The sequence below is a fragment of the Paraburkholderia sp. JHI869 genome, from assembly GCF_038900775.1.
Taxonomy (GTDB): domain Bacteria; phylum Pseudomonadota; class Gammaproteobacteria; order Burkholderiales; family Burkholderiaceae; genus Paraburkholderia.
In genome coordinates this window covers 171,106-228,776 of sequence record NZ_JAYMSC010000009.1, presented here as the reverse complement: position 1 = coordinate 228,776, position 57,671 = coordinate 171,106, and the positions used below count along the sequence as shown (strand labels likewise).

Annotated in this window: 50 protein-coding genes (2 of these 50 only partly in view); 24 read left to right on the top strand and 26 right to left on the bottom strand. The window is 62.0% G+C overall.

What is annotated here, in order from left to right:
* The 7 genes from VSR72_RS17930 to VSR72_RS17900 form a co-directional block, all read right to left on the bottom strand.
* Positions 1 to 363, bottom strand: partial view of a dihydrodipicolinate synthase family protein gene (locus tag VSR72_RS17930; protein WP_342953683.1) — the start only. 525 nt of this gene lie to the left of the window's left edge; the window shows 363 of its 888 coding nt (coding positions 1–363); it begins with the start codon at positions 361 to 363; its stop codon lies beyond the left edge, outside the window.
* A 73-nt stretch (positions 364 to 436) separates the two neighbouring features.
* Entirely contained in the window at positions 437 to 1,732 is a 1,296-nt protein-coding gene (gene glyA, locus VSR72_RS17925; protein WP_342953682.1) for a serine hydroxymethyltransferase, read from the bottom strand.
* A gap of 101 nt (positions 1,733 to 1,833) precedes the next feature.
* Positions 1,834 to 2,715 (bottom strand): glycine betaine ABC transporter substrate-binding protein, encoded by an 882-nt coding sequence (locus tag VSR72_RS17920; RefSeq protein ID WP_342953681.1) that lies wholly within the window; start codon positions 2,713 to 2,715, stop codon positions 1,834 to 1,836.
* Between the two features lie 66 nt (positions 2,716 to 2,781).
* Positions 2,782 to 3,663 (bottom strand): proline/glycine betaine ABC transporter permease, encoded by an 882-nt coding sequence (locus tag VSR72_RS17915; protein WP_342953680.1) that lies wholly within the window; start codon positions 3,661 to 3,663, stop codon positions 2,782 to 2,784.
* Complete coding sequence (locus VSR72_RS17910; protein ID WP_342953679.1) at positions 3,660 to 4,949, bottom strand: glycine betaine/L-proline ABC transporter ATP-binding protein; 1,290 nt, start codon at positions 4,947 to 4,949, stop codon at positions 3,660 to 3,662. Before VSR72_RS17910 ends, VSR72_RS17915 begins: the two co-directional genes overlap by 4 nt.
* A gap of 578 nt (positions 4,950 to 5,527) precedes the next feature.
* Positions 5,528 to 6,676 (bottom strand): hybrid-cluster NAD(P)-dependent oxidoreductase, encoded by a 1,149-nt coding sequence (locus VSR72_RS17905; RefSeq protein WP_342953678.1) that lies wholly within the window; start codon positions 6,674 to 6,676, stop codon positions 5,528 to 5,530.
* Positions 6,677 to 6,683: 7 nt separating this feature from the next.
* Positions 6,684 to 7,943, bottom strand: a complete 1,260-nt coding sequence (locus VSR72_RS17900) for an aromatic ring-hydroxylating dioxygenase subunit alpha (protein ID WP_342953677.1) — start codon at positions 7,941 to 7,943, stop codon at positions 6,684 to 6,686.
* A 235-nt stretch (positions 7,944 to 8,178) separates the two neighbouring features.
* Between VSR72_RS17900 and VSR72_RS17895 the strand changes: the two genes are divergently transcribed.
* Positions 8,179 to 9,105: a LysR substrate-binding domain-containing protein gene (locus VSR72_RS17895; protein WP_342953676.1), complete on the top strand. Its 927-nt coding sequence runs from the start codon at positions 8,179 to 8,181 to the stop codon at positions 9,103 to 9,105.
* A gap of 58 nt (positions 9,106 to 9,163) precedes the next feature.
* On the opposite strand, the gene VSR72_RS17890 is transcribed toward VSR72_RS17895, so the two are convergent.
* The 3 genes from VSR72_RS17890 to VSR72_RS17880 form a co-directional block, all read right to left on the bottom strand.
* Positions 9,164 to 10,216, bottom strand: coding sequence for a proline racemase family protein (locus VSR72_RS17890; protein WP_342953675.1), 1,053 nt, complete (start codon positions 10,214 to 10,216; stop codon positions 9,164 to 9,166).
* A 105-nt stretch (positions 10,217 to 10,321) separates the two neighbouring features.
* Positions 10,322 to 11,272 (bottom strand): ABC transporter substrate-binding protein, encoded by a 951-nt coding sequence (locus VSR72_RS17885; RefSeq protein WP_342953674.1) that lies wholly within the window; start codon positions 11,270 to 11,272, stop codon positions 10,322 to 10,324.
* Between the two features lie 585 nt (positions 11,273 to 11,857).
* Entirely contained in the window at positions 11,858 to 13,531 is a 1,674-nt protein-coding gene (locus VSR72_RS17880; RefSeq protein WP_342953673.1) for an electron transfer flavoprotein-ubiquinone oxidoreductase, read from the bottom strand.
* A 249-nt stretch (positions 13,532 to 13,780) separates the two neighbouring features.
* On the opposite strand from VSR72_RS17880, the gene VSR72_RS17875 reads away from it, so the two are divergent.
* Genes VSR72_RS17875 through VSR72_RS17860 form a run of 4 tightly spaced genes read left to right on the top strand, consistent with a single transcriptional unit; the run spans position 13,781 to position 17,271 of the window.
* On the top strand, positions 13,781 to 14,968 hold the full coding sequence (locus VSR72_RS17875) for an FAD-binding oxidoreductase (protein WP_342953672.1): 1,188 nt from the start codon (positions 13,781 to 13,783) through the stop codon (positions 14,966 to 14,968).
* 10 nt (positions 14,969 to 14,978) lie between these two features.
* Positions 14,979 to 15,575, top strand: coding sequence for a HutD family protein (locus tag VSR72_RS17870; protein ID WP_342953671.1), 597 nt, complete (start codon positions 14,979 to 14,981; stop codon positions 15,573 to 15,575).
* 16 nt (positions 15,576 to 15,591) lie between these two features.
* Positions 15,592 to 16,341, top strand: coding sequence for an electron transfer flavoprotein subunit beta/FixA family protein (locus VSR72_RS17865; RefSeq protein WP_342953670.1), 750 nt, complete (start codon positions 15,592 to 15,594; stop codon positions 16,339 to 16,341).
* The gene (locus tag VSR72_RS17860; RefSeq protein ID WP_342953669.1) at positions 16,342 to 17,271 is read left to right on the top strand and encodes an FAD-binding protein; all 930 of its coding nucleotides are present in this window, start codon (positions 16,342 to 16,344) and stop codon (positions 17,269 to 17,271) included.
* A 77-nt stretch (positions 17,272 to 17,348) separates the two neighbouring features.
* Here the strand turns inward: VSR72_RS17860 and hutG are convergent, their stop codons facing one another.
* On the bottom strand, positions 17,349 to 18,146 hold the full coding sequence (gene hutG / locus VSR72_RS17855) for an N-formylglutamate deformylase (RefSeq protein WP_342953668.1): 798 nt from the start codon (positions 18,144 to 18,146) through the stop codon (positions 17,349 to 17,351).
* Between the two features lie 215 nt (positions 18,147 to 18,361).
* On the opposite strand from hutG, the gene VSR72_RS17850 reads away from it, so the two are divergent.
* Positions 18,362 to 19,426 (top strand): ABC transporter substrate-binding protein, encoded by a 1,065-nt coding sequence (locus VSR72_RS17850; RefSeq protein ID WP_342953667.1) that lies wholly within the window; start codon positions 18,362 to 18,364, stop codon positions 19,424 to 19,426.
* Between the two features lie 74 nt (positions 19,427 to 19,500).
* Here VSR72_RS17850 and VSR72_RS17845 read toward each other — a convergent pair whose 3' ends face one another.
* From VSR72_RS17845 to pruA, 6 genes are all read right to left on the bottom strand, one after another.
* The gene (locus VSR72_RS17845; RefSeq protein ID WP_342953666.1) at positions 19,501 to 20,457 is read right to left on the bottom strand and encodes an Ldh family oxidoreductase; all 957 of its coding nucleotides are present in this window, start codon (positions 20,455 to 20,457) and stop codon (positions 19,501 to 19,503) included.
* Positions 20,458 to 20,509: 52 nt separating this feature from the next.
* Positions 20,510 to 24,268, bottom strand: coding sequence for a bifunctional proline dehydrogenase/L-glutamate gamma-semialdehyde dehydrogenase PutA (gene putA, locus VSR72_RS17840; protein ID WP_342953665.1), 3,759 nt, complete (start codon positions 24,266 to 24,268; stop codon positions 20,510 to 20,512).
* Between the two features lie 89 nt (positions 24,269 to 24,357).
* Entirely contained in the window at positions 24,358 to 25,194 is an 837-nt protein-coding gene (locus tag VSR72_RS17835; protein WP_342953664.1) for an ABC transporter permease, read from the bottom strand.
* Between the two features lie 4 nt (positions 25,195 to 25,198).
* The gene (locus tag VSR72_RS17830) at positions 25,199 to 26,458 is read right to left on the bottom strand and encodes an ABC transporter permease (RefSeq protein WP_342953663.1); all 1,260 of its coding nucleotides are present in this window, start codon (positions 26,456 to 26,458) and stop codon (positions 25,199 to 25,201) included.
* 171 nt (positions 26,459 to 26,629) lie between these two features.
* The gene (locus tag VSR72_RS17825; protein WP_342953662.1) at positions 26,630 to 27,706 is read right to left on the bottom strand and encodes an ABC transporter ATP-binding protein; all 1,077 of its coding nucleotides are present in this window, start codon (positions 27,704 to 27,706) and stop codon (positions 26,630 to 26,632) included.
* 32 nt (positions 27,707 to 27,738) lie between these two features.
* Positions 27,739 to 29,349, bottom strand: coding sequence for an L-glutamate gamma-semialdehyde dehydrogenase (gene pruA, locus VSR72_RS17820; RefSeq protein ID WP_342953661.1), 1,611 nt, complete (start codon positions 29,347 to 29,349; stop codon positions 27,739 to 27,741).
* A 516-nt stretch (positions 29,350 to 29,865) separates the two neighbouring features.
* On the opposite strand from pruA, the gene betI reads away from it, so the two are divergent.
* Positions 29,866 to 30,528: a transcriptional regulator BetI gene (betI, locus tag VSR72_RS17815; RefSeq protein WP_342953660.1), complete on the top strand. Its 663-nt coding sequence runs from the start codon at positions 29,866 to 29,868 to the stop codon at positions 30,526 to 30,528.
* A 12-nt stretch (positions 30,529 to 30,540) separates the two neighbouring features.
* Here betI and VSR72_RS17810 read toward each other — a convergent pair whose 3' ends face one another.
* Complete coding sequence (locus VSR72_RS17810) at positions 30,541 to 31,545, bottom strand: LysR family transcriptional regulator (RefSeq protein ID WP_342953659.1); 1,005 nt, start codon at positions 31,543 to 31,545, stop codon at positions 30,541 to 30,543.
* Positions 31,546 to 31,617: 72 nt separating this feature from the next.
* Positions 31,618 to 32,469 carry an N-formylglutamate amidohydrolase gene (locus VSR72_RS17805; protein ID WP_342953658.1) on the bottom strand — a complete coding sequence of 284 codons (852 nt, stop codon included), beginning with the start codon at positions 32,467 to 32,469 and terminating at the stop codon, positions 31,618 to 31,620.
* Positions 32,470 to 32,886: 417 nt separating this feature from the next.
* Here VSR72_RS17805 and VSR72_RS17800 point away from each other — a divergent pair, with 417 nt between their 5' ends.
* Both VSR72_RS17800 and VSR72_RS17795 read left to right on the top strand, forming a co-directional pair.
* Positions 32,887 to 33,816: a DMT family transporter gene (locus VSR72_RS17800; RefSeq protein ID WP_342953657.1), complete on the top strand. Its 930-nt coding sequence runs from the start codon at positions 32,887 to 32,889 to the stop codon at positions 33,814 to 33,816.
* Between the two features lie 39 nt (positions 33,817 to 33,855).
* Entirely contained in the window at positions 33,856 to 34,446 is a 591-nt protein-coding gene (locus VSR72_RS17795) for a dimethylsulfoniopropionate lyase (protein ID WP_342953656.1), read from the top strand.
* A gap of 26 nt (positions 34,447 to 34,472) precedes the next feature.
* Here VSR72_RS17795 and arcD read toward each other — a convergent pair whose 3' ends face one another.
* On the bottom strand, positions 34,473 to 35,936 hold the full coding sequence (arcD, locus tag VSR72_RS17790; RefSeq protein ID WP_342953655.1) for an arginine-ornithine antiporter: 1,464 nt from the start codon (positions 35,934 to 35,936) through the stop codon (positions 34,473 to 34,475).
* A 216-nt stretch (positions 35,937 to 36,152) separates the two neighbouring features.
* On the opposite strand from arcD, the gene VSR72_RS17785 reads away from it, so the two are divergent.
* The 8 genes from VSR72_RS17785 to VSR72_RS17750 all read left to right on the top strand — a co-directional run bounded on the left by VSR72_RS17785 (position 36,153) and on the right by VSR72_RS17750 (position 45,805).
* Complete coding sequence (locus VSR72_RS17785; RefSeq protein ID WP_342953732.1) at positions 36,153 to 36,620, top strand: YaiI/YqxD family protein; 468 nt, start codon at positions 36,153 to 36,155, stop codon at positions 36,618 to 36,620.
* Positions 36,621 to 37,121: 501 nt separating this feature from the next.
* Entirely contained in the window at positions 37,122 to 38,477 is a 1,356-nt protein-coding gene (locus tag VSR72_RS17780) for a SidA/IucD/PvdA family monooxygenase (protein WP_342953654.1), read from the top strand.
* A complete protein-coding gene (locus VSR72_RS17775) occupies positions 38,474 to 39,694 on the top strand; it encodes an MFS transporter (protein WP_342953653.1) in 1,221 nt (406 codons plus the stop codon). Before VSR72_RS17780 ends, VSR72_RS17775 begins: the two co-directional genes overlap by 4 nt.
* Positions 39,684 to 40,283 (top strand): GNAT family N-acetyltransferase, encoded by a 600-nt coding sequence (locus VSR72_RS17770; RefSeq protein ID WP_342953652.1) that lies wholly within the window; start codon positions 39,684 to 39,686, stop codon positions 40,281 to 40,283. The genes VSR72_RS17775 and VSR72_RS17770 overlap by 11 nt, the downstream gene beginning before the upstream one ends.
* Positions 40,284 to 40,331: 48 nt before the next feature.
* Positions 40,332 to 42,197 carry an IucA/IucC family siderophore biosynthesis protein gene (locus VSR72_RS17765; protein WP_342953731.1) on the top strand — a complete coding sequence of 622 codons (1,866 nt, stop codon included), beginning with the start codon at positions 40,332 to 40,334 and terminating at the stop codon, positions 42,195 to 42,197.
* 2 nt (positions 42,198 to 42,199) lie between these two features.
* A complete protein-coding gene (locus tag VSR72_RS17760; RefSeq protein ID WP_342953651.1) occupies positions 42,200 to 42,973 on the top strand; it encodes a siderophore ferric iron reductase in 774 nt (257 codons plus the stop codon).
* A 9-nt stretch (positions 42,974 to 42,982) separates the two neighbouring features.
* Positions 42,983 to 44,146 (top strand): aromatic ring-hydroxylating dioxygenase subunit alpha, encoded by a 1,164-nt coding sequence (locus VSR72_RS17755; protein ID WP_342953650.1) that lies wholly within the window; start codon positions 42,983 to 42,985, stop codon positions 44,144 to 44,146.
* 174 nt (positions 44,147 to 44,320) lie between these two features.
* Positions 44,321 to 45,805 carry an esterase-like activity of phytase family protein gene (locus tag VSR72_RS17750; RefSeq protein WP_342953649.1) on the top strand — a complete coding sequence of 495 codons (1,485 nt, stop codon included), beginning with the start codon at positions 44,321 to 44,323 and terminating at the stop codon, positions 45,803 to 45,805.
* Between the two features lie 71 nt (positions 45,806 to 45,876).
* Here VSR72_RS17750 and VSR72_RS17745 read toward each other — a convergent pair whose 3' ends face one another.
* Positions 45,877 to 46,950: an alkene reductase gene (locus tag VSR72_RS17745; RefSeq protein WP_342953648.1), complete on the bottom strand. Its 1,074-nt coding sequence runs from the start codon at positions 46,948 to 46,950 to the stop codon at positions 45,877 to 45,879.
* Positions 46,951 to 47,054: 104 nt separating this feature from the next.
* Between VSR72_RS17745 and VSR72_RS17740 the strand changes: the two genes are divergently transcribed.
* On the top strand, positions 47,055 to 47,927 hold the full coding sequence (locus tag VSR72_RS17740) for a LysR family transcriptional regulator (protein WP_342953647.1): 873 nt from the start codon (positions 47,055 to 47,057) through the stop codon (positions 47,925 to 47,927).
* 76 nt (positions 47,928 to 48,003) lie between these two features.
* Here VSR72_RS17740 and VSR72_RS17735 read toward each other — a convergent pair whose 3' ends face one another.
* The 3 genes from VSR72_RS17735 to VSR72_RS17725 form a co-directional block, all read right to left on the bottom strand.
* Positions 48,004 to 49,314 (bottom strand): DUF3443 family protein, encoded by a 1,311-nt coding sequence (locus VSR72_RS17735; RefSeq protein WP_342953646.1) that lies wholly within the window; start codon positions 49,312 to 49,314, stop codon positions 48,004 to 48,006.
* Positions 49,315 to 49,355: 41 nt separating this feature from the next.
* Positions 49,356 to 49,859 carry a DUF2844 domain-containing protein gene (locus VSR72_RS17730; protein WP_342953645.1) on the bottom strand — a complete coding sequence of 168 codons (504 nt, stop codon included), beginning with the start codon at positions 49,857 to 49,859 and terminating at the stop codon, positions 49,356 to 49,358.
* A 95-nt stretch (positions 49,860 to 49,954) separates the two neighbouring features.
* Positions 49,955 to 50,236: a hypothetical protein gene (locus VSR72_RS17725; RefSeq protein ID WP_342953644.1), complete on the bottom strand. Its 282-nt coding sequence runs from the start codon at positions 50,234 to 50,236 to the stop codon at positions 49,955 to 49,957.
* A 425-nt stretch (positions 50,237 to 50,661) separates the two neighbouring features.
* Between VSR72_RS17725 and VSR72_RS17720 the strand changes: the two genes are divergently transcribed.
* Complete coding sequence (locus VSR72_RS17720) at positions 50,662 to 51,501, top strand: hypothetical protein (protein ID WP_342953643.1); 840 nt, start codon at positions 50,662 to 50,664, stop codon at positions 51,499 to 51,501.
* 7 nt (positions 51,502 to 51,508) lie between these two features.
* Here VSR72_RS17720 and VSR72_RS17715 read toward each other — a convergent pair whose 3' ends face one another.
* Positions 51,509 to 52,408: an EamA family transporter gene (locus VSR72_RS17715; RefSeq protein ID WP_342953642.1), complete on the bottom strand. Its 900-nt coding sequence runs from the start codon at positions 52,406 to 52,408 to the stop codon at positions 51,509 to 51,511.
* Between the two features lie 170 nt (positions 52,409 to 52,578).
* Between VSR72_RS17715 and VSR72_RS17710 the strand changes: the two genes are divergently transcribed.
* From VSR72_RS17710 to VSR72_RS17690, 5 genes are all read left to right on the top strand, one after another.
* Positions 52,579 to 53,496: an AraC family transcriptional regulator gene (locus VSR72_RS17710; RefSeq protein WP_342953730.1), complete on the top strand. Its 918-nt coding sequence runs from the start codon at positions 52,579 to 52,581 to the stop codon at positions 53,494 to 53,496.
* 124 nt (positions 53,497 to 53,620) lie between these two features.
* Positions 53,621 to 53,878 (top strand): hypothetical protein, encoded by a 258-nt coding sequence (locus VSR72_RS17705; RefSeq protein WP_342953641.1) that lies wholly within the window; start codon positions 53,621 to 53,623, stop codon positions 53,876 to 53,878.
* A gap of 100 nt (positions 53,879 to 53,978) precedes the next feature.
* The gene (locus VSR72_RS17700) at positions 53,979 to 54,455 is read left to right on the top strand and encodes a VOC family protein (RefSeq protein WP_342953640.1); all 477 of its coding nucleotides are present in this window, start codon (positions 53,979 to 53,981) and stop codon (positions 54,453 to 54,455) included.
* Positions 54,456 to 54,679: 224 nt separating this feature from the next.
* Positions 54,680 to 55,795: an OpgC domain-containing protein gene (locus tag VSR72_RS17695; RefSeq protein WP_342953639.1), complete on the top strand. Its 1,116-nt coding sequence runs from the start codon at positions 54,680 to 54,682 to the stop codon at positions 55,793 to 55,795.
* Positions 55,792 to 57,477 (top strand): tannase/feruloyl esterase family alpha/beta hydrolase, encoded by a 1,686-nt coding sequence (locus VSR72_RS17690; protein ID WP_342953638.1) that lies wholly within the window; start codon positions 55,792 to 55,794, stop codon positions 57,475 to 57,477. Before VSR72_RS17695 ends, VSR72_RS17690 begins: the two co-directional genes overlap by 4 nt.
* Before the next feature lie 10 nt (positions 57,478 to 57,487).
* Here VSR72_RS17690 and VSR72_RS17685 read toward each other — a convergent pair whose 3' ends face one another.
* Positions 57,488 to 57,671: the 3' end of a hypothetical protein gene (locus tag VSR72_RS17685; RefSeq protein ID WP_342953637.1), read on the bottom strand. 605 nt of this gene lie beyond the right edge of the window; the window shows 184 of its 789 coding nt (coding positions 606–789); the start codon falls outside the window, past its right edge; the stop codon is at positions 57,488 to 57,490.

Sequence of the window (57,671 nt, the reverse complement as noted above, 5' to 3'; positions counted from 1 at the left end):
CTTCAGCATGTGGCTGAGCAATTCTTCCTGCGTCGGCTGCGCGTAGTACGGCGCGGCAACCAGCAGCGACGACAGACCCGCACGCTTCGCTTCAACGCCAAGGCGAATCACTTCCTTCGTCGTAGTCGCGTTGATGCCTGCGGTCAGATACGTTTTGCCACCCGCCGCCTCGGCAACGGTGTTGAACGTCTTGACGCGTTCCTCGAAGCTCAACGCATAGTATTCACCCGTAGTGCCGCCGATCCCGAGCCCTGAAACGCGGCCCGCGAGATTCGCTGCGTGCTTGCCGAGCAGTGCATGGTCGATTTCACCGTCTTCCTTGAACGGGGTGACCAGCGGAGTATGTACGCCCTCGAAGCTCATTTTGATTCCTCTATTCAGTAATCTTCAAACAAATAATCTGGTGTTCACCGCATTCGCACTACGAGTGCCAGGCTCATGCCAGCGCGTCGGCGTGCGAATAAATCGGAAACTGGTTGCACAGATCTCTCACGCGGCTACGCACCGCGCGTTCGACGTGGTCGTCGCCACCGGGCTCGCGTTCGAGGCCCGCCAGCACTTCGAGAATCATTTCGCCGATCTGCTCGAACTGAGCGGTGCCGAATCCGCGCGTCGTACCCGCAGGCGTGCCAAGCCGGATGCCGGAAGTGACGGTCGGATTTTCCGTGTCGAACGGAATGCCGTTCTTGTTGCAGGTGATGCCCGCGCGCTCGAGGGCTTTTTCGGCCTGCGTGCCCGTGATGCGCTTCGAGCGAAGATCGACCAGCAGCAGATGGTTGTCGGTGCCGCCGGTGACGAGCGAGAGCCCGCCCGATTGCAGCACGTTGCCCAGCGCCTCGGCGTTACGCAGCACGCGGTCGATATAGCCCGCGAACTCCGGACGCAGCGCTTCGCCGAACGCAACCGCCTTGCCCGCAATGACGTGCATGAGCGGACCGCCCTGCAAGCCGGGGAACACGGCGGAATTGATCTTCTTGGCGATGTCGCCGTTGTTGGTCAGGATGAAGCCGCCACGCGGGCCGCGAAGCGTCTTGTGCGTGGTCGACGTCACCACGTCCGCGTACTTGAGCGGGTTTTCATGGCGACCGGCCGCGACGATGCCCGCGATATGCGCCATGTCGACCATGAGCAGCGCCCCAACGCTATCCGCGATCTCACGGAAAGCGGCAAAGTCGAGCGCGCGCGGATACGCCGAGTAGCCCGCAATGATGAGCTTCGGACGATGCTCCTGCGCGAGTCGCCGCACGGCGTCGTAGTCGATACGGTACGTTTGCGGGCTCACGCCGTACTGCACGGCGTTGAACCACTTGCCGGAAAGCGCCGGCCGCGCGCCATGCGTGAGGTGGCCGCCAGCGTCGAGCGACATGCCCATCACCGTGTCGCCCGGCTTGACGAGCGCGAGCATGACCGCGCCGTTTGCCTGCGCGCCGGAATGCGGCTGCACGTTGGCATACTCGGCGTCGAACAGCGCCTTCACGCGGTCGATGGCGAGCGCCTCGATCCGGTCGACGTGCTCGCAGCCGCCGTAATAGCGCTTCGACGGGTAGCCCTCGGCATACTTGTTGGTCAGCACCGTCCCTTGCGCTTCCATCACCGCTGCCGAAACAATGTTCTCGGAAGCGATCAATTCAATTTGCGTTTGTTGCCGGCGCAATTCGAGCGCGATCTCCGATGCAATGACCGGGTCACGGCTCTGGAGCGTTTCAGAAAAGAAGCACGAGTTTTCGCTCACAGGTCACTCCAGGAAGTAATCGTGTCAAGCAGGCCCTGCTGGAACAGGAAAATCGTCGGGGCAGCGGGCCTTTCCTGCCCCCGTGAATACGAACCTTCTGGTTACTGCTGCAGCCAGGCTTTCAGCTTGTCCGGGTGCGCGTCGACGAACTTCTTCGCGGCGGTCGCATAATCGTTCGTGCTGTTGCCTTCGAGCTCGATGGCTTCGACATCAGCCAGCGTCAGCTTGAAATGCTTGAAGAACACATCGGCGCGAGGAAACTTGGTGGCGAACTGTTTGGACGCGAACGCGTGAACCTGCTCTTCGCCGCCCAGCGTGCCCTTGGGGTCCTTCAAATAGCGCATTTGCCATTTCTGCCAGAGCCAGTGCGGGCTCCACACCGTCGCAACGACCCATTGCTTCGTTTGATACGCGCGCGACACGGCGGCAAGCATCCCGGCTTCGCTCGACGACTGCAGGTTGTAGCCGTTCAGGCTGTAAGCCTCAACTGACTTTTGGGAGGCCTGCATCAGGCCCGAGCCCGGGCCAATGCCCTGAATCGTGCCGCCGAGCTTGCTCTTGACGTCCGGCTTGTTCAGGTCCGAAATCGACGAAACCTGCGACTCCGGCACGTAGGCGGGCACGGCCCAGCCGTTTCGGCCGCCCGTGTAGATCACGCCGACATCATCCAGATCGTTCTTGTACTTCGCGTAGTACACGGCGTGCGTCACCGGCAGCCAGCCGCCCACCATGATGTCGAGGTCGCCGCGCGCCACGCCCTGAAACTGAATGCCGATGTCCGCATTGACGAACTTGACCGGCTGATTCAGCTTCGTCTCGAGCACGTATTTGGCGACGTTTGCCGTGGCGAGAACATCCGCCCAGTCGGTGATCGCCAGCTTGATCGGCTCCGCCGCCACGGCAGACCCAACACCGACACTCATGGCGACGACTGTCGATAGCACCACCTTCGCCACGAGTGATTTGAAAATATCGCTGCTCATATTAGTACTCCGTATTGATATCGAAACTACCCATTCCGTCACCGATGACCTGCCTGTGATTTCAGGTCAGCTGTGTGCCGCTTCGGTGGTGCCAGCCTTGCCCACTTTCGTGACGGTTCTCCTCTTCTTCGACTTCACACCAAACGTCTCCGTCAAGCGGTCCAGCACGATGGCGAGCAATACGACGCCAAGCCCGCCTTCGAAGCCGATGCCAATATCAAGCCGCTGGATGCCGCTCAACACATACTCGCCGAGTCCACCTGCACCGATCATCGAGGCGATCACGACCATCGAAAGCGACATCATGATGGTCTGGTTCACGCCGGCCATGATGGACGGCAATGCATTCGGCAACTGGATTTTCCAGAGCAGTTGCGCGTCGGTGCTGCCGAACGAGCGCCCTGCTTCCAGCAATTCCTCGCGAACCTGGCGAATGCCGAGCGTCGTGAGTCGCACCACAGGCGGCATGGCGAATACGACGGTGGCGATCACGGCAGGCACGCGGCCCAGGCCGAAGAGGATCACGGCCGGAATCAGATAAACGAACGCCGGCATGGTCTGCATAAAATCGAGCAGCGAGCGCAGGATCATCTCGACCCGCTTGTTTCGCGCGCCCCAGATGCCGAGCGGCACGCCGACGATGAGACTGAACACCGTCGCGGCGACGACAAGGGCCAACGTGGAGACCGTTTGCGGCCACAGTCCCATGTAATGAATGAGCATCAGCGCGATACCGACGAACACTGCGAACGCGATGCCGCGGCGCCACAAGGCGAACGCCACGAGGAAGACGAGCATCGCAACGAAGGGAATCGCCCCAAGCCCGTCTTCGAGCAGCTTGACGACTGCGCCCAGCGCCGCGGAAAACGCGTTGAATCCGCCCTGGAAGTGATTGAAGAGAAAATTGACGGCGTTCTCTGCGAACTTGCCGATGACTGACGAATTCATGCTGCCCTCCGCTCCATAACCTGTTTGAGTATCGTTCGGCACGACACGACGCCCGCGAGCTTGCCCGCCGCGTCCGTCACGGGCACGTCGTGTTGCTGGCTCAGGGCGATCGCGGAGAGTTCGTGCAGATCGGTGTCCAGCGAGACCGTGCTCAGATCCTTGAGCAACGCTTCGCGCAAGGGCTGGGCACCTGCCTTGTGCAACGAAGCGGGTGTGACGCAGCCCTGGTAGCGGCCGGCTTGATCGCACACATAGCCGCATTCCGCGCCGCTATCGATCAGTTGATTGAGGTAACGTTCAGCAGGCGCGCCCACGTCGCCGGAAATCAGCCCGCGCTCGACGCGGGTCAGCAGGCTTTCGGCCTTGAGGAAGCGCGACACGTCGACGTGACGGAAAAAGTCCCGCACGTAGTCGTCGGCCGGCGACTGGATGAGTTCGGCTGGCGTGCCGACCTGGATCAGGCAGCCATCTTTCATGATGCCGATGCGGCCGCCGATCTTGATGGCCTCTTCGATATCGTGCGAAATGAAGACGATGGTCCGCTGTTCTTCCTTCTGGAGCCGCAGCAGTTCGCTCTGCATTTCGAAGCGGATGAGCGGATCGAGCGCGGAGAAGGCTTCGTCCATCAGCAGCACGGCAGGATTGACCGCCAGGGCGCGCGCAAGACCGACGCGTTGCTGCATGCCGCCCGAGAGTTCACCGGGCAAAAGCTTTTCGTACGAGCCGAGACCCACGCGCGTGAGTGCAGCGCGGGCGATTTCATAGCGCTCGGCCTTCTTCATGCCCGCGACTTCCAGGCCGTACGAAATGTTGTCGATGACCGTGCGGTTCGGCAGCAGCGCGAACGACTGGAACACCATCGCCATCTTCTTGCGGCGCACTTCGCGCAGTTCGGGCGTGGACATCGGCGCAATGTCGCGGCCTTCGAGCACGACCTGGCCGGACGTCGGCTCGATCAGGCGATTGAGCAGGCGCACGAGCGTCGACTTGCCGGAACCCGAGAGTCCCATGATGACGAAGATCTCGCCGGCCTTCACGTTGAGGCTGACGTCGTTGACCGCCACCATGTTGCCGGTGCGCTTGAAGACTTCATCGCGGCCCAGGCCCTGCTTGACCAGTTGCGCGGCAACCTCGGGCTTCGGACCGAAGATCTTCGACAGGTTCTTGACCGTGAGAATGTCGGTTCCTGATATGGCAATGGGCCGGGCCACCGAAGGCGTACCCGCTGTGTTGATTGCGCCGGGCGGCATTGCGTCGCCCGGTGCGAACGTCAGATGAGGGGCCATTTGTCATCCCAACTGGCTGGTTCAGAAAATTGACGCTGGCGAACTCCGGTACAACCGGAAGCTCTAGCGTGGCGATTCAGCTTGCATCCGCGCTTACCCGGCTTCGAATCCAATACTTCGGTGATTCCGGTTCTGGTGCAGCACCTGATGCAGTGATTGCAGCGTAGCAATCCAAATCGCAGCCTCCAGCTACATTTTTTCGACCCTTTTCCATACCTTTGGTAATGCGTGCGGGACGCCAGGTGAGCAATGAAACGTTTAGCGAATAGGCGAGCGACGCGCGTTCGCTATATAGGCTGGGGCTTTGCGGGCAATTGAGTGTCGGAAACGGCCTTGATCGGCCAATGATCGAGACGCGGGGCAAACCGTGCCGAACAAGGGAAAGTCCTGGGGGGGATTGCGTCAGGGAAACCACCAGGAATATGCGAGAAAACTGCGAGTAATACGGTGAAAGTTCAGACGACAAAAAAGAATTGCCCCGGCGCGCCACGCAACGCATTGCGGGCTACGACGGGGCATTGGACCATTTCAATGAAAGCTGAACAGCCGCCAAAGCCGTTCAGACTGCTGTGCGCCTGCTACAAATCGAGCACGAGGTTTGAAGTCGGGCGGCTGCAGCACATCAACCGCATGCCCTTTTCGATCTCGCGCGGACGAATGCCGCCGTTGTGCTTCATGTCCACGGAGCCTTCGATCACCTTCGTCTTGCACGTCCCGCAAATGCCCTGGCTGCACGACGATGGCAAGGGCACACCGGCCTTGCGCGCGGCGACGAGCACCGTTTGCGAGGCGGCCATCGTGAACGAGCGGCCCGAGCGTGCCAGTTGCACCGTAAAGCCGACCTCCGCGCCCGGTTCGGCGCTCGCCTCGACAACCGGCGCTTCGGCGCATTCCACGGTCTCTGCGAAGTTGAAGCTCTCCTGATGATAGCGGGACGGGTCGTGCCCGCCATCTGCGAGCATCTTTCTGGAAGCGTCCATATAACCGCCCGGGCCGCAGATGAACACCTCTCGATCGCGGAAGTCCGGCACATGCTCCATCAGCAGATCCAGACTGAGACGCCCCACGGGCCCCGACCAGGCCGGCTCGCTCCCGAGCGCCTCGCAGACATGAACGACCCGCAGCTTGTCCGAGAGCGCGCATAAGTTCGAAAGCTCGTTACGGAAGATGATGTCTTCGGGCGTGCGTGCGCTATGAATGAATACGATGTCGCGGTTCAGCCCGAGGTCGAGCGCCGCGCGCGTCATGGACATCAACGGCGTGACACCCGATCCCGCCGAAAGATAAAGGCTCTTTGCAGCAGGCCCCGAAGAAGGCGTGAACACACCCGACGGTCCGAATGCCTTCAGCTCGACGCCCTCTCTCATGTTCTCGTGCAGCCAGTTCGACATCATGCCGCCCGGCGTGCGCTTGACCGTGATGGAAAGCGTATAGGGACGCGTGGGTGGCGAAGAGATCGTGTAGCAGCGGCTGACCTCCTTGCCGTCGATATCGGCGGACACCGTAATGAACTGCCCCGGCTCGAAGCTAAAAAGCTGGCCATCGCGCGTGCTGAACGCGAAGGTCCGCACATCGTGCGTCTCGGCAGACACGCGCGTGCACACCAACGTGCGCTGTTCGTGACTTGCCCACTGCGCGTCTGCGCGTTCCCACGTGCTCGCACTGCAAAAGCGATCAAGCATGTCGTGACCCTGCCCGATGAAACATGAATCTGCGGCTACGTTCATGGCGACCTCAAACTCCGTGCGCTTTCAGCTTCGCGTCGTACCAGCGCGAGAACTGGTCCAGCGCGGCCTCCGTGAAGTTCGAAAAAGGCCCCGGAATATAGGCCGGATCCTGCGTTCCCGCATGCGTGTTCCCAACGAGTTCCGCGTCCTGGGTCGTCGTCGCGACCCACACCTCAGTGAGCTTTTTCAGGTCGTAATCCACGCCTTCAACCGCGTCTGCATGGACTAGCCAGACCGTGCGCACGAGCGTCTTGTCGGGTGCGAGGGGCAAGCTATACGCGATCACGGCATGGTCGCTCATCACGTGAGTCCACGAATGATGGCCCCACATGTGCACGTCGCCGAGATCGCGGCGCTCCACGCCACCGAGCAGCTTCGTGCAGGCCACTTTCGTGTCGAGCGTCTGCGATTCGTTTGCACCCGAGATGACGAGCCGCTGAGTGCGGAAGTTGGTCTCCACGCTTTCGTCGAGCGCTTCAACGGTGCCGCAAACATAGCCGTCTTTTTCCCAGTTCTCCAGGCACGCCGAATTGCGTTTCAGGTAATCGTCGTAGGCCTGCAGCGACTCTTCGCTCTGCCCGTCCGGACAAAAGCCGAAGTCTTCCGCAAGAAACGAGTTCGTCAGCTCGGGGTGTGTGCCCGCGCAGTGGTAGCACTCGCGGTTGTTTTCCATCACGAGCTTCCAGTTGCCGTTTTCGACGATCTCCATTTCATAGGCGATCTTCGTTCGCGTCAGGTCGTATGGCGCGAAGCGCGGGGCCATCACCGTCTCGAGCTTTTCGAAGTCTGCGGGCGGTTCGTCGGCGAGGCAAACGAAGATATGCGCGCCCACCGTCTTCACGTGGACCGGAATCAGGCTGTGACAGCTCGCGTCGAAGTCTTGGCCCATATGCGTCGAATGCTTGAGGCTGCCGTCCAGATCGTACGTCCACTGGTGGTACGGACACACGAGCATCCCGACGCTCGCCTTGCCGGCCTTCTTCATGATGCGCGAGCCGCGATGACGGCAAACGTTGCGATAGGCACGCACGTTCTCGTCGTCGTCGCGCACGATGATGATCGATGCACGGCCGATATCCACTGTGTGAACGTCGCCCGGCTCCGGAACGTCGGCCGTCACGCCAACCAGAATCCAGAGCTTGTGAAAAAACACCTCGACGTCCGTTTCGAACACATCCTGACGCCCGAACAATTCACCGGGCATCCCGTGTCCTTTCTTGCGGCTATCGATTAGTTCGCGGTGCGTTTGAATTTGAACTTCAGACATGGCGGGCCTCTTGATGAGAACGTTTCATAGCGCGTGGGACGCTGATATGGCGTGAAGTATTGGACCGTCAAATTGCACCGTCAACGCGCTTTATAAGCTGCTTCACATTCGTTTAAATCATGCGAAAATGCCCGCGGAACACGGGGCACGAAATGGGCCCGGCGGCCCGATTAACAGGGGATAGCAGGCCAGGGTTTCCCCTTGAAAAAGATGCTCACGACAGATGTGAATGCGGATGAAAACCACCAAAGCAACGAAAGGCTATCGTCGGATCGTTCCCTCGCTGACTGCCCTGGTCGAGTTCGAAGCCGTGGCGCGCCTTGGGAGTTTCACCTTTGCCGCGAGCGAACTGGGCGTCACGCAGTCCGCCGTGAGCCGGCAGGTCAGGTTCCTGGAAGAAACGCTCGGCGTGCAACTCTTTCATCGGTTGCACCGCTCAATTGATCTGACGAGTGAAGGCGAAGCGCTATACGTGGTTGTCGCCGAGTCCATGCAGAAAATCGCAGGCGTGTTCGACCGGCTGGTAACCGGAACCGAGCAAAGAGAACTGGTGCTGGCTTCGACCGCTGCGTTTTCGCAATTCCGGCTCTTGCCGCGCCTCGCGAAACTGAAGAAGCTCGATCCCCCTTTGCAACTGCGCTTGTCTACCGACATGTTTACGGCGGACCTTCGGCACGTAGAGGTCGATGTCGCCGTGCGCTATGGGGACGGCAACTGGCAGGACGGGACTTCGACCTTGCTGTTCGATGTCGAAGTCTTTCCCGTATGCTCGCCGGCGTTCCTCGAGGAATACGGCACACCTCGCTCGCTCGATGACCTGGCGAAGATGGCGCTCGTGGAGTCGGACGCGACGTCCGAAGGATGGATGGGCTGGAACGAATGGTTTCGCGCAGTCGGGTACCGGCCCGCGCGCCTGAATAAAGTGTTGCGATGCAGCCTTTACACGGACGCCATTCAGGCCGTGCGCTATGGACAGGGAATCGCGCTGGGCTGGAACCGCCTGGTCGACGACCTGCTGCACTCAGGGGACCTGGTGCGCATCGACCTCGCGACGTTCCGGCCCAGCGACGCCTATTTCGTCGTGGTTCCTCACGGCCGGACCATCACGCCGGTCATCACGCAGCTAATCGAGTGGCTGCGAGGCGACCCGGCGCCGCGCTAGCACGACAGCCCTGCGACCGCGTGGACCGCCACACGCGCAGGGCATCATCGGCAATCTGTCACGCCCAGATATCGCCTACCGTAAAGCCGTTGACGAAGGGATCGTCCGGGTCGAGCACATAGGTGTTGTATCCGTAGATCCACGAACGGCCTGAAATGGTCGGCACGACGGCCTTGATTTCGTCGATTGCAACCTGCTGCACGAGGCGCCCCGTAAACACGGTGCCGAGTATGCCCTCGTGACGGAACGGCTGATTCAGATCCAGTTGCCCCTTGGCAAAAAGCGTCGCCATCTTCGCGGACGTTCCCGTTCCGCATGGGCAACGATCGATCGCGCCGGTCCACGTGGCGGGGTTATCGAAATCGATCTCGCCACTGGCCACCGTCACCGCATTCTTCCAGTCCGCGTTCGGGTTCGTGGTCGGGCCGGAGAGCTGCGCGATCGTAATGCCGTAGCCGGGATAGTGCGGATGCTCGACCGGCAACTGCTCTTGAGCGGCTTTGAGAATGAGCGCCGAAATGCGCGTGATTTCCCGGCCGTGTTCCGGAATGAGTTCGAGCCCCTTGAATTGCCGCACGTCGGCGATGACATAGAACATGCCGCCCCAACCCACGTCGACCGTGACCTTGCCGATATGGGGCACGTCGATCACGGTATCCACATAGGGCGCGAAGGCGGGCACATTCTTGAACGTCACCTGCGTGACCTTGCCGTTCGCGCACTCTGCGCGAATCCCGATCAATCCCGCCGGCGCTTCGAGCTGGAACTCGGTGACGGGTTCCTGCATCGGCAACATGCCGGTTTCGAGCAGGACCGTGGCGACGGAGATCGTATTGCCGCCGCTCATCACCGGATACTCGACCTGCTCCATGATGATGTAGCCCGCGGCGGCATCCGGATGTTTCGCCGGTACGATCAGGTTGCAGCAAAGCGGAGGATAGCCGCGCGGCTCGCGCAGCATGAGCTTGCGGATCTGATCGTCGTTCTCCCGGAGCCACGTCATCTGCTCGTACACGGTGTTGCCCGGAATGTGCGGCACGCCGCCGGTGATCACCCGCATGGGTTCGCCGGCGTGAGTTTCAACGGCATGAAAGGTGCGCTTGAAAGTCATGGTTCTCTCTAATGCATTCGCGAGGTGTCGCAGCGCTCAGACACGGCCAGGTGCACGCCCGGCGCCTTGCGTCGAGAATGCACCCGTTTGCGACATGGCGTCGATTTACTTGCTGCCGAGCCAGACGGCGAACTTCTGATTCAGGTCGTCGCCGTGATCGGCCCAGAAGTTGACGTCGACATCGACGGCGTTTTTCGTGTTCGACGGATTCGTCGGCAGATACGGTGTAACCGCGGGGTTGATCAGCGGAATCGACGACTTGCGCATCGGGCCGAGCGCCGTATCGGTCGAGAGTTTCGCAAGCTGTTCGGTCGACGTGGCGAACTTCACGAAGTCTTCGGCAGCCTGCAGGTTCTTCGTGCCCTTGACGATCGCGTAGCCTTCAATGTTCTTCACCTCGCCATCCCAAAGGAAGCCGAAAGGCTTTTTGTCCTGTTCGACAGCCACCCAGATACGGTTCGGATACGCACTCGTCATCGTCACTTCGCGGTCGGCGAGCAGTTGCGGCGGCTGAGCGCCTGCCTCCCACCACACGATAGACGGCTTGATGGTGTCGAGCTTCTTGAACGCGCGGTCCACGCCGGCGGGAGTCGCGAGCACCTTGTACACGTCGGCGGGTTTCACGCCGTCGGCCAGCAGCGCCCATTCCAGTGCGCCTTCCGGCGACTTGCGCAAACCCCGCTTACCGGGAAATTTCTTGAGGTCGAAGAAGTCCGAAATCGCGGTCGGCGTCGTGCCTTTGAACGCATCCTTGTTGTACGTGATCATGGTCGACCACGCGACGTTGCCGACCATGCAGTCCGACAGGCCACCCGGCAGGAAGTCGGACTTTGCCGGCGTGCCCGTTTTACCCGCAGGCAGCGAAGCGGGATTCACTTTCTCGAGCAGGCCTTCGTCGCACGCGCGCGCGGCATCGGCCAGCTGCATGTCCACGACATCCCACGTGACGTTCTTCGTTTGAACCTGGCTGCGGATCTGTGCGATGCCGCCGTTGTACGTATCGACCTGGACGTTCGTTCCAGTTTTCGCGGCGAACGGCTTCGTTGCCGTGGTCACCTGCGTGTCCTGATAGGACCCGCCCCAGCTGGCAAACATAAGGTTGCTGGCAGAGGCGCTCGTACTGGCCATGGCGACTGCAGCAAGAGCCACAATCTTCGGGGTCAACTTCTTGTGCAGTTCCATTCCATACACTCCTTGACGACGTCAAATGACGCGCTCTGCGTCAATCGCTTTCAGGTTAAAAAAGACATCTCATGTCACACAGCCACGTATTAAGAACTGATTATTTCGTGATCCTTACTAATTAAATAACCTTGCTCCCCGCTCGATCGTTGGTGCCCATCCTTGACTCTGTCCTTCGTCCGTTAGGGGCAGACTCGACTGACGACCCGCGTACGGCCCGGATTCCCCTGCACCAACATTGAACAGTGGTTCAGTTAAGTCCGGGCAAAGAGAGCTCTTGAACGGCATAGTAGCGCGTCAAATTTGTTTGCAACGCGTAATTTTTACGTTTTTTGGCGATTTCCCCGATAACCCAGGGAAAATCACGATGCCTGGTCAGCCATCATATTGAACACCCGTTCAGCTCGATTATATTGAGCATCACCGCCCCTTATGAACACACCCAAGTCCGGCGTGCCGCTACATATTTGGGTAGTTGGGCCCGCCGCCTCCTTCCGGCGTCACCCATACGATGTTTTGGGTGGGGTCCTTGATATCGCAGGTTTTGCAGTGCACGCAGTTTTGCGCGTTGATCACCAGTTGGCTGCCACCAGAGCCATGACGCGTGAACTCATAGACGCCCGCGGGACAAAAGCGTGACTCCGGTCCGCTGTATACGTCGAAGTTGACCCGCACCGGCACAGACGAGTCCTTCAAGGTGAGGTGCGCCGGCTGGTTTTCGTCGTGATTCGTATTTGAGAGGAACACCGACGAGAGCCGGTCGAATGTCAGCTTGCCGTCCGGCTTCGGATAGACAATCTCCTTGCATCGATTCGCAGGCAGCAAGGTCTGATGGTCCTCATGCTTGTGGTGCAGCGTCCAGGGCACCCTTCCGCCGAGCACCTTTTGTTCGAGGCCTACCATCATCGTGCCCGTGTACAAGCCTTTGCTCATCCACTGCTTGAAATTGCGGGCGCGATGCAACTCGTCCCTGAGCCACGAGCGCTCGAACGCTTCCGGGTATTCGCGTAGCACATCATTTTGGCGACCACCGGAAACGGCGCTGAACACCGCTTCAGCCGCCATCTTGCCGGTCGCAATGGCCGCGTGACTTCCCTTGATGCGCGAGGCGTTCAGGAAACCCGCCTCACATCCAATGAGCGCGCCGCCTGGAAAGACCAGCTTGGGCAACGACATCAGCCCGCCTGCCGTAATGGCGCGCGCACCGTAAGACAGGCGCTTGCCTCCTTCGAGAAATTTGCGGATCTCCGGGTGCGCCTTGTAGCGCTGGAATTCCTCGAACGGAGACAAGTACGGATTCGTGTAGCCAAGGCCGACCACGAAGCCCACCACGACCTGGTTGTTATCGAGGTGATAGAGGAACGAACCGCCATACGTGTCGCGCTCGAGCGGCCATCCCGCCGTATGAATCACGAGGCCTGGCCGATGCAGCTTCGGGTCGATTTCCCAAAGCTCCTTGATGCCTAGCCCATAGACCTGTGGATCGGCGCCTTTGCGCAGTTCATAGCGTTCCATGAGCTGCCGGCCCAAGTGTCCGCGCGTGCCCTCGGCAAAGAGCGTGTATTTCGCGTGCAGTTCCATGCCGAGCTGGAACGCGTCGCCGGGGTTGCCGTCTTTGCCGATGCCCATGTTGGCGGTGGCGACGCCACGCACCTCGCCGCGTTCGCCATAGAGCACTTCGGCCGCGGGAAAGCCCGCGAATATCTCCACGCCGAGCGCTTCAGCCTTCTGGCCCAGCCACCGGGTGACATTGCCGAGGCTCACGACATAGTTTCCGTGGTTCTTGAAGGTATCGGGCAGCAGCCAGTTGGGAACACTTCGCGCGCCCTGCTCCGAGAGAAAGAGAAAGCGGTCTTCCGTCACCTCGACGTTCAACGGCGCGCCCTGCTCCTTCCAGTCGGGAACGAGTTCAGTCAGTGCCCGGGGGTCCATGACCGCGCCTGAAAGGATATGAGCCCCGATCTCGGAGCCTTTCTCCAATACGCAGACGCTCACGTCCTGGCCTTCTTCCTGGGCGAGCTGCTTCAGGCGAATCGCCGCCGACAACCCCGCAGGACCGCCGCCAACGATGACGACGTCATACTCCATGGATTCGCGCGGACCATATTGCTCAACGAGGGACTGTGTATGCATGTCGATAACCCTGTGGCGCAACGCCGAATGCGTCACGTGCAGCGCATCGTAAGACCGAAAAAATTTGCGTCCCCATGAGATAACGCGTGCTTATGCTCCACACAACGATGTGTTGCATTCGCCGCCCGCGCCCACGCGCCAGAACGGATGCTCGCTTTTGCTAAAAATCGCCCGCTCTTATATTGGCGTGCGGCCCATTCATCGCCGTCACACTGAGCTCACGACTTGACCAACGAAGGAAGCGGAATCGTGAACTCATACGATGTGGTGGTGATTGGCGCGGGAGTAATCGGCAGTTCGGTAGCGTTCCAGCTTTCGAAGCTCGGCGCGAAGAACGTTCTGGTGCTCGACCGCGGAACGATTGGGGCCGGAACGACTTCGCAGTCATCGGGCATTCTCCGCACGCACTACTCCGTCAAGGAGAACGTGGAGCTTGCGCGCAAATCGTGGGATGTCTTCAACAACTTCGCCAACTACCTGGGCGATGATGAAGCATCGTGCGGCCTCGTGAAGTGCGGCTACATGATCGTTGCGAGCGAAGGCGACAAGCTCGAGCCGCTGCGTGCGTCGCTCGATCAGCAGAAGGAGCAAGGCATTCCGCTCGAACTGCTCAGCGCGCAGCAAGCGAAAGAACTGCTGCCCATCGCACGATTCGACGATGCCGCGCTGATCGGCTACGAGCCGGAGGCCGGATTCGCCGACGCGTACCTGGTCGCCACGAGCTTTGCGCGCTCCGCGCGCCGCGGCGGCGTGACGATCCGCGAGAATGCATCGGTCAACAAGATTCTCATTGAAGGCAATAAGGTCGTTGGCGTCTCGACCAGCATCGGCGACTTTGCGACTTCGATGGTCATCAGCACGCAAAACATCTGGACTCCGGAGCTTTCTGGCTGGACGGGCCGCGCGCTGCCCATCATGCCGGAACGCCACGCCGTACTGGCGCTCGAATGCGACGCCGCCAAATACACCTTCACCATGCCGGTCTTCAAGGACCTCGCCTCCACCGGCATGCTGTACTACCGAAGCTACGGCGGCAGCCAGATGCTCGTGAGCGAAGGCGTGGTTGGCGAAAAGCTGAACACGGCGGAAACCGAGCAGGGCGACATTCCGATGGATTACGTCGTCGAAGTCGGCGCACAGGTCGCCGAACGCTTCCCCGAGTACGAGACCGCGGGCATTGCCTCCTCGTGGACGGGCGTGTACGACGTGACTCCCGACTGGAATCCCGTGCTCGGGAAACTCCCGGGCATTGAAGGGCTGGTCGTGGGCTATGGCTTCTCGGGCCACGGTTTCAAGCTCTCGCCCACCGTGGGCCGCGTGCTCGCTCAGGAAGCGCTGGGCTTGCCGACCGATGTTTCGCTCAAACCGTACTCGATCGAGCGCTTCGAAACGGGTGAACTGCTCACGGGCAAGTACGGCCTTGGCGCGGTGTCTTGAGGCGCCGGGTATGTCGGCAATCGAAGTGCGTTCGGTCGACTCGCTGCCTGTGGAGCGCTGGCGAAATGGCGGCGGCGTCACGCGGACGATTGCGGCGAACGGAGCCCATTGGCGCATCAGTCTCGCCGAGGTGGAACGTAACGGGCCCTACTCGCGATTCGAGGGCATCGACCGGCTCTCTTTCGTGCTGCGCGGCGCAGGCGTCATGCTGCGTGAAACGGATTCTGCTGTGATGCTCAAGCCGTTCGAAGCCGCCGGGTACGACGGCGGCGCGCAGTGGAACGCAACGCTCATCGACGGCCCTGTGACCGCACTCAACGTCATGACCGCCAGGGGCCGTTACCGCGTGACGATCAGGGCGATTACCGAGCCGGTCAGCGTATTGCGAGGTTGTTCGGTCGCAGTCGTCGCGCTCCAGGCTGTATGCGCGTGGCGTACCAGCGATGGTGATGCAGAGGGCAATGTCGAAGCGAATCAGTTTCTGATCGCCGAAAACCTGGATCGCGCCATCCAGTTCTCGCCAGTTGTTCCCGCCATTGACGAGCCACAGCGCAAAACGCTTCCCGTGCTGGTGACCATCGAGCCCGCCGGCACGCAAGAATGTTGAATCTGAGGAAGATGAGATGAAAGTGATTACCGCAGTGAAACGCGTCGTCGACTACAACGTGAAGGTGCGCGTGAAGTCCGACCACACCGGCGTCGACATCGGCAACGTGAAGATGTCGATGAACCCGTTCGATGAAATCGCAACGGAAGCCGCAACACGCCTGAAGGAAGCGGGCACGGCCAGCGAAGTCATCGCCGTTTCGTGCGGCGTTGCCCAGAGCCAGGAAACGCTGCGCACCGCGCTCGCAATCGGCGCCGATCGTGCGGTGCTGGTCGAGACGGACGCCGAGCTTCAGCCGCTCGCTGTAGCGAAGCTACTCAAAGCCGTCATCGAAAAGGAACAACCGCAACTGGTTATCCTCGGCAAACAGGCGATCGACGACGACGCCGGCCAGACAGGCCAGCTGCTCGCGGCGCTGCTCGACTGGCCGCAGGCGACGTTCGCGAGCCACATCGAGATCGAAGGCTCGACTGCGACCGTGACGCGCGAAGTGGACGGCGGTCTCGAAGTGATCGCCCTGCAGTTGCCAGCCATCATCACGACCGATCTGCGCCTGAACGAACCGCGCTACGTGACGCTGCCGAGCATCATGAAGGCCAAGAAGAAGCCGCTCGAAACCGTGACGCCTGCGTCGCTCGGCGTCGATCCTGCGCCTCGGCTCAAGACCCTCAGGGTCGTCGAGCCCGCTGCTCGCAAGGCAGGCGTGACGGTGCCAGACGTGGCAGCGCTCGTCGAGAAACTCAAAAACGATGCGAAGGTGATCTAAATGACGACACTTGTTATTGCCGAACACGACAACGCACAGCTCAAGGCTGCCACGCTTCACACCATCAGCGCTGCGCAGAAGCTTGCCAATGGCGTGCATGTGCTCGTCGCGGGGAGCGGCGCGCGCGCCGTCGCCGAAGCGGCCAGCCAGGTCGCTGGTGTGGACAAAGTCATCTTCGTCGACGCGCCTCATTTCGCCGATGCACTGGCCGAGAACATGGCAGCCCAGGTCGCGGCGCTAGCCAAAGACTATTCGCACGTTTTCTTCCCGGCAACGGCAGCGGGCAAAAACGCCGCCCCGCGCGTTTCCGCCAAGCTCGATTCCGCGCAGATTTCCGACGTGATCGCGATCGACGCCGTCGATACGTTCCAGCGTCCCATCTACGCCGGCAACGCCATCGCAACGGTGCAATCGGCGGACGCCGTGAAAGTGGCCACGATCCGCACGACGGCGTTCGACGCCGCAGCAACGTCCGGCGGCAACGCGCAAGTCGTGGAGGCGCCCGCTGTTGCCGACTCGGGACTATCGCGGTTCATCCGCCGCGAGATCGCAATGAGCAATCGCCCTGACCTCACGTCCGCACGCGTGGTGGTCTCCGGCGGCCGCGGCCTTGGCAGCGCGGAGAACTTCGCGATTCTCGATCCGCTCGCGGAAAAGCTGGGCGCGGCCATTGGCGCATCGCGTGCCGCGGTGGATTCGGGCTTCGCAGCCAACGACCTGCAAGTCGGTCAGACCGGCAAGATCGTAGCGCCGGAGCTTTACGTCGCCGTAGGCATTTCCGGCGCGATCCAGCACCTTGCGGGCATGAAGGATTCGAAATTCATTGTGGCCATCAATAAGGATGCCGAAGCACCTATTTTTGGCGTGGCCGACTATGGTCTCGTTGGGGATCTCTTCAACGCCGTGCCGGAGTTGGTGAAAGCGCTCTAACTTCCGGGCTTCTCAGCAGGACCTTGCCGCCTCGCGCGAGACATCGCGCTATGGCGGCTTTTTTGCGGGTGCGACTTCTACAGATGCTTGAGCGCACCGAGCGCTGCATCAACCATCCCCTGCACGACCGGCTTCACTTTTTCCGCCAGGTCAGGCCGATACTCGAACGGCGCGGTTTCGTTCATGTAAGTCGACTGGCACATCTCCAGCTGAATTGCATGCACGCCATGCTCGGGCCGTCCATATTGGCGCGTGATGAAGCCGCCCTTGAAGCGTCCGTTGTGCACCCACGTATAAGGCTGGTCGGCTAGCTGGGCGGTTACCGCTTCCATGATGCGCGGGTCGCAGCTGAGTCCTGAATTCGTGCCCAGGTTCAGATCTGGCAACTTGCCCTCGAAAAGCCGAGGCAGGATGCTCGCGATAGAGTGCGCCTCCCACAGCAGCACGCGGCCGTGGATGGCGCGCAAGCGCTCCAGCTCCGCCTGCAGCTTCTCGTGGTACGGCCGCCAGTAGCGTTCGAGCCGCAGCGCCTTGTCGGCTTCCGATGGGCCCGTGCCGTTCCGGTAGAGCGGTTCTCCGCGAAAGGTCTCCGTGGGGCAAAGGCCAGTTGTCGTCTGCCCGGGATAAAGACTCTCCCCCGTAGATGGGCGATTCAGGTCGATCACATACCGGGAAATTCTGGCCCCGAGCACAGACGCACCGGCACTACGCGCGAAATCGTAAAGCGTGTCCAGATGCCAGTCCGTGTCGGCTACCTCGCCCGCAACCTCTGTCAACTGCGCGCACACCTCGTCTGGAATTCCGGTTCCCAGATGCGGGATGGAAATCAGCAACGCAAGCGTGCCTTCGTGGAATTCATATACAGCGGTGTTCAAGGTCCGTCTCCTGATTCAAAGATTCGCCGGTCAATTCGATCGGCCCTGCTCCTGAACATAGTGAATCGTCCCCGCAGCGGCCCGAATATCAACCGCAGTGAATCTCGTCATAAGAGGGTTTGATCCTGGCCGCGATGGATTTTGTCCAGGTCAATCTTCACCGCAATGTCACGGTGCGATCGGGACATTCTCCACTCTCTACTCGGGTACAAAAAGTGAAAACGTCAGTCATCGTTGGAATGCTGCTTGCGTGTGGCGTGATGAGCGCCTCGGCGGCTGCCGCGCAAATTACCTTCGTTTCCTGGGGCGGTTCGTACCAGGGTGCGCAAGACAAGACCACCGTCGCGCCCTTCACCGCCGCCAAAGGCGTTCAGGTCAAAAACGACTCATACAACGGCGGCATCGCCCAGATTCGCAGCCAGGTCGAAACGAAAAACGTCACGTGGGACGTGGTCGACCTGCAGCTCTCCGACGTGACCCGCGCATGCGACGAAGGCCTGCTCGAAAAGCTCGACCCTGCCTCGCTCGCCCCCGCGCCAGACGGCACACCTGCCGCAAAGGACTATACGCCTGGCGCCGTGTCCAGTTGCATGGCCGGCAACATCGTCTGGTCCTCGCTCATTGCCTTCAACAGCGATAAGTACAAAGGCCACGAACCGAAGAAGATTGCCGACTTCTTCGACCTCAAGCAATTCCCCGGCAAGCGGGGCCTGCGCAAATCGCCGGAAGGTGCACTGGAATGGGCCCTTCTTGCCGATGGCGTCGCGCCAGCCGACGTCTACAAGGTGCTCGCCACGCGCGCGGGCGTGGACCGCGCATTCAAGAAGCTCGACACGATCAAGTCGTCCATCGTCTGGTGGGAGACCGGCGCGCAACCGGCGCAGCTGCTTGCCGACGGTGAAGTGACGATGAGCAGCGCGTACAACGGCCGCATCTACAGCGCAATCGCCGACGACAAGAAGCCCTTCGGCTTCATCTGGGACGGTCAGGTCAAATACCTGGAGGGTTATGCCATCGTCAAGGGCACGAAGAACCTGAAAGCCGCGCAGAACTTCGTGCGCTATGCGACGCAACCCGACGTGCTGTCGAAACTCGCGCCGCTCACCGCTTACGGTCCGACGCGCAAATCGTCGATTTCGATGGTCCCGCCGAAGCTGCTGCCCTACCTTCCGACTGCGCCCGTGAACCAGAAAGGCGCGGTCGACTCCGATGTCGCCTTCTGGGCGGATCACACCGACGATCTCAACCAGCGTTTCGCTGTCTGGCTCGGTCAGAACTGAAGTCACTCTCGATGCAACAAGCGCCTGCCTCCCGAAGATTCGGTGGGGCAGGCGCTTGCCAATGATAGTGGCCGTTAGACTTCGAGCCTTTTGAGCAACTCGTCCGGCACATCGATCTCTGTGATGTTCAAATGACTGCCGGGAATTCGCACGCCTTGCGCAGCGAGCCGCTCGATTTGCGACGACAGGCGTGTGGTGAAATCCTCGACCACGAGTTCCGGCTTGATGGCAAGCACGAACAGGCCAACGCCGGGAGACTCGCTGCCCTCGGCGAAATTTGGCGCGTCGATCGACCAGTTGCTGCCCGCCAGCCCCGCCACCAGAAACTCCAGCATCATCGCAATGTTGGCGCCGCGCGCCCCGCCAAACGCGAGCAGCAGCCCTTTTACGGCCTCGCGTGCATCGGTGGTCGGGTTGCCTTGCGCATCGACGGCCCAACCCTCGGGGATCGATTCGCTGCGCGCCGCCGCCTGGCGAATGTTCACGAAGGCCGTTGCACTCGACGCTTGGTCGATGACGAACGGCTTGGCGCCCGCTCGCGGCGCAGCGAATGACAAAGGATTCGTGCCGTAGACGGCCTTGCGGCTTTCGAGCGTCGTCATCTGAGCCGTGGCATTGGTCGTTGCAATAGCAACGAGTCCCGCTTCGGCCAAACGGCGCGTGTAGTAGCCTAATTCGCCAACTGTGAAGCTGTTCGACAGAAGCAATACGGTCACGCCATAGTCCTTCGCGCGGCGCACCAGTTCGTCGAATGCCTGGTCGAATCCGACTTGGGCAATGCCACGTTTCGCATCGATCGCGATCGCAGCCGGGGCGGGAAACGTCACCTCGGGTCTCGCATCTTTCGCGATGCGGCCCTTGACGAAGCCGTCGAGATAGTCGAACAAATGGGCGAACCCCACCGCACGACTGCCGGCCCATTCGGCAGACACAACCGCATTCGCCAGCGCATTGGCAACGTCATCGCTCGCGCCGGCGCGTATGGCCGCGCGCCGGGCGATATCGTGGGCTTCCTGTGTTTCAAGGCGCACTGTCACTCCCTTCGGTTGATGCGACTGAACAATCGCGGCACACGGGCACAATCTACACCGCGTCCTCGCTCAACACCATCAGTTGCGTGTTGCCGCCCGCGGCGCTCGCGTTGACGGTCGTGACACGCTCGCGCACGAGTTGCGTCCAGTCGTACTGCCCGTCCGCGCCTGGCTGTACCAGCGCCGTCATGCGCTCTGCCGCCGCCACGCGAAGCTCCGAAAGCGCAGGATGGTTCGCCGCTGCCATGACGGTATCGGGCTTCACACCAGCGACTTCCCCGCTGATCATCGCCGCAACGTCGGTCGCGTTGACTACGCGGCACGCAGCACCCAGAACCCGAGCAATATCGTCCGATACGGAGGAGCTGAACAGAAGCACCGTATTGCCGAATGCACTGGCAACCATTGCCTGTTCGAGCACGACGGCAGGCGTTTCGCCAGTGCAGAGAACCTGTCCTCGCGGCAACAGTTCCACTGTGTTCTCTTCGCCGGTCAGCGCCGGCAAGCTGAGTGTCGTCGTACGGCTCACCAGTGCATCGAGGCTCTGTTTGCACATTCCGAGCCTCGTGCGCTGGCCGGAATCGGTGCTTCGTGCCGTCGCGAGCTCGAACAGTGCGTTCACGCGATCAAGGCCGGACTTCTTCGCCGTTGCCATCTCTCCCTGGCGATTCTTGAGCTTCCCTCCTGCAGATTCGACTGGGAATTCGAAGAACTTTTCGCTGACCGCTTGGGCCGTTTGCGCAAATGGCCCCGCCTCGGCATCAAAAGCTGCCGCTGCTGGCGGCGCGGTGAGCGCGTACAGCGTGAGGGGACCGCCGAGCATCGGTCCCGTGCCGCAGGCACCCACGCCGCCGAACGGCTGCATGCCGGGCACCGTGCCATGCATCGCACGGTTCACGCACACGCTGTTGGCATTCGAGGCCGAAAGCAGCTTTCCGGCCGCTTCGTTGATTCGCGTGTGCAGCCCCTGTACACCACAACCGATAGCATTCAGGGCTGCCAACAGGGCGTCCATCTCACCGGTCTTGTATCGGACGACATGGAGCACTGGCCCGGAAATCCTTGCGTTTATCGTTGCGAGCGCATCCAGATCGCGTACGTCGATAATCGCCGGGGCGACGAAGTTGCCCTTTGCCGAGTCTGCGGACAGCTTTCCACGAACGACTGCATAACCAAGGCGGCGCATCTGCTCGATATAGACTTCGGCGCGATCCTTCGCCTCGCGCGTTGCGAGCGGCCCGATATCCGTGCCGGCAAATAGCGGATTACCGGTGTTGCGTTCGCTGAGCATGCCCTTGAGCATCTTCAGCACTTTCTCTGCTGTCGAATCTTGCAGACAGAGCAGCCGCAGCGACGTAGCGCGTTGCCCGGCGCAACTGAATGCGGAAATCATGGCGTCCGAGATGACCTGCTCAGGCAGCGCCGAGCTATCCACGATCATCGCGTTGACGCTGCCCACCTGTGCAAGGAACTTCGGCTGACGCGCTCGCTTTGCGAGCAGCAGCCCGGCGGCTCTCGCCGACTCCGCCGAGCCGGCGAACAGGACGCCCGTCACCTCTTCGGAGATCAGCAACTCGCGGCCCACCATCGAGCCCGCGCCGAGCAGCACCTGCAGCACGTCCTTGGGCAGGCCGCTGCGATAGAAGGCGCGCGCCGCCTCGTAGGCAACGAGTGAGGCCTTCGAGGAAGGCTTCGCGACGACGACATTGCCCGCGGCAAGCGACGCCGCAACGTGCCCGACAAAGGTCGCGAGCGGTGACGACACCGGCGTTACACTCGCAACGACGCCGAGGCCGCTGCGCGAGCGCAGCCGAGTGTCTGCCTTGACCTGCAGCGCATAGAGCCGGCACAAATTGACCGCGGTGCGGACTTCTTCTGCGGCCTCTGCCAGCGTCGCGCCATTCTCCAGCACGAGCAGCGCGCCCAGGTGCGTGATCGATGCCTCCAGTTCGTCGGACATCCTTTCGAGCATGTCGGCGCGCTGATTGGCATCGAAATGCGCCCAGCGCATGGACGCCTCTTTTGCTGCGGCGATGGCGCGCGCAACCGCGGACGTACGGCAAAAGGAAATGCTGCCGACGACTTCGGTCGTATCGCCTGCGCTGTATACGAGATGTGTCGAATCGGATTCGATATCGCCGTTGTCTGCCACAAGCGATTGCGCGGAAATGCGGTTCGCGCGAATGCTGCTCACTGCGGCGTCGAAATCCGCTGAATTGCCATACGAAATCGCAGCGGCATTCACTCGCCCAGGGAGCAGGTTGACCGGGCTCGCAATACCCGCGTGCGGCTTGCCATGCGTGCGCGCGGCCTTCGCGACAGGATCTTCGACGATATCGGCAATGCTCACGGCCGGATCGACGATCTGGTTCACGAACGATGAATTCGCACCATTCTCGAGCAGGCGGCGCACCAGATACGCGAGCAGCGTTGCATGCGGGCCAACCGGCGCATAAATGCGGCAGGGCCGGCCAAGCTTCGTTTTGCCGACCACCTGGTCGTACACCGTCTCGCCCATGCCGTGCAGGCACTGAAACTCATAGTCCTTGTTGCCTGCGAGCGTGTGAACCGCGGCAATGGTGAAAGCGTTGTGCGACGCGAACTGCGGAAAAATGGCGTCCGGCGCATCGAGCAACACCTTCGCGCACGCGATGTAGCTCACGTCAGAATGCACTTTTCGCGTGAACACCGGATAGCCCTGCAAACCCGCATCCTGCGCGAGTTTGATTTCCGTGTCCCAATACGCGCCCTTCACGAGACGAATATTGATACGCCGGCCCGTCGAGCGCGCGAGCGCTACGATCCAGTCCGCAACTGCGTGGCCGCGCTTCTGATAGGCCTGCAGCGAAATGCCGATACCGTTCCAGCCGCGCAACGATGGATCGTTGCACAGCAATTCGAGCATCTCGAGCGTCAGTTCGAAACGCGCGGACTCTTCCTGATCCAGGTGAAAGCCAATGCCGTACTTCTTCGCCAGTTGCGCCAGCTCGAGCAAGCGCGGGTAGAGTTCCGCGAGCACCCTGTCGCGCTGCGCGAGTTCGTAGCGCGGATGGAGGCCTGAAATCTTCACGGAAACACCCGGCCCGTCGATGGGTCCACGGCCCTGTGCGTCCTTGCCGATTGCCTCGATGGCGTGCCGGTACGATTCGAAATAGGCTTGCGCATCTTCGTCGGTGAGCGCGGCCTCGCCTAGCATGTCGTACGAGTAGCGGTAGCCGCCGCTCTCCCGGCCCTTCGCCGCGCCAATCGCTTCTTCGATAGTCTGCCCGGTCACGAACTGCTTGCCGAGCATGCGCATCGCGTACGCGACGCCCGCGCGAACCACGGCCTCGCCGCCCTTGCGCACCACGCGTGTCAGCGCTTCGGCGAGGGCGTTTTCATCGGGCTGCTTCAGCAGCTTGCCCGTGACGAGCAAACCCCAGGCCGTTGCATTGACGAACATCGACGGCGACTTCCCGACGTGCGCGCGCCAGTCGGCGTCGACGATCTTGTCGCGAATGAGCTGGTTGCGCGTCTGCGTGTCCGGAATGCGCAGCATGGCCTCCGCGAGACACATGAGCGCAATGCCTTCGCGGCTGTCCAGCGAGAACTCCTGCGTGAGCAGATCGACGCCCCCCGCGTCGATGCGCGCGTCGCGCACCCCTTGCGCCAGGCGCGCAGCGAGTTCCTGCGCTTTCGCCAGCGTGGCAGCATCCAATTGCGCGCGGCGCATGAGCGTCTGGACCACTGCCTCCTCAGAAAGCGCAGAAGCCTCGGCAATGCGTTGACGCAGGACGGAAAGGTTCGCCGTGCCAGTTTGAGTTGCTTTCATTTCTGACAACATGATTTGATGACCTGGTAGGGGTGCTTCGGATTACGAATTACAAGCAGCGGGTTCAAAGCGGTGGTGGATCAACCTTGCTAGATCGCGTTCGCCGTGCCTCTGAGGCGTTCGGTTCTGCGGCGCAGCAGTTCGAGCGTCACGAGCAGTAACGTCGAGATCACGACAAGAATGGTCGCCACGGCGAGAATCGTCGGACTGAGCTGTTCACGGATACCGGACCACATCTGGCGCGGGATCGTCTTCTGATCGGGTCCGGTCAGGAAGAGCGCGACGACGATTTCATCGAAGGAAGTCGCGAACGCGAAGAGCGCACCTGAAATCACGCCCGGCGCGATGATCGGGAGCTTCACCTGCAGGAACACGCGAAGCGGAGAGGCGCCGAGGCTTCGGCCCGCCCGCGAGAGCGTTTCGTTGAAGCCGGCCAGCGTCGCCGTCACGGTGACGACCACGAAGGGCACACCCAGCGCCGCGTGCGCGAGAATCAGCCCGGTGAGGCTGCTCGTCAGGCCCAGCGGGCTGAACGCGAAGTACACGCCAACGGCCGTGATGATGAGCGGCACGATCATCGGCGAAACGAGTAGACCGGTAATCACGGCCTTGCCCTTCAAGCGCGGGCTCGTCAGCCCGAGCGAAGCCGTCACGCCAAGCACCGTTGCGATCACCGTCGACGAGAATGCCGTGATGAGTGTGTTGTTCAGCGCCAGCATCCAGTCGGGGCTGCCGAGAAAGTCCTGGTACCACCGCAGGCTCAAGCCCGGCAGCGGGTACGTGAAGTACGGCTGCGAGCTGAACGAAAGCGGCATCACCACGAGCACGGGCAGCACGAGGAATAGCAGCACGGCAAGCGAGACACCCAGGTGAGTGAATCGTCCAAGACGGCCCCAGACCGTCACATAGGCTGGAAAATTGAACATGTGATTACCCCAGTTTGATGCCGCCGCCAGTGAGCTTCACGAAGAGGCCGTAGATGATGAGCACGCCCACGAGCAGGATCGATGCGAGTGCGCTCGCGAGCCCCCAGTTCAAGGTCGTATTGACGTGATTCGCGATGTAGTAGCTCGCGAGCTGGTCATCGGGGCCGCCCACGATTGCCGGCGTAATGTAGTAGCCCACCGCGAGAATGAACGTCAGCATCCCGGCGGCGCCCACGCCCGGCAATGTTTGCGGGAAATAGGCCTGGAAGAACGAACGCACGGGACCGGCGCCGAGCGAGCGCGCTGCCTTCATGTAAATGTGCGGCACGCCCTTCATCACGCTGTAGAGCGAAAGAATCGCGTACGGAAGGAGAATGTGCGTCATCGCCACCAGCACGCCAAAGCGGTTGTAAATGAGCGACACGCCGTGCTTCGACAGCCCCAGGTGAATCAGCAAGTCATTCAGGACGCCATGCGTTTGCAGCACGACGACCCATGCCGTGGTGCGAACCAGGATCGACGTCCAGAACGGCAACAGCACCATGATCATGAAGAGATTGCTGTACTTCGCGGGCAAATTCGCCAGAAAGTACGCAACCGGATAGCCGAGCAAAATGCAAAGCAGGCTGACCGCAAGACTCACCCACGCCGTGCGCAAAAACACGCCTACATAAAGCCGCTCGCCGTCCGGCTGGCGCACGATGGCGCCGTGCTCATCGCGCTCGAAATCGAACGCTTTCAGGTAGTACCCGAAGGTCCACGGCGACGAGGCGTACTTGAGCGTCGACCACGCCTGCAATTCGCCCCACCGCGAGTCGATATTCGACAGCCGCTCGCGCCATGTCCCCTCGCTGCTCTCGTCGATATGGCGCGCGGTCTTCATGATCAGGCTGCGCATGCCGCTCTCGTCGTAGTTCAGCCGGGAGGCGACGCGGCTCACACCGTCCGTCCCCTTGGCGACGGTCAGGTCCTGCCCGAACGCGGCGTAGATCTGCTCGCCGGGCAACTGGCCGCTTGCGGGGTCCCACGCGCGCAACAGCGCCGCGGCATGCGGGAGTTCCTGCGAGACCGTCGGGTCGCGGAAGCTCTTCGTCAGAAGGCTGCCGATGGGAACGAGGAAGGTGACGAGGAGGAATGCGAACAACGGAAAGACCAGCAGCATGGCCTTCGTGCGCTCCGTACGTTCCGCACTACGGAGTTTCGCCTTGAGGCTTTTCGAGTCTGCGACGACAACCTGCGCGGCGTCGCCTGTCGGGATAACCATATCAGTCGGTAGAATCATCGTAGTCCAGCGGTAGCGACCGCGTCCTCCTCGTCAATGCAACTGCAGATACGTTTATGCGGAGTTCATCCAGTCAGGATGCCTGATGAATTTACGGATTCTCTTCGTATCGATTCGAAGCCATCCACACCGGAGAACCGGTCTACGCCGCGACTATTGCAAGGCCCGGCAGGCGTCGGCCATCCAGCCTATCTGCACGGAGTCGCCAATACGCAGCTGACGCGCGACACCGTCATTGGGCAGCTTCACGATGAAATCATTGCGCCCGCACACCTGCATGACGACGCGCAGGTGGTCGCCGTAATAAATGAGGTCCTTCACACCGCCGTCGAACACGTTGTCACACGCGCGCGCGTGCTCGCCTACCGCCACACGCTCGGGCCGCAGCGACACGCAAGCGGAACCCGAGGTGCGAATCGCGGCGCCCGTGCTCGCGCGTATCGTCGCCCCGCCATCGAGCTTGACGGTGCACGCTTGGCTTTCGACCGAAGCCACCGTGCCCTTCAGTTCGTTACTCTCGCCGATAAAGCGCGCAACGAAGGCGTTTTCGGGCTTTTCATACAGATCGGCGGGCGGCGCAAGCTGCTGAATGATGCCGTTGTTGAAGACCGCGATGCGGTCAGACATCGTCATGGCTTCGCTCTGGTCGTGCGTCACGTACACGACGGTCAGCCCGCTTTGTTCGTGAATCTGCTTGATTTCGTACTGCATCTGCTCGCGCAGTTGCTTGTCCAGCGCGCCAAGCGGCTCGTCCATCAGCACGAGCGCGGGCTCGAAGACCAGTGCGCGAGCCACCGCGATGCGTTGCTGCTGGCCGCCGGAAAGCTGGCCGGGCATGCGGTTCGCGAACTTCTCCATGTTCACCATCGCGAGCGCGCGGCTCACCTTGCGGGCGATTTCATCCTTCGCAATCTTGCGGACCTTCAGCGGAAACGCCAGGTTTTCCGCCACGGATTTATGCGGGAAAAGCGCGTAGCTCTGAAAGACCATGCCGATATTGCGCCGCTCCGGCGGAATGCGGTTGATCGGCTTCCCCTGCAGCAAAATCTCGCCGTGCGTGGCCGTCTCGAAGCCGGCCAGCATCATGAGACATGTCGTCTTGCCCGACCCGGACGGTCCAAGCATTGTGAGAAACTCGCCCTCGCGAATATCGAGGTTGAGGTTTTTCACCACGAGGGTCTCACCGTCGTAGGTCTTTTGAACGTTCTTGAAAGAGACAATGGTCGACATCACAACTCTCCAGAGGAAGCCACACTCGGTGGTCAGGCGCCGAACTTCCAGTCACGAGCCGGCAGATACGTTTCCTTCACCACACGCGGCGAGGCCCAGCGCAGGAGATTCAAATAAGAACCCGCCTTGTCGTTGGTGCCGCTAGCGCGGCCGCCGCCGAACGGCTGCTGGCCGATCATCGCGCCGGTCGGCTTGTCGTTCAGGTACAGGTTGCCCGCGGCGTTCACCAGCACGGCCTCGGCCTGATGAAGCGCGAAACGGTCCGTGCAGAAGATCGAACCGGTGAGCGCGTACGGACTCGTCGAATCGATGAGTTCGAGCGTTTCGTCCCACTTGGTGTCTTCATAGACGAATACCGACAACACCGGGCCAAAGAGCTCTTCCTTCATGAGCGCGTGATGCGGGTCGCTCACTTCGAACACCGTCGGCTCGACGAACCAGCCCGGCTCGGACCAGGTCTTGCCCCCGGAAACGAGCTTCACAGCCGAGTCGTCCTTCGCCGCGGCAATCACGCGGCTCAGCTTCTGATGCGAAGCCTGCGAGATCACCGCGCCCATGAACGTGCTGAAATCGGCGACATCGCCCACCTTGAGTTCGGCGAGGCGCTCGCGAAGCTGCTGGCTGACCGCGGCCCACAGGCTGCGCGGAATGTATGCGCGCGATGCGGCGCTGCACTTCTGGCCTTGATATTCGAACGCGCCGCGCACGAGCGCGATTGCGACCTCGGACGCATTGGCCGACGCATGCGCGAGTACGAAGTCCTTGCCACCCGTTTCGCCGACAAGACGCGGGATCGTGCGGAACGAGTCCACCTTCGACGCCACGCCCTTCCACAGCGACTGGAACACCGCGGACGACCCGGTGAAGTGAATGCCTGCGAGATCGGGCGACGAGAGCGCAACACGCGTCGTCAATTCGGCTTCGCCGGGAACGAAGTTGATCACGCCCGGCGGCAAGCCGGCTTCTTCGAGCGCTTCGAAGAAGATGTAATTCGCGAGCGCCGACTTTTCGGACGGCTTCCACAGCACCGTGTTGCCCATGATGGCCGGCGCCGTGGTCAGATTCGCGCCGATCGCTGTGAAATTGAACGGCGACACCGCATAGACGAAACCTTCGAGCGGCCGCCAGTCCGCACGATTCACCGCGGTCGGGACCGACATCGGCTGCTCGGCGTACACGCGCTGCGCGTTATACGCATTGAAACGCAGGAAGTCGATGAGTTCGCAGGCGCTGTCCGGCTCCGCCTGGTCGAGCGTCTTGCTTTGGCCTAGCATCGTGGCAGCGTTGATCTTTGCGCGCAGACGCGTCGCCACGATATCGGCGGCCCGATGCAGAATCGTGGCACGGCTTGCGTGCGTGAGGCTGGCCCATTCGCGCGCAACGCTCTTCGAGCTGGAGATCGCTTCCTTGATCTGCGATTCCGACGGGCGATGAATACGCGCGAGCACGCGCTGCGTATCGTGAGGAGCCCGAACCTCTGTGACTTCGTTGGAGAAGTACCGCTTGCCGCCGATGACGGTCGGAATTTCTACGACTTCACGCTGCTCGAGCGCACGGCGCAACGCGGCGCCAGCTTCGGTGCCTTCGCCAAATTGAACTTCGGCTTCATTCGCCGGCAACGGAAATTGTGGACCTGAAATCACGCTTGCTCCTTACCAGAAAAGTGGGACGAGTCGCCCGGGAACCTACCGGCATCACCCCGGGAGAACCCTTACCTGGCGCAGGTTTGCGGGGTTCTCAAGGCACCAGCGACGCTCAGTGTTCAGACTAGGGCGTGCAAAAAGAACGGCCGCTTATTTCACGTGGCTTTATGTTGTGGATCGTTGCCCCTTATGTACGAAGGTCGAGGCCGCAACGCTGAACACACATCAAGCTTGCCCGCCAAAAAACACTGAACATACGTTCAATGCATAATGCACTGAGGCGACTATATATGTGTTCAGCCGGATTTCAAAAATGATTTTATGAGGGTTTACGCGTAAACAATCTGACGATATTCACGTTAGTGGGGTAACTACCGCCGCCAAACAATGCTGAATGATTGAACATCAGTTCAGTGTTTACGGATAATAGAAGCCGCTATACTTCTGCTTCCTGTGAACGAATGTTCAGCTTTTTTGTGGCGTCGCAACGCCCTTTTCCTGACTGAGGACAGCACCATGCGTCACGCCGTGGAACCCATCGTTAAGGTCGATACGCGCAAGGAAGAACCCGTGGAGTACGACGGCATGCGTCTAAAACTGATCGACGCCACGCTGGACGTCGTGGGAGAGGTCGGACTGGAAAACCTGACGATCAGGAAGGTGAGCGAACACGCAGGCGTTTCAGTGGGCCTCGTGCACCATCACTTCGAGAACAAGAGCAATCTCGTCTACAAGACATTCGTCTACATGATCCGGAGCGTTCGCAATCAGCTGATTGCGGGCCGGCGCGATATTCGCGACCCGATCGAGCGCGTGAAATTCACCGTCGACCTGTGCTTTAGCGACGAGGTCATGAGCCCAGGCGCTGCCAACGTCTGGCCGCATATGTGGAGTTCGTCGGCGCATGAAGCCCAGGTTCAACGTCTATGCGCAGCGTTTTCGCGGCGCCTGCGCTCGAATTTCATTCACGATTTTCGGCAGGCCGGTTGCGATGCGACGATGGCAAACATCTACGCAATCCAGTCGCTAGCGCTCGTGCATGGTCTGTGGATCGAACATCGCGTGGCCGGCACGATTACGATCGACGAGGTGTTAGGAATTTTTCACGGCATGATCGACAACGCGACGAATCAAGGATGGAAAGCAAGCTTCAGGCGCCTCACCCCTTCACGGCACTGACGAAGTCTCGCGCTATTCGTCGTCGGTCTCGCCGACCTCTTCCGGCTTCAGCGAGAGGGCCTTGGCGATATCGCGCGCGACCTGTCGCTCGAATGCGCGTCGAATGAGGTCGTACAGGTCGTTGGGGAGATGGCCGAGTTCGTTTTCCCGATACGAAAGAAAGAACGAACGGGTCAGCCGTCCATACGGCCGGCCGTGGCGCGAAAACGCGGTCAACGGAACCACACGCACTTCGGGCACGTAGTGACGCGATTGCCACAAGCACAATGGCGTCGTGATGGCGAAACCCAGGCCCGCAGCAACAAGGCTGAGCATAGGATCCGTGGCGTCGAATTCGCAGGTACGCTCGATGTTTTCGCCGTGTGACGAAAGATACGAGTCGATGTGCTGGCCAATGACCGAGCGCGCGCTGTATCGAATGAATTGCAGATGGGTGCTGAGTTCGGCCAGCGTCGTGAAGCGGTCGACTTCAAAACTGCCCGGCAGCACAACGACATACGGCTCGGAAAACAGCTTTCTCTTGCGGATGCCGGCAGCGTGCGAGGCGCTGCTCGTCGTCACGGCCATATCGAGTTGCCGCGCTTCGAGCTGCCCGTCGAGCGTGGGCGTGATGCCGGACCACAGGCGAATATGGTGCGAGGTGCCCGACAACGCTTTAATGGCGATGGGCCCAATCGTCGCCGCAAACGAATCGACACACCCGAGGCGCACGACGACGCGCTTGGCACGCGTGACGTTACGCACGCTCTCGACCATTTGATCCGCGCCCTGCAGCAAAACGGTGGCGTGTTCGAATAGCCGCTGACCTGCCGCTGTTGGTCGTGCGGGGCGCGTTGCGCGGTCGAGCAAGGTCGTATCGAGCAGAGTTTCGAGCGCCTTGATGCGTTGCGAAACCCCTGCCTGCGAGATGGCGAGGCGATTGGCAGCATCCGAAATCGAACCGGCCTCCACCACCGCGACCCAGCTGGCGAGGAGGTCCCAATCAGGATATTTTTCTGGCGACGCGTTGTCTTTCATGGCTGTGGACGAATGCTTCCCCAAAATTTAACACGTCTCGAACGCGTCGTTTGCGCTAAGCCGGCCGCACACTTAATCGGCGCACCTCACCGCTTCGAGCGCAGCGAGCACATCATCAGCGCCAGCGGGGAGCTTCCGAACTGTGTCGCATGCGCTATCCAGAAGCGCAGCCATGTCACGTTGAGGCGCATGGCAAACGAGGCCTGACTCACCGCTCGCCTCGAGTTCACTACGCCATTTGCCAGCAATCTCGACTTCTACGACATGCACGCCACTGTCGGGCACGCCATAGTGCTGCGCGGCGAAAGCACCACCGAGCTTCCCGTTGACGACCCACGAGCGCGCGTGCGCCTGGGCGGCATCGGTGAGCGCAGCGACGAGCAGACGATCGCACGCAGCGCCCTGGTGAGTGCCCAGGTTGAAGTCGGTTCCGCCCGCCTGCTCGCGGTATGGGGAGAGCCACGAACTCGCGTGCGAAACAAGGACCGCAATGTTCTCGTGAATTTTCCGGAGACGAATAATCTCGGCCGTTACCGCGCGGTGAAACGGCAGCCAGTAAGCGGCGACGCGCGCATCGACCACGGCCTCGTCCGGTTCGCAGCCCGGCGGATACAGCGGCTCGCCGCGCGACGTGTGCGTCCGGCACAGTCCCACACGGTTCAAACGCGGCGACAGCGACCGATTGTCGGTGGCCACATTGAAGTCGATCACACAGGGATGCACCGACGACGCAATAGTCGACATGCCGCGTTCGCGCGCAGTGGCGATCCACGCCACGCCTGCCGGGTCCGAGAGGCGCCCGTCTATCGGCGCCCAGGCCGGATTCGACAGCAACTCCACCGGCACCCGGCTGCCGATGTGGGGCGCCACCACCACCACCGGCCTGTCACCGCGAACAATGGCCCCGAAATTTTCGCTCTGCATGCACTCACCCCCGTCACGATGCGTGACCGCCGCCTGGCTGCGGTCCTTGTGCGAACGTACATCGATCTCCGGCGGCGCACGCTAGCGTAAGCCACGCTTTCACTTTTCATAACCGCGGCTTAATCAAAGCTGTGATGCGTCGTGCGGTACGAATAACTTGAAGGAATGCCAGCGTGAAAATAAAGCGCATTGACGCGCTGCCTTCCCGATTCAATACTCAGCGAACATTCGCACGCAGACTGCATTCACGAGGCCGTCCCTATGGTCCACTTAGCATACCGAATAAGAAAGAGCAACGTGGTGCACGCCGCTTCTGCTATCTATAAGCGCAGTTGAAGTCCCCGCATGCGCGGATGCCGCTCGTTATGCTGGCAGCGCCGAATTGCCCATGGCTGACCAACCTGTTTGGATCGTACCTTGATACGGACCTATACCGCCTTCCTTCTCCTCGGACTCTTCTGGGGATCCAATTTCATCTACATGAAATGGGCGGCTGCTTTCATCAGCCCAGGTCAGATATCGTTCTTGCGCGTACTGTTCGGGTTCATACCGCTCGCCGCTCTCGCGTGGCGCCAGGGGGTACTGAGACTTGGCCAGATCCGTCATGTGCATCACTTCTCGATGATGGCGGCCCTCGCCACCGCCTTCAGCTACTTCGCCATGGCAAAAGGCACCGTGCTGCTTCCGTCCGGTATTGCCGGCGTGCTCGGTGGGTCGCCGGCCATTTTCACCTCGATCGCTTCGACGGTGTTTCTGCGCAACGAGAAGATGAACCGCCTGATGGTATGCGGCGTTGCGGTGGGCATGGCGGGTATTACGCTCATTGCACGGCCGTGGTCCGCGCTGGGTAGCGACGACCCTATCAGTCTCGTGGGCGTCGCCTGGATGATCGCGGGTGCGATGGTTTTTGGTCTGTCGTATATCTACGTGCGGCGCTTTCTCTCTCCGACCAACCTCCCTCCGCTGGCTATCGTGACCTGGCAGATGGGCCTCGCCTTGCTGATACTTTTCGCCTTGACCGACCTCCACGGTACCGGCCAGATTTTGCAGGACGCTCGCGCAACGGCCGGCATGGTAATTGGCCTGGGTTTGCTCGGCACAGGCTCATCATTCTTGCTCTACTACTTCCTGCTTCAGCAACTGGGCGCCGTTGCGGCTTCCGGTGCCGTTTATATCACCCCCGTGATTGCGCTTTTGATCGGCTGGGCTGCGGGTGAGCACGTGGGCCAACTGGAAATCGTGGCGATGCTTTTGATACTCGGCAGCATCGCCATGCTCGAATTCGGGCGACAACGAACCGTTCAAAGCGAAGTGACGCCTGTTCAGAGCGCCGTAAGTCTTGAATGAGCCAGGCGATATCGCCGCAACGCCATTAACGGAGCCTCCATGTATCAGCGAGATGAGAACCTCGAACATTTCATTCGCGTTGCGCGATCGCTGTTCCAGGCACCAGCGCTGCCGGAAGCTGGCCGACGTTTGGCAGTGAAGGTATTCGAGCGCCTGGAACAGCCTTCCGACGACGGCAAACGAAACAGCGAGCGCTATCCCGCCTGTGATCTCCTCGATTCGGCGCTAGCACCGCTGCTCGACGACACATCCGGTATCGGCGACGCGGCACGCGCGATCAAGGTGCTTGAACCCGCCATCGGCTGGCAGCGGCGAACTTCCGGATCGAATGGAAGCAAAGACTATGTCGAGAAACACGTGAACGGCATGATCTGCGGCCCCGGTGGCATGGAAAGCCGTTACGACATCCAACTAGGGTTTTCATTGCTCGCGCCACACACGCGATACCCCGATCATCAGCATCCCCCTGAAGAAGCCTATGTGTTGATCAGCGCGGGGGAATTCCGCCAGCGCGACGGCGACTGGTTCGATCCGGGCATCGGCGGCGGCCTGCACAATACGCCCAACAGCCTGCACGCAATGCGTTCGGGAACCACTCCGCTCCTCGCGCTGTGGTGTCTCCTCGTCTAAGCGCGCATCGACGATCGACCGCCCAATCAAAGGCTCAGCAGCCCGCGATACAAACTGAAGCCGGCCACGACTGCGGCGACGAGCACGGCTGCGAATACGACTTTTTCCAGGTGCGTAAACACCGGCTGCCCGGCCTCACGCCTCGCCTTGGCGAACAACACGACGCTCGGCGCGTAAAGCAGTGAAGAAAGAAGAAGGTACTTCACGCCGCCGGCATAAAGCAGCCAGACCGCGTAAAGCACGGAAACCGCGGCAATCATCAAATCCTTGCGACGGTCCTTTTGTGACAGTTCGTAGGTCTCGCCGCGAATGGCGAGCAATAACGCATAAGTTGCCGACCAGAAGTAAGGCACGAGAATCATCGAGGTGGCGAGATAGATGAGCGAGAGGTACGTGCCCTTCGACACCAGCGTGATGAGCAGAAATATCTGCACCATGCCGTTGGTCAGCCATAAGGCGTTTGCTGGCACCTGTCTCGCGTTTTCCTTGCGCAGGAATGCGGGCATCGTGCGGTCCCGCGCGGCCGAAAACAGAATCTCCGCGCACAGCATGACCCACGAGAGCAGCGCGCCAGCCAGCGAAATGGCGAGGCCCACGCTCACGAGCACCACGCCCCAGTGTCCGATAACGTGTTCGAGCACGCCTGCCATCGAGGGGTTCTTCAACCCGGCGAGTTTAGGCTGCGTCATGATGCCGAGTGCCAGCACGTTGACGAGCACCAGCACGAGAAGCACGACGAAAAAGCCGATCACCGTGGCCTTGCCGACGCTCTTTCGGTCCGCGGCGCGCGCCGAGAAAACGGTGGCCCCTTCGATGCCGACAAATACCCAGACCGTCACGAGCATCATGTTGCGGACCTGATCCAGCACACCGCCCAGCGCCGGGTTCGAGCGCGCCCAGATATCCGTCGAAAAGACATCCAGTCTGAATGCGAGGAGGCAGATAAGAATAAAAAGAATGAGCGGAACGATCTTTGCAATCGTCGTGATCTGATTGATGAAACTCGCTTCTTTTATGCCGCGCAGCACCAGAAAATGAACGCTCCACAGCAGCACTGAAGAGCAGGCAATCGCGGGTAACGTATTGCCTTCACCGAATATGGGGAAAAAGTAGCCGAGCGTGCTGAAGAGCAGCACGTAGTACCCGACGTTGCCAAGCCAGGCGCTGATCCAGTAGCCCCACGCCGAGGCGAAGCCCATGTAATTGCCGAATCCGGCCTTGGCATAAGCGTAGACGCCGCCGTCGAGATTTGGCTTGCGGTTCGCGAGTGTCTGAAATACCAGCGCGAGGGCCAGCATGCCGAACGCGGTAATGACCCAGCCAATCAGAACGGCGCCTACGCCGGCGGAGGCGGCCATATTCTGCGGCAACGAAAAGATGCCGCCGCCGATCATCGAGCCCACGACGAGCGCGACGAGGGCGCCCAGCCGCAGCCTGTGTATGTCCCTGTGTTCCCCCGCGGCATCGAACCCGTGGGTAGCGTCGCTCATATCCGCTCCGTCTTCGCAGTTTCACGCAGTATCAGGTCGGGGCATGCGTCTCCATTGCGAGTCTAATGTTGGCAGGAATGCAGGCAAATGCAAGGAAAACGCGGTGCCACCCGAAACGGCAAGAAGCGACCGGAAGCGCCAGCAAGCGCCGTGTAATGCGCGAAGCATCTCCCGCAGTGCGATATGATCGCGCTTTACTGTGCCGGGAATCCCTACATGCAAGTGCTGGTCGACGCTGACGCCTGCCCCGCCGTCATCAAGGACATGTTGTTTCGGGCCGCGCGGCGTGCCGAAGTTCAGGTGACGCTGGTGGCAAACCAATATCTGCGCACACCGCCATCGCCGTTCATCAAGTCAATTCAGGTGCCTGCCGGATTCGACGTGGCCGACGCGCGCATCGTCGAACTGGCCGAGCCTGGCGACCTCGTCATTACCGCCGACATACCGCTAGCCGCCGCGGTGCTTGAAAAGAGCGCACAGGCGCTCGATCCGCGCGGCAACTGGTTCACGCGCGAAAATATTCAGGAACGGCTGACGATGCGCGACGTAATGGACCAACTGCGCAATGCAGGTATCGAAACGGGCGGTCCGGCGCCGTTCAGCGCGCGTGACAGCAAGGCGTTCGCCAGCCAGCTCGATCGATTCCTTGCGCGGCATAGCCCGCCACCTCGCAAGGCTGATTGATGGCGTATAGCGCGCAGACGTTTGGGATCATCGCGTCGAGATCGCCCCGAAGGCTCGTGGCCCCGAGCACGCGAATCGCGCGCGATTAGAGCCGAAATGTTCCCCGCGCGCATCTAATCCCTGTAGCGCACAGGGTTTTTTGTCAGATGATTTGACGACGAAAATGGGGCGCCACACCTGCGAGCCCCACGCTTTCCCCATCGCGACCGATCCCCCGCACGCCCCTGCGCAGCCGGACTTTCCCGCCGATCTCACATGCCAGGCGTGATGCGTATTGGGCAGCCACGATAGTTCGACATCCTTACCGATGTGCGCTTCGCTCTTGTCATCGGGCGGCGTCTTGCCTATGATCCTCAAACGCGAATCACTCTCATTCGCATCGAAACACTAACCGCTCGCGCAAACGGTTGCGCGGTTGCGTCACGTGAACCTTCTCGCCGTCTTCGTCCTTCGATGAGGTAACTCGACATGGTCCTTTCTGCCCCAGGTGAAAGTTCAATCATGAGTACAACTAATCTCAAGCCAGGTCCGCCCTCGTCCGTGCTCGACTTCGTGGCGATCGGCCTCGGGCCGTTCAACCTGAGCCTCGCCTGCCTGGCCGACCCGATCCGCGATCTGCGCGGCCTGTTCCTCGAACGCAACGAGGACTTCGACTGGCATCCCGGGATGCTGATCGACGACACCACGCTGCAAAACCCGTTTCTCGCCGATCTCGTGAGTCTCGCGGACCCCAAAAGCAAGTTCAGCTTCCTCAACTACTGCAAGCAGGAAGGCAAGCTCTATGCGTATTACATTCGCGAGCGCTTTTATCTGAGCCGCGCCGAATATAACCGCTACTGCAAATGGGCGATCAGCCAGCTTTCGAGCATCGCGTTCGGCTCGAGTGTGGAGCACGTCGAATACGATGCACAGCAAGGCCATTACGTGGTGAGCGGGCGGCATGTGCGCACCGGCCAGCCGTTCGTGCATCGCGCCGCGCGCCTCGTGATCGGCGTCGGTTCCGTGCCGCAACTGCCGCCATGCTGTGGCGAGTTGCGCGAGCATTGCATCCATAGCGCGCACTACGTCGCGCGCAAAGCCGAACTGCAAAAAAAGCGTTCGATCGCCGTGATCGGCAGCGGCCAGAGCGCGGCAGAGATCTTCTACGACCTGCTCAAGGAAAGCGACGAACACGACTACACGCTCACGTGGATCACGCGCTCGCCACGCTTCTTCCAGATGGAGAACACCAAGCTCACGCTGGAAATGATCTCGCCCGACTACATCGACTACTTCTATAACCTGCCCGACGGCGTGCGCGAAAACATCATCGCCAAGCAGGACAGCCTGTACAAAGGCGTCAACGCTTCGCTCATCAACCAGATTTACGACCTGCTCGACGACCGCCGCAGCCGTGGCAACAACAACGCGCGCCTCATCACCAATTCCGAGCTGAGCGCCTGCCATCACGACCGTATCGACGACCGCTTTCACCTGCGCTTCGTGCAGCGCGACGAGGGCGTGCAATACACGCATGTCACCGACGGCGCGATCTTCGCGACCGGCTATGGCCAGAACGTGCCCGGCTTCATCGACGGCATACGCGCACGCATCCGCTGGGACGACAAGGGACGCTACCGGCTCTCACGGAACTATGCAATCGACGTGAGCGGGCGCGAGATCTTCGTGCAGAACGCAGGGCTTTACAGCCACGGCCTGACCAATCCCGACCTCGGCATGAGCTGCTATCGCAACTCCTGCATTCTGCGCGAACTGACCGGCGTGGAGCACTACAAGATCGAGCGGCGTATCGCACTGCAGGACTTCTCGGTTCCCGACACGGAAGCGTTCGTGAAGACGCCGCTGGAGGCGCAATGAAGCTGCGCAGCACAATCATTCTGATGACGACCTTCGCCGTCGTCAGCGACGCGATCCTGATTCCGTTCTACCCACAGTTCTTCGCCGCGCGCTATGGCGTGACGAGCCCCGTGCATGCGGGCGCGTATGTGGCGTTCATTTCGATCGTCGTGATGCTCACGCTGCCGCTCTGGGCGCGCATTGCGAAGCGCCTCGACGCCATGCATCTGCTCGTCTACACGCAGTGCGCTGCGGGCGTGCTTTCGGTGGCCAGCTATTTCGCGCCGACCGTCGCGCTTTTCTGGGTGCTCTCGCTCGCGATGTTCATGTGCAAAAGCAGCTATCTGCTGATGTACCCGTACATGATGCGGCTCGAAGCGAAAGAATCGCATGCGCACACCATCGGCGTGCTTTCGGTGGTGGTGCACTTCGGCGCGATTGCGGGCGCGGTGGCGGGCGGTTTCGTCATGCAGGTCTGGGACGCGCATCACTGCATCTTCGCGATGGCCGCCGGCGACTTCGTGCAGATGGCGATTTGCCTTGCGCTGATCCGCACGCATGGCATTGCACGCCGCTGCCGGTTTGCGGGCGTTGCCGACGAAGCACAGGTCAAACGGGGTCTGCGTGCCCGCTTGCCGATCCTGCGCCTTGCGCTGCTCATGCTTGCGTTCGACTTCAGTGTGTATCTCATCCGGCCGTTCATGGCGTCGTACTGGCAAGCGGTCACGCATGCACCTGGCGAACTGGTTCCGGGGCTCGTATTCGCCATTCCCGGCATGGTCGCGCTCGTCGCGCTGCGCCTGAACAAGCGCCTCGTCAGCCAGGGCAAGCGCGTGCCCGATCACATGCTCGCGAACCTGCTGCTGTGCACCGCCGGCATGCTGCTGCAAGGCGTGGAAGCGCCGCTGTGGATCATTTTGGGCCGCGTGATGTTTGGCTGGGCGCTGTTCCAGATCGTCGTGAAGCTCGATGTGACGATGTTTGCACTGAGCACGCCCGCCTCCTATGCCGCCGATTACAGCGTCATCAACTTCTTCCAGAACCTCGGCGTGCTGCTCGCTTCGTTCGCGGCTGGCGCCATTGTCGACGAATCGGGGTTGCGTGCGCCTTTCTTCGCTGCCGCGGTGGGCCTCGTATTCACGGCGTTTGCGAGCGTCTGGCTGCTCGCGAGGCCACGCACCCAGGCCACCCTTTCCCACCCGATTGCCGAAACAGGAGTCACCGCCCGTGCGAACTGAAATTGCTGCCGACGAAATCGCGTTGCGTCATGCGCCTGCCACACGCATCGCGAGATCCGAGGTCTTTCACATCCGCCCGCTCGATGCCCAACGCGACGCGCCCACGCTGCACCGCTGGTTCGTCGAAGAGCGCGCGGCCTTCTGGAACATGCGCGACAAGAGCGTGGCCGAAGTGGCCACGTTCTATCAGGCTATCGAAGACTCGGGGCACGCGCGTGCCTGGATCGGGTCGCGGGACGGCGCACCCGCCTTCCTGTTCGAAAGCTACGACCCGGAGTACGAAGAGATCGGCGAGCACTACGACGTGCGTGCAGGCGACCTCGGCATGCACCTGTTCGTTGGGCCCGCCGCCATGCGCAGATCCGGCTATACGCGCCACGTTTTCGAAACGCTCATGGCGTTCCTGTTCGAGCGCCTTGGCGCACAACGCGTCGTTGTAGAACCGGATGCGCGTAACGCACGCATACACGCCCTGAACCGCGCGATGGGATTCGTGTACGCAAAGGACGTCGCGTTTCGAGAGAAAACCGCTTCGCTCGCGTTTTGCACGCGGGCCGATTTTTATGCAGCCATTACGCAGGATCACTAAATTCCATAAGGAAATTGCATCATGAATCACATCGCAACTCAGGCTTCCATGCAACACGTACTCCTCACGCCCCACGAGGCCGCCGCCCACCTCGCGCCCGAAGTGTGGCAGCGCGCGAACCGCATGCTGGTGCGCAAAGCCATTGCCGAATATGCGCATGAGTTGATCGTCGAGCCCCAGCGCGTGAGCGATGCGCCCGGCGAACACTACGCGCGCTATACGCTCGAATCCGACGATGGCACCCGCGTCTACACGTTCGATGCGCGCCTGCTCGCGCTGCGCCACTGGAGCATTCGCGCTGAAACGATCGTGTGCTCGCAGGACGGCGCGCCTCAACCGCTCGACGCGCTCGCCTTCATTCTCGACGTGAAAGCACGGCTTGGCATCAAGGAGGAAATGCTGCCCATTTACCTCGATGAAATCAGCAGCACGCTGTACGGCGCGGCGTACAAGGCCGTGAAAGACGGCCCGGACACGCTCGAACTCCTCGATGCCGATTTTCAGGTCATCGAGACCGCAATGAGCGAGGGCCATCCGGGCTTCGTCGCCAATAACGGCAGGCTAGGCTTCGACGCGGGCGACTATCGCGCGTTCGCCCCGGAGGCGGGCTCGCCAGTGCAGATTGTCTGGCTCGCCGTGCACAAGGAAAACGCCGCCTTCCACAGCGCCGCCGATCTCGACTATGAACAGCTCATGGAAGAGGAACTGGGCGTGGAGACGATCGCGCGCTTTCGCTCGGCGCTCGAAGCGCGTGGCGTGGACTTCGCCGACTATCGGCTGATGCCGGCGCACCCGTGGCAGTGGTTCAACAAACTCTCGATCGCATTCGCGAGTTATGTCGCCACCAATCGCATCATTTGCCTCGGCTTCGGCGAAGACCGCTATCTGCCCCAGCAGTCGATCCGCACGTTCTTCAATCTCTCGGACCGCTCGAAACGCTACGTAAAAACGTCGCTCTCGATTCTCAACATGGGCTTCATGCGCGGACTCTCGCCGTACTACATGTCGGGCACGCCGGCCATCAACGACTTCATCAAAGGGCTCGTGGCGAGCGATCCGTATCTGCAGGAAAAAGGGTTCACCATCTTGCGCGAGGTGGCCTCCATCGGCTTTCGCAACCGCTACTATGAAGCGGCCGTCCAGGCGGATAGCCCCTACAAGAAAATGTTTTCTGCGCTCTGGCGCGAGAATCCGCTCAGTCTCGCGGGGCCGGGCCAGCGGCTCATGACCATGGCCGCGCTGCTGCACACGGACCGCCACGGCGAAGCGTTGCTGCCCGCGCTGATCGAGGCGTCGGGGCTCACGGCGCAAGCGTGGCTCGAACGCTACATGGAGGCGTATCTCGCGCCGCTCGTCCATTGCTTCTACGCGCACGATCTCGTGTTCATGCCGCACGGCGAGAACCTTATCCTCGTGCTCGAAAATCATGTGCCTGTGCGCGCGATCATGAAGGACATCGCGGAAGAATCGGCCATCCTCAACAAGGATGCACCGCTTCCCGAAAACGTGAAGCGGCTCGCCGTGGACGTGCCCGAGCGCGTGAAGCTGCTCGCGATCTTCATCGACGTGTTCGACGGCTTTTTCCGCTACATGAACCAGGTGCTCGTCGAGCATGGGTGCTGCACGGAAGACCTGTTCTGGAACACGGTGGCGCGCTGCGTGGCGCGCTATCAAGACGAACACCCGCAACTAGCAGACAAATACGCCGAATACGATCTCTTCGCGCCCGAGTTCCTGCACTCGTGCCTGAACCGTCTGCAACTGGGCAACAACCTGCAGATGGTCAATCTCGCCGATCCCGCGGGCAATCTGAAGATGGCGGGCAATCTGCGCAATCCGCTCGCGGGCAGGCGCGGCGCGCTGCAAGACGCCGCGCACGCCAACGGCATGCGCGCCGAAGCGGTCGCGGCGTAAGCATGGCGCAGAACCGCGCGCTCGACGACATGCTGCGTCTCGCTGCGCGGCTCGTGCCGGGGTTGCAGGGCGTGGTGGCAGCGCGCCCTGCACAAGGCAACGTGCACACACGCCCTGCATCGCCTGGCAGCGGCGACAATCGCGCAGCGCTCGCAGCGATGCTTGACTACTGGTCGCGCACCTACCCCGAGGCGGGCCGCCCCTACTGGTCGTCGCGCTGCTGGGGCATCCTGATCTGGCAACCGCTCTATTTGAGCGTGATCGGAGTGCATGCGGCTGGTGTGTCGCTGTCGCTGGAAGACATCGCGCAGCCCATTGCCGACGGATGGACCCGCGAGGTCCGCCTACGCGATCACGTGCCGGCGCAGGGAGACACGCACGCGTTGATCACGCACGCCGCGCGCGAAATCACTTCGTGTTGCGAACAGATGCACGACGAGCTGATGGCGGTGATCCGCCTGAACCCGGCATCGTCGCGCGGCACGCAAGCCGACGTGGTGCTCGCCGCCCTGCTTGCGGCGCGCAAGGCGCGGCCCGAATGGCGCAACGCACAGGTCGAGGCGCTTGGCCAGCAGTGGCTCGCGGCGCTCGGACTGGAAGGCCACTCAGGGTACTTCCCGTTCTCGCGCCCGGACGGCGCGAAGGCACTCGCGCTGGAGCGCCGCACGTGCTGCTACCACTACCGTCGCCGCGACGGCGAACTCTGCAGCACCTGCCCGCGGCTCGCCAGGCATGAACGCATCGTGCGCCTGAACGCGCAACACGAAACAGGATGAAACCGACCGATGAACGATATCAGTGACCTCGCGCATCTCGCGCTGCCGCCCGATACGGAGGAAGCGCACGTGCAGCTGCCCGCGAGCGCCTATTTCGATGAGGCGCTGTTCGAGCGCGAGATGGCGCGCATCTTCGCGCATTCGGCGCGCTACGTGGGCCACGAACAGTCGGTGCCCGAGCGCGGCGACTGGCGGCACCTGCCGCAGGACGAAGGCGGCCGCGTGCTGGTGCGCGGCGAGAACGGCGTGCAATTGCTCTCGAACGTGTGCCGCCATCGGCAGGCGCTCATGCTGGGCGGCATGGCTGGCAACATCAACTCACCCGCGCAAGGCAACCTCGCCGCCAGCGGCGGCAACATCGTGTGCCCCTTGCATCGCTGGACATACGCCCCAGGCGGCGAGCTGATCGGCGCGCCCGAGTTCGAGCGCAAACCCTGCCGCAATCTCGAACGCTTCGAACTGCGAAATTGTCATGGCCTGCTCTACGAAGGCCCACGCGAGCCTGCGCGCGACATGGCGCCCGTATTCGCGCGCCCCGAGTTCGACTTCTCGGACTACGTGCTCGATCACGTCGAAACGCATACCTGCCGGTACAACTGGAAGACCTTTATCGAAGTCTATCTGGAGGATTATCACGTAGCGCCGTTTCATCCCGGGCTCGGGCGTTTCGTGACCTGCGAAACGCTCGACTGGGAATTCTCCGAGACGTACAGCATGCAGCGCGTGGGTGTGCACGCCGCGCTGGCGCAGCCGGGCTCGGAAATTTATCGCGCGTGGCACGACAAGCTGCTCGAGTATCGCAGCGGCGCGGCGCCCGAGTTCGGCGCCATCTGGCTCGCGTATTTCCCGACACAGATGATCGAGCTATACCCGCACGTGCTCGTGGTTTCGACGCTCTATCCGAAGAGCCCGCAGGAAACGCTCAACGTCGTGGAGTTCTACTACCCCGAGGAAATCGCGGCATTCGAGCGCGAATTCATAGAGGCGCAACGCGCCGCGTATCTGGAAACGATGATCGAGGACGACGAGATCGCCGAGCGCATGGACGCGGGACGCCTGCGCCTGAATCGGCGCGGCATCAGCGACGCCGGGCCGTATCAGTCGCCGCTCGAAGACGGCATGCGCCATTTCCACGCGTGGTACCGCCGCGCGTTGGCGTCGCCTCTCGCGTGAAGGCTCCGCCCGAACCGCATCGTAAGCAGCTGTCACGCATTCGTAATCTTCAAGCCCGATCATTCCCCGCTTGGCTACGTGAGAAGGCTCGCACCCGCAAGCTCGGGGTGACGGGCACGAAGCAACTTCGGGGATCGTCGTTCGAGAAAGTCCAACAACGAATGGAGATCGACCATGCTGCAAATACACCGTCTAATGACTTCCGGGATCGTCGCTTTTGCTCTGACGAATTACGCACACGCTGCCGTCGACCTGATCGCCAACGGCCAGTTGAGCGGGACGATCGGCGACCGCGCCACGCAAACCGCCGCCCCGCTCGAAAACGGCGCGGCGGGCAATCTGCTCGGCGGCCTGGGCTCGGGCCTCGCCTATGCGGGCTGCGATACGTTCCTCGCGCTGCCCGACCGCGGGCCGAACGCCGTCTCGTACAACGCGGCAGTCGACGACACCGTCTCGTACATCAACCGCTTCCAGACCTTGCGCCTGCGCCTGCGTCCCGCCGCTGCGGGCGCCGCGCTGCCGTACACGCTCACGCCCGAACTGCGCGCCACCACGCTCCTGCACACGCAGGATGCGCTCGTCTACGGAAGCGGTGCGGCCCAAGGCCTCGGGAACGGTGCGCCCGCGCTCAACACGCGTGAGCGCACGCATTACTTCACCGGCCGCTCGGATAATTTCGCGCCCACGCATCTCTCGACCTGGCCGCTCGACGCGCGCCTCGATCCCGAGAGCATCCGCGTGAGCAACGACGGCGAGAGCGTCTATATCTCCGACGAATACGGCCCGTACATCTATCGCTTCGACCGCCGCACTGGCCGCCGCGTTGATGTCATCAAGGTGCCCGATACTTTCGCTGTTTCCGCGTTGAGCCCCGTCGGCAACACCGAGATCAGCGCGAACACGTCGGGCCGCGTGGCGAACAAGGGCATGGAAGGGCTCGCCATCTCGCCGGACGGCAAGACGCTCTTCGGCGCGATGCAAAGCCCCCTGCTGCAGGACGGCGGTACGAGCGGCGGCTATACGCGCATCCTGCGCATCGATTTGCGTTCGGGCAAGTCGCAGCAGTTCGCGTATCCGCTCACCAACATCGGCACCGCCGCGAAGCCGAAGTATCCGACCATCAGCGACGTGGTCGCCGTCAACGATCATCAGCTCTTGATGGATGAGCGCGACGGCAACGGCCTGGGCGACGACTCCACAGCGTCGTTCAAGAAGGTCTTTCTCGTCGATCTCAATGGCGCGCAGGACGTGAGCCAGGTGAGCGGCGCGGCGGGACTCGCGCCCTATGCGATGACCAAGACGCTGTTCCTCGACGTGGTCGCGGTGCTGAGCGCGCACGGCTACGCGGCCGCCGATATTCCGGCGAAGCTCGAAGGCCTGGCGTTCGGCGAAGACGTCACCGTGAACGGCGTGCGCAAGCACACGCTCTTCATTGCGAACGACAACGATTTTCTCGGCACGATTACCGACACGCATCACCCGAATGGCATCGCGAACCCGAACCAGTTCTTCGTATTCGCGTTTTCATCGGCTGACTTGCCGGGATTCACGCCGCAGAATCTGAGTGCGCAGGCTTGTCATAGCGACCGCGACGACGATCACCATCACGGCGAGAATGGCGACGACGACGATCAGGGCCAACACGGCCACGGCGACTGACCACGGGCGTTAGCCGTGCGAAGCCGCTCAAGGCAGGCGGTTTCGCACTGGCGCGGCGCCTGCTCGCCTCATCAGGCGCCAGCCGCTTCGCTCAAGCTCGGGTAGTCCGTATAGCCTTGCGCCGTGCCGCCAAAGAAGCCGTTGCGATCCGCCGCATTCATCTGCGCATTGCGCTGCAGGCGAGTGACGAAATCGGGATTCGCCAGCACCATCTGACCGTAGGACTCCAGATCGGCCAGCCCGGTGGACACATCGGCGCCGATCTGCTCGCGCGGGCGGCCAGCCCGGTTCACGATCAGCGCGCCCTTCCACAGCCTGCGAATGTCCGCCAGCAGCGCCTCGTCGCCCTGATGCGCGATGTGCAGATACGCGAGCCCCAGCTTGTCGAGTTCGGCAACCAGGTAGTGGTAAAGATCGGGGCCTTGCGGGCCTTCGTCGATGCCCCACAGCGTCGTGCCAGGCGAGAGACGGATTGCCGTGCGGTCCGCGCCGATTTCACCGGCAATGGCGGCCACCACTTCAAGCGCAAAACGGGCGCGGTTCTCAATCGAGCCGCCGTATTCGTCGGTGCGCGTATTGGCGCTCGGCGCGAAGAACTGCTGAACCAGATAGGCATTCGCGCCGTGGATTTCGACACCGTCGGCGCCGGCGTCGACCGCACGGCGGGCGGCGGTGCGGAAGTCCTGGACCGTCTGGCGGATCTCCCCGGTGCTCAGGGCGCGCGGCACGGGAATGTCCTGCATGCCGCTGGCCGTGAACATGCCCGTGCCCGGTGCGATGGCCGAAGGCGCGACGCCCACGCGGTGGTGCCGCGTATTGTCGGGATGCGACATGCGGCCGGCGTGCATGAGCTGCATGAAGAGATGGCCGCCTCTCGTATGGACGGCCGAGGCGACCTTCTTCCAGCCCGCGACATGGGCGTCGCTATAAATGCCGGGCGTGGTGAGGTAGCCCTGCCCGTCTTCCGAAGGCTGCGTGCCCTCGGTGACGATCAATCCAACGCTCGCGCGCTGGGCGTAATACTCGGCGGCCAGCTCTCCGGGCGTGCCGTCCGCCAGCGCGCGCGAACGCGTCATGGGCGCCATGACCAGACGGTTTGACAGCGTGTAACGCCCGACGCGCACGGAATCGAAAAGCTTGTTCATGACGATCACCTCGACTGGTTTGGATGGCTTCATCATCGCCTGCTTCACGATTGGGATAAATATGGTAATTTGGATATCATTGATCCATTTATGGAGCAGTCAAGGTGGAGCTACTGAACGACATGGCGTTGTTCGTGGAGGTCGTTAAAGCCAAGGGCTTTCGTAGTGCCGCAGACGCAACGGGCATGCCGAACTCCACCCTCTCGCGCCGCATCAGCGGCCTGGAAAAGGCGATCGGCCTGCGCCTGCTGCATCGCACGACGCGCAAGATCGAGTTGACGGAAGCGGGCCAGATCTACTTCGAGCGTTGCAAACGCATTGTCGATGAGGCCCGCCTCGCCCACGAGCAGCTCGGCGACATGGTCGCCCAGCCCAGCGGCGTGCTGCGCGCCTCGTTTCCGGTCGATTTCGCGGTCACCTACCTCGCGCCCCTGATCGCCGAATTTGCCGGCCTCTACCCCGCAATCACCTTCGATTTCGAACTGAATCCGCGGCGTGTCGATCTCGTGAGCGACCCGTTCGATGTGGCGATCCGCATGGGCGAGTCCGAAAGCTCGCAGCTCATTGCGCGTCCGCTGGCGTCGCTCACGCCGTTTCTCTATGCCTCGCCGGGTTATCTGCAACGCGCGGGCGAGCCGGGAAAACCGGCTGACCTGGAGCATCACGAATGCCTGGGAATCCTGAAGGCTGAAACGTGGACGCTGCGCGACGCAAAACGCTCGAGCACGGTGAAGGTGGGCGGACGGTTCACGCTCAACAGCGTCGGCATGATCCGGCGCCTCGCCACGCTCGATCTGGGCGTCGTGCTGTTGCCGCAAGAGGTCGTCGCCGACGAGGTGGCCAATGGGACATTGCGCCGGATTCTGCCGCAGTGGCACGGCACGCCCACGCCGGTCTACGCGATTACGGAAACGCGCCTGCTGCCCGCCAAGACGCAGCGCTTCATTGAGTTTCTGCGGGAGCGGCTGGCGCGGTAGCGCGCAGCCGGGGACGTATGGCCGCTGGGACATCCGCGAGCGGCGGTGGGGCCGCTCGCGGATACGGCACTACGCTTTAGAAGGCAACGTAGGCCGATGTCGCGACGCGGGCGCTGCCGTCGTTGCTCGGATCGTAGTTGACGTACACCGTGCGACCGTAGAAGAACGGCATGCCGAAATCGAAGCTGCCCAGCGTGAATGGGCCGCCTACGTTGTCGTATGCGAAGCCACCGTCCTCGAACACACTGAGCGCGTTGGCGATGCTGAGCCCGATCGAAACGCTGGTGCCGTTGAACCCTGTGACGGAAGGTGTCCGCGAGACCGTCGAAGTGGGACAGTAGAAGCCAGTCGCGCCTTTGCATGACGGCAGCGTGCTGTCGGCGAAGAACAGCCCGTTCGAGCCCGTGTCGAAGAATGCCCCCGACACGCTCGTACCGCTCAGCGATGCACTTTGCACGTTGCCATAATGGTCGGTCGTGAGCTTCTGAATGCCAGAAGCCGGCAGCACGTTGTTCGATTCCGTACCGATGCCGAACGTCAGGAAACCGGTCGCGCTCGTCGAGCCCGACGACGTCACGGCCGGCATGTTCAGGATCACACCCGTGTTGTCGGTTGCGAACTTCCGGACCGGATTCGTCACTTGCTGAACCTCCAGAACCGCGAGGTCCGTGCAACTCGTCGAACTCCCCGACCCCGTGCATCCGGCATAAACTCCGCTCGAGGGGGTCTGGCAGACGATGCCGCAATCGTATTTCGCGGCCGCGATGCCGAGAATACCGTGAGCGGCGATTGCCGACGACGTGTCGTTGAGCGTGCCGATTGCGCAGCCGTTGCTAGTGCCGGCGGCTGCCGATTGCGGCAGATCGCCCATGACCTGGATGGGCACGCTCGAAGCCGTTTCACCACCGATCGTCACATCCGCCGTGCGAACGGAACCCCAGCTTTTGCCGTCGGCGAAACCGGAGCACTCGGCAATGGGTTTGCCGCTCACTGACTCGACCTCGACCGGCAATGCGGTCTGCATGGTGTAGTTCAGCGCATCTAACGTGAGCCGCAACCCCGTCGACGCCGTATCGACTTGAACGTTGTTGATCGTTTGGCAACGGGACGTGCCGGGCTCGCAAACCGTGACGCTGACCGTCGGGATGTTCGGAGCGTTTTCGAAGCCCCCCGCCACGGTTACTGCGACCTGGTTGCTCGCGAGCGTTGCGGGCAAACTCGATACCGGGCTGCCGGCAGCGAGGACCGCACCGCCCGTGCTGTTGGTGCTACTTCCGCTACTGGTCGTCGTGCCCGATCCGCCGCCGCACCCCGCCACGAGGACGACGGCCGCCGCCAAACCGAATGAGGCCAGCCATCGGGGCAGTTTGCCATTGCTACTCAACATGGTTCGCCTTGTTCTTGTTCGTTATTGTTCGTTATTGTTCGTTATTGGATGTCGGCCGCGCTCACGCCCGCGGGCAACGATTGCGGCAGCCAGGCCTGCCCGGAGAACGCGCCCATATGGCCGCCGGAACGGACGACAAGACCGGGGAGTTCGACATTCAGCGGACCACGGCCCGGATTAGCCGTGCGCTGCGCGACGCGCGCGCTGTCATATTGCGAGAAGTAACTGCCAAGCAGAGCGGGAAGGTTCGGCATGATCGGCCCGTTCCATGCGATGCCGAAGACCGTGCCGGCCGCCGAGACATACTCACGCACGATCGTGCCGGTGGCGAAAGTCGTTTGCGTCACCGTGTACGAGGCAGCGCTCGTGGCACTGGCTACGCCCGATGCTGCGTGCACGACGGCCGCATTGACCGAACTGGAGACAGCGCCTGCCGGCGCAGGCGTGGGCGCGCCGCCGAGTTCAGCCAGGGCAGGTGCCGCCGCGCCCAGCGCAGCGCAGGTCAACGTCGCGCAAAGCGCGGCGCGCATGATCTGATTCGACATCAGGAGAGAACCCTTTCGTGATTGGTTTTATCGCGCACATCGGCGCAGGGTTGCCGTTGCCATCGTTGCGAAAATCAACGGCAAAAATCGAACCTTTATTTCGCGCGATCGCCGCCGCGATTATCCTGGCCGTTATCTTCGATCTGATAAACGCGCGAACGCACCGCGGGAAGTTCTGGTGGCTCGTGGGCGATTCCCCATGCGCTCAACAAGCCGTCAAACGACGCACCGGCGGGGGCCGACCGAGGTTCCGGCAGAGGCACGCCGGTCGAGCGGTAGCGTGCGGTACCCCGCGCACTCGCGCCTCTATTGACGCGTTCGGCGGCGCCGTTGCGCATGGCGTAGCGAACGACATCGGAGGCTTCGCGCGAACTCATCAAGCCCGACGCAGTAATTTCGCTGACCGACGCACTCTCGCGTTGCGCCAACCAGTGCAGCAGCGTAAGCGCGCTAGCGTGAACCTTCATTCCTGGCCTCTCCCCTCGTTGCCCGGAGCGGCTGGCACGCCGCGTGTTTTCAATCGTTTTTATCTGCTCACCCGAGGGTATCGGCAACCTTCAGATGATTCTTTAGCGCAACCGATGGATTTATTCGCGACGCCCCGTTTGTAATGAAAATGAAGGGTTTTGAATTTCAATTGAGGCAACCACGGGAAGGCTCGGTGTGCCATCCCACATACGCACTGCCCGCCGCTCGTCACAATCGACGCGGCCGCCCGGGCCAGCGGCGAATGATGCAAAACACATCAATGGCCGTCAGGCACTTCTATCCGAGCGCGAAAGACAACGCACAAGGGGTTCGAATGGAGTCGATCACATTTGGTCAGTGCGTGAAGGGCGCATGGCGCGACGGTTGGCGCTACTTCCGCCACCGGCCCGCATTGGCCGTTTTGCTGCTGCTCTACGCGTGGCTGTCGTCGTTCGTCGCGAATGCGCTGCGCCCGGACAGCACGCCGCCGTTCAGGCTTCTTACCTACGTCCCGCTGGGCGTCTTCGAATTGATGGAGACGGCGCTATTTTCGCTCCTCATCATGCACGCCATACGCTTCGTACTGCTTGAAACCCATTCGACGAACGCGCAGCCGATTTCGGGGTCGAGCTATTGGCGATTTTTTGGCTGCATGTATGGACTGACCATGCTCGTGGTGATGGTCGTAGTGACGCTCGTTGGCCTCGCCATCGCGCTGTTCGCCGGGCTGGTGATCATGCTCGCACACACATCGAAAGCCGCGATTGCGCAGCTTCCCGTAGAGGCGCCCGTCCTGATGTCGATCGTCGGGGCAAGTTTCGCGGTGATTGCCCTCTGCGTTAGTTGGTTCGTGCTCACGCGGCTGAGCCTGCTGCATGCGCATGTCGCCATGGGTGGCACGCTCAGGTTACAGGAGGTCTGGACCGATACGCGTGGACATTGCTGGAGCATCTGGCTCATCCAGTTGTGCGCCGGTCTGCCAACATTCGCGGCCTCGGCTCTGCTCACGGCTTCAGGCCTCGCGTCGCGGCATCAGGGGCACGGATCGTTCAGCGCGCTCAACGCGCCCGCCATCGCGCTCGGCGCTTTCGGCGCACTCTATATTGGCGCGCCGTGTTCGGCCTGGCTGTATCGGCGCTACGCCAACGCGCTAAAGGTCAGCCTGCTCCACTGAAACCGGCTCACGCAGCCCGCGCGCGGCGCGTGAACAAGCGCCGCGTCAGGTCGAACGCGACGAGGTTGCCCGAGACGACCAGCAACAGGCCGACCACGGCGAGCAAGGACCAGCGGTAGCCCTCGTAGACCGTCGAAACCGCCAGTGCCACGATCGGGAACAAGACCGTGCAATACGCGGCGCGCTCGGGCCCGATCCGGCCAACCAGCGTCAGATAGGCCGTGAAACCGATCACCGATCCTGCCACGACGAGCCAGGCCAGCGCGCCGAGGTAGCGCGCATCCATTTCCAGCCTGAACGGCAGTCCCGCCACCGCGCTGCCGGCCACGAGCACGGCGGTGCCGATCAGCATGGCCCAGCCATTTGTGACGAGCGGGCTGAGCCCCATCGACTGCATGCGGCTGGAGAGCAAATTGCCGGTGGAGAAACACAGCGTGCCGAGAAACGCCACCGCGAGCCCGAGCCACGCGGTCTGATCGCCGATATGGCCGGCCATCTGCTGCAGGAAGAGGCAAACGATGCCGATCAGGCCCAGCACGGCGCCGCCCACGGCGCTGGGTTGCAGCGGCCGGCCCATGAAAATGCGCCCATTGATCGAATTCAGGAGCGGCGCGGTCGAGAACACCACGGCGACAAGCCCGCTCGGCACGATGTTCTCGGCATAGTAAAAGCACAGGAAATTGAGGCAAAAAAGCGCCAGCCCTTGGGCGACGAGATAGCGCCATGCCGCGCGCGGCGGCCAGATGGGGCGGCGCATCACGCCCAGCAGCGCGAACACCAGGAGCGCCGCCAACCCGAAACGCCAGGCAATCGAAACGGGCGCGGGCACGACGCCAAGCTGCCACTTGATAGCGATCCAGGTGGTGCCCCAGATCAGGACGGTGAGCACATAGAGTAAAAGGTTCATTGCCGGGAAAGATCCTCGAGTCGATACCCCAACTATGGCGCGCAGGGGCCGCACGGACTTGTCCAGGATTGCGCATTTCTCGCCGGCGCCCGGCCGCGGCCAGCAACAGCAGGGGCACGAGCGTATACTTCGTGGACCCCATCACCGCCTTGCAGTCCACCATTCCGACCATGACCGCTCAGGTGCCGCTTCCCGCGCCCGCCCTTGCCGACACGCCGTTTGGCCTGCATTCGGTGTGCCGAACGCTGAGCGCGGCCAATGCGACGCTGGAGCGCTTTGCGTGGCTCGGCGACCAGTTTGCGGCCGCCGTCTGGACGCGCGAAACACGCGAGGCCGAAACCGTGTATGAGCGGCCAGGCCATCACACGCTGTCGTGCTATCTAGACGGCGGCTACCGCACGGAGCGGCAGAAACTGCCCGGCGTGTACGGCGCGCCAAGCCGTCTCTGCGCGCTTCCCGGCGACCACGAATCGCGCTGGTGGGTGCGCGGCCACATGCATTTCATGCATCTGTATTTCCTGCCCGAGCACTTCACGCAGCGCGCGGTGCGCGAACTGGACCAGGAACCGCGCGAACTGACGCTCGCCGACCGCACGTATTTCGAAGACGAGCGCATTGCCGTGCTCTGCCAGAACCTGGCCAACGAGGACTGGGCCGACCCGGAGGGGCTGTTGCGCAGCAACGAAACGGCGCATGAAGTGCTGAGCCTGCTGCTGCGCAGCCAGGGTGTGCGGCGCAAGGGCGCGGCCCTCAAGGGCGGTCTCGCGGTATCGACGCGGCGGCGCCTGCGCGACTATATCGACGCCCACCTGGGCGAGACACTCACGCTCGGCGCACTGGCCGAGGTCGCGTGCCTATCCGAGTACCATCTCGCGCGCATGTTCCGCGCCTCGTTCGGACAGCCGCCGCATGCGTGGATTGCGGCCCAGCGCCTCGAACGCGCACGCCTTCTGCTGCGCACGACCGCCCTGCCGCTCGCGCAGATTGCGGCAGAGTGCGGCTACGCGAACGCAAGCCACTTCAGCCATCGCTTTCGCGATGCGTTCGGCGCCGCGCCGATCATCTATCGTCAAGCATTCCTTAAGTAGTCGAATACGCGGCAACCCGATCTCGCGTGGCTCCATGTTTTGCGGCACCGCTGGGTCTTGTCGCACCTGACAGGCCTGCCTATCGTGACGTCATGCCCTCGACGTTCACCGGAAAGAGCCCGCCATGCTCAGAACCCTCGTTGAACATTCTTCACGTTTTAGCGCCTTTTTTCCCGTGTCATCCGCTCGCTGCGCAATCTTGCGCGGCGGCGCCATTCTGATCGCGGCAGTGCTGGCGTTCATGCTCGCGCCGCACAGCACACGTGCCAACCTTGCGCTGTGCATTGGATCGCAGTCCAAATTACTTTCCGAAAACAGAAAGATGGATTCGCATGGCACCCGTTCCGCCCAGTCCCTCGCAATCGAACGCTGCATCGACTAGCCGCCACGTGCGGCTCGCAAAAATCCCCCACGCAGCCGAGGCTTTGTCACAATGAGCGCTCCGCGCCAGCAATGAGGCGTGCTTTTCAAAGGAGATCGTGATGGCTGAGCTTGTGACTTGCCTGTGGTTCGATGAAGGGCGCGCGCGCGAAGCGGCGGAATTCTACGCCGCAACGTTTCCGGACAGCCATGTCGTGGCGGGCCATGTCTCCCCGATACCGGGCATCGGCGCGGGGGCAGAACTGCTGGTCGAATTCACGGTGCTCGGCCGGCGCTATGTGGGCCTGAACGGCGGCCCCAACTTCAAGGCGAACCAGGCCGTGAGCTTCCTGGTCGAGACCAGTAGCCAGGAAGAAACCGACCGCTACTGGAACGCCATCGTGGGCAACGGCGGGCAGGAATCCGATTGCGGCTGGTGCCAGGATCGCTGGGGTTTTTCGTGGCAGATCACGCCAAAGCGTCTGCTCGAATGCGTCTTCGGCGCCGATCGCGAAGCCGGCAAGCGCGCCATGGACGCGATGATGCAAATGCGCAAGATCGACATCGCCGAAATCGAGCGCGCCGCCGTAGGGAAATAAGCGGCACGCAAAGCGCCACAACTGGCGCACAGATGGCGGCAACATGGCGCGCGCGTCATATCGGGCGCATAACCCGCCAACCACGCCGCGAGCAGGGAACGATACCTGCGAGAGGCTCTCGTACGCACATGGGCGGCGTTACCATCGGTGAGCCGCCGCCCTGCTATTCATCGAGCAGTCGGCGCCAGCCTCAGCGGCGCCGCTGCGATGCTTGCGAGGGCACCATGGAGTCTCGCCAGGGGCGTTCGATCGAAGTCGATTTTTTCCGCGGCGTCGTGCTGATCGTGATCGTGCTCGATCACATTCCCGGCAGCGCCTTGTCGCATGTGATGCTGCACGCTTACGCGCTGTGCGACTCTGCCGAGGTGTTCGTGTTTCTCGGCGGCTACGCCTCGGCCGCGGCCTATATGGCCGTGCGCGCACACCGTGGCGTGAGCGCCGCGCAAGGGCGCTTCCTGCGGCGCAGCTGCGAAATTTACCGCGCCTATCTGCTGACTGCGCTGCTCACGCTGCTCTCGGGCGCGATACTCGCGCTCTTGCACCTGAACCCGTCCGCCGCCGATCTGAGCGGCTGGGCGTCGTTCGCCACGCACCCCGTGCGCGAGACCTTCCACGTCGTATTGCTCGCGCGCCAGCCGTATCTGTCGAGCGTGCTGCCGATGTATGTCATATTTGCGCTGTGTGTGCCCGCGGCGGTGCCCTTCGCCCGCCGCGCGCCGCTCTGCGCGCTGATTGCCAGCCTGCTGCTCTGGGCCTTTGCGCCGCTGCTGGCGGCGCTCATCGGCGCGAGCACGTTCGCGAACTGGCCGTTCAACCCGTTCGCGTGGCAATTGATGTTCGTATTCGGCATGCTCTGCCGGTTACACCCGGTTCCGCCCGGCTTCAAGAACTCGGAAACCGCGCGCTGGCTGGTACGATTCGCGTTCGCCGCGGTGGCGCTGTTCGCGGCGGTCAAATGGTTCGTTCTGACTCAACCCATGCCTGGGGAAATGAAACAGCATCTGGCCTTCGCGCGCGTCGTCAACTTCATTGGCATTGCTCTCGTGGCGGCGTATTTCGTGCATCGCGGAACCATCGCGCGGATCGCCGCGCGCGTGCCCGCCGTCGTGACCGTGGGCCGCACGGGGCTCGTGTGCTTCGTCGGGGGCACGCTGATTTCCGTGATCGTCGATACCGCCACGCCGCACGCGCTGCACGGCGCTGCTGCATTCGCGGCGGCGCTAACCGGCGACATCGTCGCGATCGGCGCGACGCTCATGCTCGCCAGGGCCTGGCGCGGCACGCTCGGACGCCAGAAGGAGAAGGCGCGAGCGAGCGTCAACGGAGCCGGCTGCGGATGATACGACGGGGCAAGCGCGCACTCGAATCCCTCAAGGCGATCGCTATCGCCACACTCGGCACGCTCACGCTCACCGCTAGCGGCCACGCCTACGCCCAGCACACGCCCACGCTGCCGCTGCATTGCGTCGACCTTGCCGGCGCGCTGCTGCCGCCCGCGAGTATCGGCTTGCCCACGAACGGTGCGCTCGTGCAGAGCGCCGCGATGATTCCCGCGACCGCCACCGGCAATCTCAACGGCGACTTCTGCCGCCTGACCGGCGTGATACGCGCTCAGAGCGCCGGCACGCCGGACATCCGCTTCGAAGTGAACCTGCCGAGCCGCTGGAACGGCCGCGCGCTGCAATTCGGCGGCGGCGGCTACAGCGGCGTCGTGGTGACGGGAACCGGCCCGATGCCTTTCTCGCCCAACCGCGCGCCGCTCGCGCGCGGTTACGCGACCTTCGGCGACGACTCCGGCCACAACGGCACATCGTCGGAGGCGAACTTCGGACTGCTTGAAGAAGCGGTGACGAACTTTGGCTACGCGCATTTGAAAAAGGCGCATGACGTTGCGCTCGCACTGATCACGCTCGGCTACGGGCGCGCGCCCGAACACATGTATTTCGCGGGCGGCTCGACGGGCGGCCGCGAAGGCTACACCGTGATCCAGCGCTATCCCGACGACTACGATGGCGTGATCGCGAATTCGCCCGCGCTGAACTTCTCGGGCGTGCGCTTGATCGGTGTCGTGGTTGGCCAGCATGAGTACCGATCGGGCGGCTATCTTTCGCCGCAACTGCTGGAGCACGTGTACGAGCGCGTGATGCAGGCGTGCGATACGCTCGACGGCGCTGCGGACGGGATCATCAGCGACGTCGAGGCCTGCCGCGCGAAAGAACCGGAGATCGTCGATTCACTGCGTTGCGCTTCTCAGGATCGACAGGATCAGATCGATCGCCAGCGGGCCAACGACGACTGCCTCACGCCGCAGCAAATCGCGACGCTCGCGCGCCTGCGCGACGGCCTGCGCCTGCCCTACGCGCTCGCCTGGAATGCGGATGGCTATCGCGGCTACAACGTCTTCCAGGGCACGCGCTTCACGAGCATGCTGGGCCTCGCGCATTCGCCGCAGCGGCAGACGCAACTGGGATTCGTGACCAATGGCTACCTGTACGCACAGGGCGATGCGTACCTCAAGTACTTCATCACGCACGACCCGACTTTCGATTCGACGAACTTCGACGTGATGCGTCCCGGCCGTTACCGGGAGCGGCTTTTCACGCTGTCGACCACAATCGGCGCGATGAATCCCGACGTCACTCGCTACATCGCGCGAGGCGGCAAGCTCATCACCCTGCAAGGACTCGCCGACGAAGTCATCAGCCCGAACCAGACGATCGCGTATTACCAGGGGCTGATCGGGCGTTACGGCGAAGAGCGCGTGGACAGCTTCATGCGGCTTTACATGGTGCCGGGTTACCAGCATGGCAACGGCGTGTTCATTCCGTCCGTGGATCTGCTCGGCGCGCTCGACGACTGGGTCACGCACGACAGCGCGCCGCAAACGCTGTTCGTGACCGACATTGCGCAGGCCACGAACGGCCGCACGCGGCCGCTGTGCCGCTACCCCGCGTTTCCGCGCTATCTGGGCAAGGGCAGTGTGAATCTCGCGGCTAATTTCACGTGCGTGATGCCGCAATGATCCAAGCGCGCTACGCGTCCTGCATGCGGCGGGCGGCACGCTGCGGCAGCACCACGATGCAGCCGACGATAAAGATCATCAGCAGTGCCGACGCATAAAACCGGCTGAAATGCAGGCCGCCATCGGCTACAGGCTTGTCGAGCAGGTCGCCCAGCGTCGCGCCGAGCGGACGCGTGAGCACGAACGCGAACCAG

Excerpts from the sequence above, each read along its gene's own strand:
- VSR72_RS17920 (WP_342953681.1), bottom strand. The coding sequence starts at position 2,715 with ATGAGCAGCGATATTTTCAAATCACTCGTGGCGAAGGTGGTGCTATCG.
- VSR72_RS17915 (WP_342953680.1), bottom strand. The coding sequence starts at position 3,663 with ATGAATTCGTCAGTCATCGGCAAGTTCGCAGAGAACGCCGTCAATTTT.
- VSR72_RS17910 (WP_342953679.1), bottom strand. The coding sequence starts at position 4,949 with ATGGCCCCTCATCTGACGTTCGCACCGGGCGACGCAATGCCGCCCGGC.
- VSR72_RS17905 (WP_342953678.1), bottom strand. The coding sequence starts at position 6,676 with ATGAACGTAGCCGCAGATTCATGTTTCATCGGGCAGGGTCACGACATG.
- VSR72_RS17900 (WP_342953677.1), bottom strand. The coding sequence starts at position 7,943 with ATGTCTGAAGTTCAAATTCAAACGCACCGCGAACTAATCGATAGCCGC.
- VSR72_RS17895 (WP_342953676.1), top strand. The coding sequence starts at position 8,179 with ATGAAAACCACCAAAGCAACGAAAGGCTATCGTCGGATCGTTCCCTCG.
- VSR72_RS17890 (WP_342953675.1), bottom strand. The coding sequence starts at position 10,216 with ATGACTTTCAAGCGCACCTTTCATGCCGTTGAAACTCACGCCGGCGAA.
- VSR72_RS17880 (WP_342953673.1), bottom strand. The coding sequence starts at position 13,531 with ATGCATACACAGTCCCTCGTTGAGCAATATGGTCCGCGCGAATCCATG.
- VSR72_RS17870 (WP_342953671.1), top strand. The coding sequence starts at position 14,979 with ATGTCGGCAATCGAAGTGCGTTCGGTCGACTCGCTGCCTGTGGAGCGC.
- VSR72_RS17865 (WP_342953670.1), top strand. The coding sequence starts at position 15,592 with ATGAAAGTGATTACCGCAGTGAAACGCGTCGTCGACTACAACGTGAAG.
- VSR72_RS17860 (WP_342953669.1), top strand. The coding sequence starts at position 16,342 with ATGACGACACTTGTTATTGCCGAACACGACAACGCACAGCTCAAGGCT.
- putA (WP_342953665.1), bottom strand. The coding sequence starts at position 24,268 with ATGAAAGCAACTCAAACTGGCACGGCGAACCTTTCCGTCCTGCGTCAA.
- VSR72_RS17835 (WP_342953664.1), bottom strand. The coding sequence starts at position 25,194 with ATGTTCAATTTTCCAGCCTATGTGACGGTCTGGGGCCGTCTTGGACGA.
- VSR72_RS17830 (WP_342953663.1), bottom strand. The coding sequence starts at position 26,458 with ATGGTTATCCCGACAGGCGACGCCGCGCAGGTTGTCGTCGCAGACTCG.
- VSR72_RS17825 (WP_342953662.1), bottom strand. The coding sequence starts at position 27,706 with ATGTCGACCATTGTCTCTTTCAAGAACGTTCAAAAGACCTACGACGGT.
- betI (WP_342953660.1), top strand. The coding sequence starts at position 29,866 with ATGCGTCACGCCGTGGAACCCATCGTTAAGGTCGATACGCGCAAGGAA.
- VSR72_RS17810 (WP_342953659.1), bottom strand. The coding sequence starts at position 31,545 with ATGAAAGACAACGCGTCGCCAGAAAAATATCCTGATTGGGACCTCCTC.
- VSR72_RS17805 (WP_342953658.1), bottom strand. The coding sequence starts at position 32,469 with ATGCAGAGCGAAAATTTCGGGGCCATTGTTCGCGGTGACAGGCCGGTG.
- VSR72_RS17795 (WP_342953656.1), top strand. The coding sequence starts at position 33,856 with ATGTATCAGCGAGATGAGAACCTCGAACATTTCATTCGCGTTGCGCGA.
- arcD (WP_342953655.1), bottom strand. The coding sequence starts at position 35,936 with ATGAGCGACGCTACCCACGGGTTCGATGCCGCGGGGGAACACAGGGAC.
- VSR72_RS17785 (WP_342953732.1), top strand. The coding sequence starts at position 36,153 with ATGCAAGTGCTGGTCGACGCTGACGCCTGCCCCGCCGTCATCAAGGAC.
- VSR72_RS17780 (WP_342953654.1), top strand. The coding sequence starts at position 37,122 with ATGAGTACAACTAATCTCAAGCCAGGTCCGCCCTCGTCCGTGCTCGAC.
- VSR72_RS17775 (WP_342953653.1), top strand. The coding sequence starts at position 38,474 with ATGAAGCTGCGCAGCACAATCATTCTGATGACGACCTTCGCCGTCGTC.
- VSR72_RS17765 (WP_342953731.1), top strand. The coding sequence starts at position 40,332 with ATGCAACACGTACTCCTCACGCCCCACGAGGCCGCCGCCCACCTCGCG.
- VSR72_RS17760 (WP_342953651.1), top strand. The coding sequence starts at position 42,200 with ATGGCGCAGAACCGCGCGCTCGACGACATGCTGCGTCTCGCTGCGCGG.
- VSR72_RS17755 (WP_342953650.1), top strand. The coding sequence starts at position 42,983 with ATGAACGATATCAGTGACCTCGCGCATCTCGCGCTGCCGCCCGATACG.
- VSR72_RS17750 (WP_342953649.1), top strand. The coding sequence starts at position 44,321 with ATGCTGCAAATACACCGTCTAATGACTTCCGGGATCGTCGCTTTTGCT.
- VSR72_RS17745 (WP_342953648.1), bottom strand. The coding sequence starts at position 46,950 with ATGAACAAGCTTTTCGATTCCGTGCGCGTCGGGCGTTACACGCTGTCA.
- VSR72_RS17735 (WP_342953646.1), bottom strand. The coding sequence starts at position 49,314 with ATGTTGAGTAGCAATGGCAAACTGCCCCGATGGCTGGCCTCATTCGGT.
- VSR72_RS17730 (WP_342953645.1), bottom strand. The coding sequence starts at position 49,859 with ATGTCGAATCAGATCATGCGCGCCGCGCTTTGCGCGACGTTGACCTGC.
- VSR72_RS17725 (WP_342953644.1), bottom strand. The coding sequence starts at position 50,236 with ATGAGTTCGCGCGAAGCCTCCGATGTCGTTCGCTACGCCATGCGCAAC.
- VSR72_RS17720 (WP_342953643.1), top strand. The coding sequence starts at position 50,662 with ATGGAGTCGATCACATTTGGTCAGTGCGTGAAGGGCGCATGGCGCGAC.
- VSR72_RS17715 (WP_342953642.1), bottom strand. The coding sequence starts at position 52,408 with ATGAACCTTTTACTCTATGTGCTCACCGTCCTGATCTGGGGCACCACC.
- VSR72_RS17710 (WP_342953730.1), top strand. The coding sequence starts at position 52,579 with ATGACCGCTCAGGTGCCGCTTCCCGCGCCCGCCCTTGCCGACACGCCG.
- VSR72_RS17705 (WP_342953641.1), top strand. The coding sequence starts at position 53,621 with ATGCTCAGAACCCTCGTTGAACATTCTTCACGTTTTAGCGCCTTTTTT.
- VSR72_RS17700 (WP_342953640.1), top strand. The coding sequence starts at position 53,979 with ATGGCTGAGCTTGTGACTTGCCTGTGGTTCGATGAAGGGCGCGCGCGC.
- VSR72_RS17695 (WP_342953639.1), top strand. The coding sequence starts at position 54,680 with ATGGAGTCTCGCCAGGGGCGTTCGATCGAAGTCGATTTTTTCCGCGGC.
- VSR72_RS17690 (WP_342953638.1), top strand. The coding sequence starts at position 55,792 with ATGATACGACGGGGCAAGCGCGCACTCGAATCCCTCAAGGCGATCGCT.